The 52,663-nt window shown below is 53.8% G+C and carries 68 protein-coding genes, 2 tRNA genes and 1 pseudogene (1 of these 71 only partly in view); 24 read left to right on the top strand and 47 right to left on the bottom strand.

What is annotated here, in order from left to right:
• Window positions 1–134: 134 nt before the first annotated feature.
• The 5 genes and pseudogenes from ACR0K4_RS17040 to ACR0K4_RS17020 all read right to left on the bottom strand — a co-directional run.
• Window positions 135–254: pseudogene (locus tag ACR0K4_RS17040) on the bottom strand (transposase); the annotation flags it as partial.
• 294 nt (window positions 255–548) lie between these two features.
• Window positions 549–1,436, bottom strand: coding sequence for a YghX family hydrolase (gene yghX, locus ACR0K4_RS17035; protein ID WP_480854934.1), 888 nt, complete (start codon window positions 1,434–1,436; stop codon window positions 549–551).
• A gap of 169 nt (window positions 1,437–1,605) precedes the next feature.
• Window positions 1,606–2,997 (bottom strand): hypothetical protein, encoded by a 1,392-nt coding sequence (locus ACR0K4_RS17030; protein ID WP_480854933.1) that lies wholly within the window; start codon window positions 2,995–2,997, stop codon window positions 1,606–1,608.
• A 729-nt stretch (window positions 2,998–3,726) separates the two neighbouring features.
• Window positions 3,727–5,235 (bottom strand): amidase, encoded by a 1,509-nt coding sequence (locus ACR0K4_RS17025; RefSeq protein ID WP_480854932.1) that lies wholly within the window; start codon window positions 5,233–5,235, stop codon window positions 3,727–3,729.
• Between the two features lie 45 nt (window positions 5,236–5,280).
• Window positions 5,281–5,847 (bottom strand): TetR/AcrR family transcriptional regulator, encoded by a 567-nt coding sequence (locus ACR0K4_RS17020; protein ID WP_480854931.1) that lies wholly within the window; start codon window positions 5,845–5,847, stop codon window positions 5,281–5,283.
• Window positions 5,848–6,070: 223 nt separating this feature from the next.
• Between ACR0K4_RS17020 and ACR0K4_RS17015 the strand changes: the two genes are divergently transcribed.
• The 16 genes from ACR0K4_RS17015 to ACR0K4_RS16940 all read left to right on the top strand — a co-directional run bounded on the left by ACR0K4_RS17015 (window position 6,071) and on the right by ACR0K4_RS16940 (window position 19,908).
• Window positions 6,071–6,643, top strand: coding sequence for an HAD-IA family hydrolase (locus ACR0K4_RS17015; protein ID WP_480854930.1), 573 nt, complete (start codon window positions 6,071–6,073; stop codon window positions 6,641–6,643).
• 180 nt (window positions 6,644–6,823) lie between these two features.
• Window positions 6,824–7,393, top strand: coding sequence for a hypothetical protein (locus tag ACR0K4_RS17010; RefSeq protein ID WP_480854929.1), 570 nt, complete (start codon window positions 6,824–6,826; stop codon window positions 7,391–7,393).
• Window positions 7,394–7,484: 91 nt separating this feature from the next.
• On the top strand, window positions 7,485–8,015 hold the full coding sequence (locus ACR0K4_RS17005; protein ID WP_480854928.1) for a hypothetical protein: 531 nt from the start codon (window positions 7,485–7,487) through the stop codon (window positions 8,013–8,015).
• Between the two features lie 33 nt (window positions 8,016–8,048).
• Window positions 8,049–8,621: a phage major capsid protein gene (locus ACR0K4_RS17000; RefSeq protein WP_480854927.1), complete on the top strand. Its 573-nt coding sequence runs from the start codon at window positions 8,049–8,051 to the stop codon at window positions 8,619–8,621.
• Window positions 8,512–9,303 (top strand): hypothetical protein, encoded by a 792-nt coding sequence (locus ACR0K4_RS16995; protein ID WP_480521267.1) that lies wholly within the window; start codon window positions 8,512–8,514, stop codon window positions 9,301–9,303. Before ACR0K4_RS17000 ends, ACR0K4_RS16995 begins: the two co-directional genes overlap by 110 nt.
• A gap of 602 nt (window positions 9,304–9,905) precedes the next feature.
• The gene (locus ACR0K4_RS16990) at window positions 9,906–10,523 is read left to right on the top strand and encodes a hypothetical protein (RefSeq protein ID WP_480854926.1); all 618 of its coding nucleotides are present in this window, start codon (window positions 9,906–9,908) and stop codon (window positions 10,521–10,523) included.
• Between the two features lie 441 nt (window positions 10,524–10,964).
• Complete coding sequence (locus tag ACR0K4_RS16985) at window positions 10,965–12,161, top strand: tyrosine-type recombinase/integrase (protein ID WP_480854925.1); 1,197 nt, start codon at window positions 10,965–10,967, stop codon at window positions 12,159–12,161.
• On the top strand, window positions 12,158–12,859 hold the full coding sequence (locus ACR0K4_RS16980; RefSeq protein WP_480854924.1) for a hypothetical protein: 702 nt from the start codon (window positions 12,158–12,160) through the stop codon (window positions 12,857–12,859). Before ACR0K4_RS16985 ends, ACR0K4_RS16980 begins: the two co-directional genes overlap by 4 nt.
• Before the next feature lie 98 nt (window positions 12,860–12,957).
• Window positions 12,958–13,143: a helix-turn-helix transcriptional regulator gene (locus ACR0K4_RS16975; RefSeq protein WP_480854923.1), complete on the top strand. Its 186-nt coding sequence runs from the start codon at window positions 12,958–12,960 to the stop codon at window positions 13,141–13,143.
• Between the two features lie 158 nt (window positions 13,144–13,301).
• Window positions 13,302–13,610, top strand: coding sequence for a hypothetical protein (locus ACR0K4_RS16970; RefSeq protein WP_480854922.1), 309 nt, complete (start codon window positions 13,302–13,304; stop codon window positions 13,608–13,610).
• Between the two features lie 127 nt (window positions 13,611–13,737).
• Window positions 13,738–15,105 (top strand): RNA-dependent RNA polymerase family protein, encoded by a 1,368-nt coding sequence (locus tag ACR0K4_RS16965; RefSeq protein ID WP_480854920.1) that lies wholly within the window; start codon window positions 13,738–13,740, stop codon window positions 15,103–15,105.
• A 67-nt stretch (window positions 15,106–15,172) separates the two neighbouring features.
• Window positions 15,173–15,610: a hypothetical protein gene (locus ACR0K4_RS16960; RefSeq protein WP_480854919.1), complete on the top strand. Its 438-nt coding sequence runs from the start codon at window positions 15,173–15,175 to the stop codon at window positions 15,608–15,610.
• 62 nt (window positions 15,611–15,672) lie between these two features.
• Window positions 15,673–15,945 carry a hypothetical protein gene (locus tag ACR0K4_RS16955; RefSeq protein ID WP_480854918.1) on the top strand — a complete coding sequence of 91 codons (273 nt, stop codon included), beginning with the start codon at window positions 15,673–15,675 and terminating at the stop codon, window positions 15,943–15,945.
• A 131-nt stretch (window positions 15,946–16,076) separates the two neighbouring features.
• Window positions 16,077–17,831, top strand: coding sequence for an AAA family ATPase (locus ACR0K4_RS16950; protein ID WP_480854916.1), 1,755 nt, complete (start codon window positions 16,077–16,079; stop codon window positions 17,829–17,831).
• 362 nt (window positions 17,832–18,193) lie between these two features.
• Window positions 18,194–19,450: a DNA (cytosine-5-)-methyltransferase gene (gene dcm / locus ACR0K4_RS16945; protein ID WP_480854915.1), complete on the top strand. Its 1,257-nt coding sequence runs from the start codon at window positions 18,194–18,196 to the stop codon at window positions 19,448–19,450.
• A gap of 5 nt (window positions 19,451–19,455) precedes the next feature.
• Window positions 19,456–19,908, top strand: coding sequence for a very short patch repair endonuclease (locus tag ACR0K4_RS16940; protein ID WP_480854914.1), 453 nt, complete (start codon window positions 19,456–19,458; stop codon window positions 19,906–19,908).
• Between the two features lie 16 nt (window positions 19,909–19,924).
• Here the strand turns inward: ACR0K4_RS16940 and ACR0K4_RS16935 are convergent, their stop codons facing one another.
• From ACR0K4_RS16935 to ACR0K4_RS16850, 18 genes are all read right to left on the bottom strand, one after another.
• Window positions 19,925–21,280 carry an MvaI/BcnI family restriction endonuclease gene (locus ACR0K4_RS16935; RefSeq protein WP_480854913.1) on the bottom strand — a complete coding sequence of 452 codons (1,356 nt, stop codon included), beginning with the start codon at window positions 21,278–21,280 and terminating at the stop codon, window positions 19,925–19,927.
• Window positions 21,281–21,740: 460 nt separating this feature from the next.
• Window positions 21,741–21,815: transfer RNA gene (locus tag ACR0K4_RS16930), tRNA-Phe, on the bottom strand.
• Between the two features lie 79 nt (window positions 21,816–21,894).
• Complete coding sequence (locus tag ACR0K4_RS16925) at window positions 21,895–22,077, bottom strand: DNA gyrase inhibitor YacG (RefSeq protein ID WP_480521263.1); 183 nt, start codon at window positions 22,075–22,077, stop codon at window positions 21,895–21,897.
• A complete protein-coding gene (locus ACR0K4_RS16920; RefSeq protein WP_480521261.1) occupies window positions 22,074–23,096 on the bottom strand; it encodes a ribonuclease E/G in 1,023 nt (340 codons plus the stop codon). The genes ACR0K4_RS16925 and ACR0K4_RS16920 overlap by 4 nt, the downstream gene beginning before the upstream one ends.
• Window positions 23,093–23,671 (bottom strand): Maf family protein, encoded by a 579-nt coding sequence (locus ACR0K4_RS16915; protein WP_480854912.1) that lies wholly within the window; start codon window positions 23,669–23,671, stop codon window positions 23,093–23,095. The genes ACR0K4_RS16920 and ACR0K4_RS16915 overlap by 4 nt, the downstream gene beginning before the upstream one ends.
• 11 nt (window positions 23,672–23,682) lie before the next feature.
• Window positions 23,683–23,901 carry a translation initiation factor IF-1 gene (gene infA / locus ACR0K4_RS16910; RefSeq protein ID WP_005978431.1) on the bottom strand — a complete coding sequence of 73 codons (219 nt, stop codon included), beginning with the start codon at window positions 23,899–23,901 and terminating at the stop codon, window positions 23,683–23,685.
• A gap of 90 nt (window positions 23,902–23,991) precedes the next feature.
• A complete protein-coding gene (locus tag ACR0K4_RS16905; protein WP_480521257.1) occupies window positions 23,992–24,867 on the bottom strand; it encodes a carbon-nitrogen hydrolase family protein in 876 nt (291 codons plus the stop codon).
• Between the two features lie 68 nt (window positions 24,868–24,935).
• Window positions 24,936–25,205, bottom strand: a complete 270-nt coding sequence (locus ACR0K4_RS16900; RefSeq protein ID WP_480521255.1) for a DUF4242 domain-containing protein — start codon at window positions 25,203–25,205, stop codon at window positions 24,936–24,938.
• A gap of 63 nt (window positions 25,206–25,268) precedes the next feature.
• Window positions 25,269–25,862, bottom strand: coding sequence for a GNAT family N-acetyltransferase (locus tag ACR0K4_RS16895; RefSeq protein WP_480854911.1), 594 nt, complete (start codon window positions 25,860–25,862; stop codon window positions 25,269–25,271).
• The gene (locus tag ACR0K4_RS16890) at window positions 25,855–26,253 is read right to left on the bottom strand and encodes a ketosteroid isomerase-related protein (protein ID WP_480854910.1); all 399 of its coding nucleotides are present in this window, start codon (window positions 26,251–26,253) and stop codon (window positions 25,855–25,857) included. Before ACR0K4_RS16890 ends, ACR0K4_RS16895 begins: the two co-directional genes overlap by 8 nt.
• Before the next feature lie 2 nt (window positions 26,254–26,255).
• Window positions 26,256–26,708, bottom strand: coding sequence for an arsenate-mycothiol transferase ArsC (locus ACR0K4_RS16885; protein WP_480521249.1), 453 nt, complete (start codon window positions 26,706–26,708; stop codon window positions 26,256–26,258).
• A gap of 3 nt (window positions 26,709–26,711) precedes the next feature.
• Window positions 26,712–27,191 (bottom strand): UPF0262 family protein, encoded by a 480-nt coding sequence (locus ACR0K4_RS16880; RefSeq protein ID WP_480521247.1) that lies wholly within the window; start codon window positions 27,189–27,191, stop codon window positions 26,712–26,714.
• Between the two features lie 87 nt (window positions 27,192–27,278).
• On the bottom strand, window positions 27,279–28,076 hold the full coding sequence (locus tag ACR0K4_RS16875; protein ID WP_480854908.1) for a glycosyltransferase family 32 protein: 798 nt from the start codon (window positions 28,074–28,076) through the stop codon (window positions 27,279–27,281).
• A gap of 133 nt (window positions 28,077–28,209) precedes the next feature.
• Window positions 28,210–29,511: a histidinol dehydrogenase gene (gene hisD / locus ACR0K4_RS16870; RefSeq protein WP_480854907.1), complete on the bottom strand. Its 1,302-nt coding sequence runs from the start codon at window positions 29,509–29,511 to the stop codon at window positions 28,210–28,212.
• A 52-nt stretch (window positions 29,512–29,563) separates the two neighbouring features.
• The gene (locus ACR0K4_RS16865; RefSeq protein ID WP_480854906.1) at window positions 29,564–30,037 is read right to left on the bottom strand and encodes a GNAT family N-acetyltransferase; all 474 of its coding nucleotides are present in this window, start codon (window positions 30,035–30,037) and stop codon (window positions 29,564–29,566) included.
• 43 nt (window positions 30,038–30,080) lie between these two features.
• A complete protein-coding gene (locus ACR0K4_RS16860) occupies window positions 30,081–30,557 on the bottom strand; it encodes a DUF2948 family protein (protein ID WP_480521239.1) in 477 nt (158 codons plus the stop codon).
• On the bottom strand, window positions 30,554–31,822 hold the full coding sequence (murA, locus tag ACR0K4_RS16855; protein ID WP_480854905.1) for a UDP-N-acetylglucosamine 1-carboxyvinyltransferase: 1,269 nt from the start codon (window positions 31,820–31,822) through the stop codon (window positions 30,554–30,556). The genes ACR0K4_RS16860 and murA overlap by 4 nt, the downstream gene beginning before the upstream one ends.
• Before the next feature lie 6 nt (window positions 31,823–31,828).
• A complete protein-coding gene (locus ACR0K4_RS16850; protein WP_480854904.1) occupies window positions 31,829–31,984 on the bottom strand; it encodes a hypothetical protein in 156 nt (51 codons plus the stop codon).
• Window positions 31,985–32,067: 83 nt separating this feature from the next.
• Here ACR0K4_RS16850 and ACR0K4_RS16845 point away from each other — a divergent pair.
• A tRNA-Thr gene (locus ACR0K4_RS16845) sits at window positions 32,068–32,142 on the top strand.
• Window positions 32,143–32,599: 457 nt separating this feature from the next.
• Window positions 32,600–32,863: a hypothetical protein gene (locus tag ACR0K4_RS16840; protein WP_480854903.1), complete on the top strand. Its 264-nt coding sequence runs from the start codon at window positions 32,600–32,602 to the stop codon at window positions 32,861–32,863.
• Window positions 32,864–33,006: 143 nt separating this feature from the next.
• Here the strand turns inward: ACR0K4_RS16840 and ACR0K4_RS16835 are convergent, their stop codons facing one another.
• The gene (locus tag ACR0K4_RS16835; protein ID WP_480854902.1) at window positions 33,007–33,681 is read right to left on the bottom strand and encodes a hypothetical protein; all 675 of its coding nucleotides are present in this window, start codon (window positions 33,679–33,681) and stop codon (window positions 33,007–33,009) included.
• Between the two features lie 156 nt (window positions 33,682–33,837).
• Here ACR0K4_RS16835 and ACR0K4_RS16830 point away from each other — a divergent pair, with 156 nt between their 5' ends.
• Complete coding sequence (locus ACR0K4_RS16830; protein WP_480854901.1) at window positions 33,838–34,524, top strand: 2'-5' RNA ligase family protein; 687 nt, start codon at window positions 33,838–33,840, stop codon at window positions 34,522–34,524.
• Window positions 34,525–34,731: 207 nt separating this feature from the next.
• Here the strand turns inward: ACR0K4_RS16830 and ACR0K4_RS16825 are convergent, their stop codons facing one another.
• From ACR0K4_RS16825 to ACR0K4_RS16800, 6 genes are all read right to left on the bottom strand, one after another.
• The gene (locus ACR0K4_RS16825; protein WP_480854900.1) at window positions 34,732–36,453 is read right to left on the bottom strand and encodes a hypothetical protein; all 1,722 of its coding nucleotides are present in this window, start codon (window positions 36,451–36,453) and stop codon (window positions 34,732–34,734) included.
• Between the two features lie 304 nt (window positions 36,454–36,757).
• Window positions 36,758–37,123 (bottom strand): hypothetical protein, encoded by a 366-nt coding sequence (locus tag ACR0K4_RS16820; RefSeq protein WP_480854899.1) that lies wholly within the window; start codon window positions 37,121–37,123, stop codon window positions 36,758–36,760.
• 11 nt (window positions 37,124–37,134) lie between these two features.
• Window positions 37,135–37,770 carry a hypothetical protein gene (locus ACR0K4_RS16815; protein ID WP_480854898.1) on the bottom strand — a complete coding sequence of 212 codons (636 nt, stop codon included), beginning with the start codon at window positions 37,768–37,770 and terminating at the stop codon, window positions 37,135–37,137.
• Between the two features lie 11 nt (window positions 37,771–37,781).
• Window positions 37,782–37,973 carry a hypothetical protein gene (locus ACR0K4_RS16810; protein ID WP_480854897.1) on the bottom strand — a complete coding sequence of 64 codons (192 nt, stop codon included), beginning with the start codon at window positions 37,971–37,973 and terminating at the stop codon, window positions 37,782–37,784.
• Between the two features lie 11 nt (window positions 37,974–37,984).
• Window positions 37,985–38,176 (bottom strand): hypothetical protein, encoded by a 192-nt coding sequence (locus ACR0K4_RS16805; RefSeq protein ID WP_480854896.1) that lies wholly within the window; start codon window positions 38,174–38,176, stop codon window positions 37,985–37,987.
• 11 nt (window positions 38,177–38,187) lie between these two features.
• On the bottom strand, window positions 38,188–38,754 hold the full coding sequence (locus ACR0K4_RS16800; RefSeq protein WP_480854895.1) for a hypothetical protein: 567 nt from the start codon (window positions 38,752–38,754) through the stop codon (window positions 38,188–38,190).
• Between the two features lie 108 nt (window positions 38,755–38,862).
• Between ACR0K4_RS16800 and ACR0K4_RS16795 the strand changes: the two genes are divergently transcribed.
• The 3 genes from ACR0K4_RS16795 (at window position 38,863) to ACR0K4_RS16785 (ending at window position 39,872) form a co-directional block, all read left to right on the top strand.
• Window positions 38,863–39,150 (top strand): helix-turn-helix domain-containing protein, encoded by a 288-nt coding sequence (locus tag ACR0K4_RS16795; RefSeq protein WP_480854894.1) that lies wholly within the window; start codon window positions 38,863–38,865, stop codon window positions 39,148–39,150.
• Window positions 39,151–39,224: 74 nt separating this feature from the next.
• On the top strand, window positions 39,225–39,611 hold the full coding sequence (locus ACR0K4_RS16790) for a VOC family protein (protein ID WP_480854893.1): 387 nt from the start codon (window positions 39,225–39,227) through the stop codon (window positions 39,609–39,611).
• Between the two features lie 24 nt (window positions 39,612–39,635).
• Complete coding sequence (locus ACR0K4_RS16785) at window positions 39,636–39,872, top strand: DNA-binding protein (protein ID WP_480854892.1); 237 nt, start codon at window positions 39,636–39,638, stop codon at window positions 39,870–39,872.
• 624 nt (window positions 39,873–40,496) lie between these two features.
• On the opposite strand, the gene ACR0K4_RS16780 is transcribed toward ACR0K4_RS16785, so the two are convergent.
• Together ACR0K4_RS16780 and ACR0K4_RS16775 are read right to left on the bottom strand one after the other, a co-directional pair.
• A complete protein-coding gene (locus ACR0K4_RS16780; protein ID WP_480854891.1) occupies window positions 40,497–41,072 on the bottom strand; it encodes a Panacea domain-containing protein in 576 nt (191 codons plus the stop codon).
• A 444-nt stretch (window positions 41,073–41,516) separates the two neighbouring features.
• On the bottom strand, window positions 41,517–41,957 hold the full coding sequence (locus ACR0K4_RS16775) for a hypothetical protein (protein WP_480854890.1): 441 nt from the start codon (window positions 41,955–41,957) through the stop codon (window positions 41,517–41,519).
• 297 nt (window positions 41,958–42,254) lie between these two features.
• Between ACR0K4_RS16775 and ACR0K4_RS16770 the strand changes: the two genes are divergently transcribed.
• A complete protein-coding gene (locus ACR0K4_RS16770) occupies window positions 42,255–42,488 on the top strand; it encodes a helix-turn-helix domain-containing protein (protein WP_480854889.1) in 234 nt (77 codons plus the stop codon).
• Window positions 42,489–42,803: 315 nt separating this feature from the next.
• Here ACR0K4_RS16770 and ACR0K4_RS16765 read toward each other — a convergent pair whose 3' ends face one another.
• Together ACR0K4_RS16765 and ACR0K4_RS16760 are read right to left on the bottom strand one after the other, a co-directional pair.
• Window positions 42,804–43,472 (bottom strand): P-loop NTPase family protein, encoded by a 669-nt coding sequence (locus tag ACR0K4_RS16765; RefSeq protein WP_480854888.1) that lies wholly within the window; start codon window positions 43,470–43,472, stop codon window positions 42,804–42,806.
• Entirely contained in the window at window positions 43,453–43,833 is a 381-nt protein-coding gene (locus ACR0K4_RS16760; protein ID WP_480854887.1) for a hypothetical protein, read from the bottom strand. The genes ACR0K4_RS16765 and ACR0K4_RS16760 overlap by 20 nt, the downstream gene beginning before the upstream one ends.
• 561 nt (window positions 43,834–44,394) lie before the next feature.
• Between ACR0K4_RS16760 and ACR0K4_RS16755 the strand changes: the two genes are divergently transcribed.
• The gene (locus ACR0K4_RS16755) at window positions 44,395–44,844 is read left to right on the top strand and encodes a DUF6404 family protein (RefSeq protein ID WP_480854886.1); all 450 of its coding nucleotides are present in this window, start codon (window positions 44,395–44,397) and stop codon (window positions 44,842–44,844) included.
• A 177-nt stretch (window positions 44,845–45,021) separates the two neighbouring features.
• On the opposite strand, the gene ACR0K4_RS16750 is transcribed toward ACR0K4_RS16755, so the two are convergent.
• The 13 genes from ACR0K4_RS16750 to ACR0K4_RS16690 all read right to left on the bottom strand — a co-directional run.
• On the bottom strand, window positions 45,022–45,288 hold the full coding sequence (locus ACR0K4_RS16750) for a hypothetical protein (RefSeq protein ID WP_480854885.1): 267 nt from the start codon (window positions 45,286–45,288) through the stop codon (window positions 45,022–45,024).
• A 14-nt stretch (window positions 45,289–45,302) separates the two neighbouring features.
• On the bottom strand, window positions 45,303–45,536 hold the full coding sequence (locus ACR0K4_RS16745) for a hypothetical protein (protein WP_480854884.1): 234 nt from the start codon (window positions 45,534–45,536) through the stop codon (window positions 45,303–45,305).
• Between the two features lies 1 nt (window position 45,537).
• Window positions 45,538–45,855: a hypothetical protein gene (locus ACR0K4_RS16740; RefSeq protein WP_480854883.1), complete on the bottom strand. Its 318-nt coding sequence runs from the start codon at window positions 45,853–45,855 to the stop codon at window positions 45,538–45,540.
• Window positions 45,852–46,298, bottom strand: a complete 447-nt coding sequence (locus tag ACR0K4_RS16735; protein WP_480854882.1) for a DUF5681 domain-containing protein — start codon at window positions 46,296–46,298, stop codon at window positions 45,852–45,854. Before ACR0K4_RS16735 ends, ACR0K4_RS16740 begins: the two co-directional genes overlap by 4 nt.
• Complete coding sequence (locus ACR0K4_RS16730) at window positions 46,295–46,654, bottom strand: TubC N-terminal docking domain-related protein (RefSeq protein WP_480854881.1); 360 nt, start codon at window positions 46,652–46,654, stop codon at window positions 46,295–46,297. Before ACR0K4_RS16730 ends, ACR0K4_RS16735 begins: the two co-directional genes overlap by 4 nt.
• Window positions 46,651–48,138: a DUF3631 domain-containing protein gene (locus ACR0K4_RS16725; protein ID WP_480854880.1), complete on the bottom strand. Its 1,488-nt coding sequence runs from the start codon at window positions 48,136–48,138 to the stop codon at window positions 46,651–46,653. The genes ACR0K4_RS16730 and ACR0K4_RS16725 overlap by 4 nt, the downstream gene beginning before the upstream one ends.
• A gap of 23 nt (window positions 48,139–48,161) precedes the next feature.
• On the bottom strand, window positions 48,162–49,019 hold the full coding sequence (locus ACR0K4_RS16720) for a DUF7146 domain-containing protein (protein WP_480854879.1): 858 nt from the start codon (window positions 49,017–49,019) through the stop codon (window positions 48,162–48,164).
• Window positions 49,016–49,231, bottom strand: coding sequence for a transcriptional coactivator p15/PC4 family protein (locus ACR0K4_RS16715; RefSeq protein WP_480854878.1), 216 nt, complete (start codon window positions 49,229–49,231; stop codon window positions 49,016–49,018). The genes ACR0K4_RS16720 and ACR0K4_RS16715 overlap by 4 nt, the downstream gene beginning before the upstream one ends.
• Before the next feature lie 100 nt (window positions 49,232–49,331).
• On the bottom strand, window positions 49,332–49,709 hold the full coding sequence (locus tag ACR0K4_RS16710; RefSeq protein WP_480854877.1) for a hypothetical protein: 378 nt from the start codon (window positions 49,707–49,709) through the stop codon (window positions 49,332–49,334).
• Window positions 49,710–49,810: 101 nt separating this feature from the next.
• Window positions 49,811–49,984: a helix-turn-helix transcriptional regulator gene (locus tag ACR0K4_RS16705; protein ID WP_480815096.1), complete on the bottom strand. Its 174-nt coding sequence runs from the start codon at window positions 49,982–49,984 to the stop codon at window positions 49,811–49,813.
• A gap of 128 nt (window positions 49,985–50,112) precedes the next feature.
• Window positions 50,113–50,814: a hypothetical protein gene (locus ACR0K4_RS16700; RefSeq protein WP_480854876.1), complete on the bottom strand. Its 702-nt coding sequence runs from the start codon at window positions 50,812–50,814 to the stop codon at window positions 50,113–50,115.
• Complete coding sequence (locus tag ACR0K4_RS16695) at window positions 50,811–51,998, bottom strand: tyrosine-type recombinase/integrase (RefSeq protein WP_480854875.1); 1,188 nt, start codon at window positions 51,996–51,998, stop codon at window positions 50,811–50,813. Before ACR0K4_RS16695 ends, ACR0K4_RS16700 begins: the two co-directional genes overlap by 4 nt.
• A gap of 384 nt (window positions 51,999–52,382) precedes the next feature.
• On the bottom strand, window positions 52,383–52,663 hold the 3' end of the coding sequence (locus ACR0K4_RS16690; RefSeq protein WP_480854874.1) for a carbon-nitrogen hydrolase family protein. 628 nt of this gene lie beyond the right edge of the window; only the last 281 of its 909 coding nucleotides appear in the window; its start codon lies off the right edge, out of view; it ends in the stop codon at window positions 52,383–52,385.

Genomic DNA, 52,663 nt, shown 5'->3' with positions numbered 1-52,663 from the left:
TTCACGTGGCGAACCTACCCCGGATTCTGACCGAACACAACGCGCGTGCCAAGGGCCGCGCAACGCCCAGTGTTCCACTACCGGGTACGCAGTTGAGAAAGCATAGGGCAGGAAACATTCCCGCATTTTTTTCAGTTGAAATAGGTGGCCGAGCTGATCCCAGCCTCCTGGCACACTTCAGCAACCGTCTTGCCCTCCTCAACCTGCTTCAAAACAAACGCTTTCTGTGCGTCCGTAAATCTCGCTGGTTTCATTGCTTCCGCTCCTTCTCCCAGCCAGGGATTTGTCTCGGAGAACTTTAATCACTAATGGACGGACTACTTGGATTTCAGAGCAGCCTGAACGAATGGCGACGCGTCGCCACCCGATATGACAGATGCCCAAAGATATTTCTCTAGGCCATCGCTCTCGCTGCTACAGTCCTATTGTGGCTGTGAATTAATGAGACCGGAGCCCAACTTCGTCGCGATCACCAAGACAGTTCGGTTCGCTCAGAACTTTCCGACATAACCGTACAGAAGCGGTGCCTTTTTGCAGAACTTCTCTCTCTACTTCAAATACGTATTGAACCAAGCAATCGTCCGTTCCCAAGCCAGATTTGCCATCTCTTCATCATAGCGTGGCGTACTGTCATTGTGGAAACCGTGATTGGCATTTTCGTAGATGTAAGCCTCGTAGGTTTTGTCATTGGCCTGCAGTGCGGCCTCGAACGCTGGCCAACCCGCGTTGATGCGATCATCAAGCTCTCCCATTTGGATAAGCAGCGGGGCCTGGATTTTCGCCACATCCTCGGCTGCTGGCTGCCGTCCGTAGAAAGGTACACCCGCGGCCAGTTCAGGGTAGGCCACAGCGATCGCACTCACAACGCCGCCACCGTAACAGAAACCGACCGCGCCGACCTTGCCGGTGCTGTCTTCGCGGTTCAGCAAGTATTCAAAGCCGTTGAAGAAGTCGTTCATCAACTCGACCCGGTCGACCGTCCTTTGCAGTTCGCGCCCGTCTGCGTCATTTCCGGGATACCCGCCTACTGATGTCAGCCCATCCGGTGCCAGTGCCATAAATCCAGCTTTGGCCAACCTGCGCGCCACATCTTCGATATAGGGGTTAAGACCGCGGTTTTCGTGGATCACAAGGACTGCCGGTAATGGATCATCCACCCCGGCTGGTCGGACAAGATAGCCCCGTACGTCGCCAGTTCCGTTTGGCGAAGGATAGGTGATGTAGTCGGCGTGGATGTCAGGATCATTGAACGACACCTGCTGCGCCAACGCATAGTTCGGACTGAGCATTTTCAGCAGCGCGACCGCTGACACGCCTCCAACAGCGAACTTTCCGGCACGATCCAGAAATTCGCGCTTTGTAATTTTTCCATGGGCGTAGAAATCATAAAGGTCCAATAATTCCTGGTCGAAGTCTTCTGCCGTCATTCGGGTCATAGTGGATCTCCTGTTAAGACTGGTCTTTCAAATGTTGGGCCGCTGCCATCCGACTGATGGATCGCGATCCGTCGCAGAATTCGGCGTCGCATTGCATAGCATATTATCTCACTGCGAACCCTGAATTTCGACCTCCCAGATTGAGAGGTCGAGTGGTTGATCACTCGATTTAATTCGCCGACGTCGGAAAGCCGGCTTGTCCTTGATTAACGTCGCCGTAGTCAAAGTACTTGGCGTTATTTTTCTGGAATTCCCAGGCGGCGTCCAGCCAACGGCGCACTGAACTATCGCCGTTTGCCTCGGCTTTTACAGCGACCTTGTTTAACGCATCCGGCGTTGCGGCGCGCAGCTCATCCAAAAGGCCTTGGGGCCACGTCAGGTGTTTAACTCCGGACTGTTCCAGACGTTCAATCGCTTTGCCTTGGATGCTGAGCCGTTCTGCCTGCGTATCAAGAATGGCTGCCTTTGCCACGGCTTCGATCAATGTGCGCTCATGGGCGGGGATGCTTTCCCAAAAGCCCCTGTTCACTACCAACTCGACCGTCAGCGTTGGCTGGTGCCACGACCCGGAATATTTGTAAGGCAGGCCGACGTCAGAAAGGTTGGCCTCGGCATCAGTTTTGCCCTGCTGCCCTGAAATGAGTTTCAGGAACTGAATGTCATCTGCGGGCATGTTCAATTCGAACGCATCAATGTTTCCGTTTTGGAACATGGTGTGCGGGATCACGCCCGGAGCGAATCCGCCAAAGGTAAGGGTCTCGGGCTCGAACTGAATAGGATTGTCGGGGTTTGTGGCAGGATCACACACCGCAGATGCGTCCTCGCATCTGGTCTGACGACCGATGTTCGGCGTCGTGACGCCCAGTTTGGCGCAAGCTTCCGTCATGACCGCAGCAGCAGAGTCGGGCCAGCGAACGATCATAGGGGTTTCGCAGACTTTCAATAGCGCGTCTGCATTGCTCAGATGGGCGTCTGTATCCGGGTCGGGCAGTGGATTGGGGAAAAAACCGGGGCCCTGAGCCGTCGTGATTGCAACCGGTATCGTAACGACATTTCCGTCAAAGGTTTCGTCGTAAATCTGCTGCTGCAGCGCTAAGCCGCCGCCATAGAACAGGAACGAGGCGTATTCGTCAGGCGCCATGCCAAATGGCAAACCGCCGGACAACATTTCACCAAACGCCAAACCCGATTCAGCCGGAATAGCCAAAGCGGCGTTGATACCGCCCTCTTCAGCCCCAGCCGCAACCGCATTGTACAGGTTGCCCATAGCCTTTCGGTCGATCAGCTGTGGTTTGACATTGTGCTCGTCAAACGGATTGACTTTGCCCGAGGCGTGAACCTGAAAAGTGATCCCAAAAGGTTCCAGAATCTCATTCGCCTTCAAGACAAAGGCATTTCCGGGTCCGCCGATTGGGTGCGCCCCGCCCGGCGCGGCATCCGTGAATTGCAGCGGTGCGTATCTTGATTGGACCTGGATCGTTGTTTCAGCAATGGCCTGCGAGGCAAGTACAGTCGTCGCGGCCGTTATCAGCGCAAGCGAATGGCTGGGCTTCAGTTTCATAGTTTTCCTCCCGTTTTCGTAAACCTGAATGTCCAGCCATGAAATCTTCGTCGGGCTTTGCGTTTTATCCGCTTCGATCAAGCCCGCGACACCGAAACGGTGACGCCGACAAAACAGCGTTGACGACAGGCATTCACCCTCAAACGAATGTCGCAATTCATCTGTATCCCCGCGTTAGTTTAACGCGGGATCATGACAGCGTAGAAGGCTGAAAATCTGGACAGGACTAAGGTGTACTCGGCGCTGAATATCATTTTTTGAATGACTGCTCAATCTTATTTTTGAATGATCGCTCAAAAATATTTGACGGGCTTCTTGCCGGTCAGAAAGCCAACTCAGGATAATGGCGCATGGAATACGCGCAGCTTGCGAGTTTCTTTGTGCTACCCAAGAATTTCGCAGTGGACTTGGTGCCTATCAAACCCTGCGGCCTACAAAGGGATGTAAACGCCATGCGTTCCTGAGGACGGCCCAAAGCTGACTTTGAGCACGGTCATCGGATATTGCGACCGCAGCCCGCTTTTTGGACATTCGCCGCGCACGCAACATCAGCGGCTATTCAAATCCCTGCATCGAGGCAAATCCTAAACCGAAGACACTTGCCGTCAGTATCAAAGACATCGCTAAGGCGCCGAGCTTCTGTTTGAAGCCAATCTCCCACCGAGAGTTTAAGCGCGCCTTAGCGCTGCCCTGAAGCGACTGCTTATCTCATGGACCTGGACCTATGTCCTAGGCCCGATACGCGGCTTCCAGCACCTCGGCGGCGCGATAGATCGTGGCCTCGTCGTGGTGACGCCCGCTGAGCATTGCGCCGATTGGTCGGCCATCACTGGTTCTGCCTACCGGCACCGACAGTGACGGATGCCCGGTCGCACAGAAAGGAGAGGTGTTTCCAACCATCTCGAAAGCGCGTGCCACGATCTCTTCATCCGGCGCACCCTCAGGCGGCAATTTACTGGCCGCCATCGGGGTGGTTGGCATCAGCAGTAAATCATAGTCGGACAGTACATCATCATAGGCCTTGGTCAGAGCACGGTTGAGGTTTTGTGCCTTGCCATAGAACCGTCCCTTGTTGCGCGATGACATGTAGTGCCCGGTCAGCAAGCCCAGTTTCAGCGTAGGCGAGAACTCATCTGCGTGATCGCGCCATTTGGATTGGGCATCCAGCAGGCTTTCGACAAAGAGACCTTTCATATTAGTTCCATAGGCGTTCTGCCGCATCATCAGTTCGGTTGCGCCTTCGACGAAAATTGGTGTCCATATTGCTCCACCGGCAGCGTGCATCGGAATGGATATTTCTTCGACAACGGCACCTGCATCCGCCAGTTTCCGACCTGCTTCGCGTACCCGATCTTCCACCTCATCTTCAGCTCCGGGATGACCGAACCCTTCGCTGACGATTGCCACCCGCAGCCCCTCGGCGCCCTGACTCAAAGCGCCGGTATAATCCTGCGCGGGAGCGCCGCTCTGACGCGGGTCCAGCCCGTCGGGTCCGGCCAGGACCTCCAGCATCTGGGCGTTTTCCGCCACGGTCCGCGTCATCGGACCGACATGATCAATGGTCGTGTCCACGGCGAGAATGCCGGTGTAAGGCACCAACCCGTGAGTTGGTTTCATCCCGACAATCCCGCAATAGGAGGCCGGAATGCGAATCGAACCGCCCTGATCGCCGCCGGTGGCCATATCCACGATACCCGCCGCAACTAACGCCGCTGATCCAGAGGACGACCCGCCCGCGTTATGCCCGGGCACAACCGGGTTTTCGACAATCCCCTGCGCCGCGGTATGACTGCCCCCCGAGGCGCAATAGTACTCGCAAGCCGCCTTGCCAGTGATTTCGGCCCCGGCATCCAGCAGACGGGTCACCACCGTGGCATCAATCTCGGGAACATACCCGTCCAGTACGGTCGAGCCGACCTGCATTGGCCAGTCGGCCACGCATGTGTTGTCTTTGATCGCGACGGATTTTCCTGCCAACGGCCCTTCGGCCTTGCCCTTGATGCTGCCCTGAACGGCCCAGGCACCATAAGGGTTGTCGGCGGGGGTCGGCACGGTGTGGACGCTGCGCGGATAGGACGGCGCCGGATGGGGCTCGTCCATTTCTTCAACAGCGTCATAGGCATCCAACAGACCCTGCATCAGATCGTTGAAAGTCTGTGCCGAGGCGTCGGACAGATTCATACCCAGTTCAGCTGCCGCTGCTTGAACGTCTGAATTTGAGGGCCTTTTAACAGTCATGATCTTCTCCCTGGAATGTGGTCGAGTTTGTTGTTCAGCCGGTCGCTAGTGCTCCGGAAAGGCTTTGAAAACTGTGTGAACAAGCTCCGTCAATGTAGCTCGATCTGGTTGGGTAACGGCCAACACGTTCATCCCCTGCGCCATACAGAGAAGGTATGTAGCCCGGCCTTGCGGGTTGTCCCACCCGGCGCGTTCCAGCGCATCCCGGAAGGCTTGTTCGAGAAGATCGAGATGCTCCAGCATGATTGTGCGCACCTCGTCGTTGTTGCGGCCCAATTCCATCAGGGAATTGGTGCCCAAACAGCCAAAGCGCCGCTGACCTGTCAGAATGCCTTCGACGATGTAATGAAAATAGCTACGGATGCCTGCAATCCCATCCTCGGCCGCATTGATCCTGTCGATACCTTCGGTCGTCACCTTTTGCAGGTATGCGCGAACGGCGGATAGAAACAGCTGCTCCTTCTGCCCGTAGGTGGCATAGACGCTGCCGGGATTCAGGTCCATCGCCCGGCACAGGTCTGTCATCGCGCTCGCCGCATATCCTTTCTCCCAGAATACCTCCACGGCCTTCAGCAACGCCGCGTCCGCGTCAAACGTCTTGTGGCGACCCATCCAAGCTCCCTCGGCGTCATTTTGCATCAGCTATAGAAATTTCCTGAATGTAAATTCAAGAAAAATGCATTGCAAAACCCATACGACGAACCCGGCGCAACCCGGCAAGGAGAGTGACCAGCCCATCAAAGCCGCTGTGTTCGACACTTATGGCGCGCTGTAGGACGAGCATTCCGTCTCAGCGATCACCGAGGTGGAGTTCCCGGGACATGGCTGCCTTTTTATGCAGATCTGGCGGTTGAAACAGCTGGAACACACTTGGCTGCGGTCGCAAATGGCGGACTATAGCCGGTTTTGGGGCCTGTCGGCGAAAAGCCTGCGCTTTACGCTCAAGGCGATCGGGCTGGAGTATGACAGGGGCCGGTTTCAACGGATCATAGCCAAATACAACGAGCTTACTCCATACCCTTCGGCCCTGTCGACGCTGCAGGACCTTTCCGAGCTGCCACGGGCGATACTATCCAAAGGCAATCAGGAAATGCTGGACGCGCTGGTCGAAAACACCGGGCTGAAACCGCATCTTGAGGTAGGTTTCAGCGTCGACCGCAATCAGGTGTTCGAACCCAACTCCAAAGCTTGCGACCTTGTCGAGGAAACACTGGGCGTGGCGCCGGAACATGTCTCGTTCGTGTCACCCAAATCCTTCGATGCGACTGCCGCGAAGGACTATGGGTTTATCGGACCCACGGACTGTGGATTTTGCCGTCATTCGTTCAACCATGGGCGCTGGCACGAGAGAAAAACGTGCCCCGGCCCTCGACCGAAGCACTGTTATCTTGAAACCAGAGCGCTTTAGAAATCCCCGGTTCGGTCGTTGATAACAAAACCGGTCTCGGACAGCACGAATTTGTGAGCGGTCAATCTGATCCGTCTGGACCGGAGGCATAACCCCGGGACTGGTCGCCGCCGTCTTTTTACTGGCCGAGATACTTTGAAACTTACCGTAGCCCATTCCATGAGCGGAGTGGGTTTTCCTATGGCTGGCCTAGAAACCATTGCCAAAGCAGTCGCGATGCGGGCGGAAAATCAGTTGTCCATGGAGTATTTGGGGCATACGCATCCCGACAAAAATTTTGGATACGTGACATATCCAATCGAAAATGGCGATTGGGCTATCGTTCCGTTCCACGATAAAAGTGAACCCCCGAGTACAACCCCGCCTTGCGTCCAAATTATGTTCGCGGACCGCCTAATTGAACGTGTCCTTAAAAAACTCAACGCAATGGTGTCCGAACAGCCTATTCCGGTCTTCGAAGACCATCGCCCCAACCCGCCTGCTAACGAATACGCGCCCTGTTCCGACTTTTTTAAGAAGTGGGAAAAGGATGAACAAGATCGTTGGGTCTATGTCGGGCTGGATCACGCCGAAACGCAAGAGTTTTTGAAGCTCCAAGGCCTGACTCTTGTCGGCGACGACTTGGAAATCAATGAAGATGGCGTCGTTGCCACCGAGGCCGATGACGAACGCTTTCTGCAACTCGATGATCGGCATGAATTGGCACGCAAGCAGCGTATTGACGAAGAACGGAATGAAACAACCGACTAAAAACCGGTCCGCGCGGCAAAGTTTGGCGACCACCCCGCGCGGACCTTCACCTTAGAACCTAAGAAAGGAAACAAGGATGCCCCTTGATAATTTGAACGAACTCAAAGAGCAACGCGCAGGCAAGATTGCTGAAATGCGCCGGATCAACGAAAAAGCTGTGGGCGACAACCGCGACTTGTCCGGCGAAGAACGTAAGCGCTTCGACACTCTGGAAACTGAGGTGCGCGGTTTGAACGCCCGCCTGAGCGATGCTGAGAAGCTTGCAGAGTTCGAAAGGCTGGAAGCCCACGCAGATTCCGTTAACGGCGATGCAGTGGCACTGCGTTCTCTGAAAGACTATTCGTTGTCCAAAGCACTGAACGAAAGCCGTTCCGGTACTTTGACGGGCGTTGAAGCAGAATGGCACAAAGAGTTGGGCCGGGACCGCGCTGAAGTTCGCGGTGTCATGGTTCCTACCCAAATCATCCTTGGTGGAGATTCCCGCGCCCTGACTACCGCTGGTACTGCCGGTAACATGGTGGCAACCGATCTGGCTGCGATGACAGATCGTCGCCGCGCTGCGCTGAAAGTGGAGATGATAGGGGCGACCGTCTTGCGTGGTTTGAGCGGCAACTTGGAATAGCCCCGCCTTGTCGGTTCCGGCACTGCCGCATGGGTGCCCGAACATATTGATGCCACCTTCGGCAAGAAGGCCATGGGCCCCAAGACGGTATCAGCTGAATATGAATTGTCTCGCCGCATGTTGCTGCAGGCAAATCAAGCTCTCGAACCGATCCTTCGCGCTGATCTGGCTTACTTGCTGGCCCAAGCTTTGGACAGTGCGGCCATCCGTGGCGGCGGTGCCAACGAACCCACAGGCGTCTTGACCGATGCTGATGTAAACAGCGTGCCCGGTGGTGCATTCAGTTCCGATATCACGGCAGACCTGATTGCGGCCTTGGAAACCGACAATGTGTGTGGAACCGCAGGCTTTCTGACAAATCCCGACATCATGAACAAAGCTCGCAAGACCAAGGATGCAGACAGCCGTGTAATCCCGATTTCCGAATTGTTTCATAACGAACGTGTCGAAAGCTCTACTCAGGCTCCTACTGACATTGGGGCTGGATCAGACAAAAATGCGCTCATCTATGGTGAATGGTCATCAGGTCGATCCGGATGTGTCCCACACACCCACAGTTGCACCCGGTTCAGTCGATATCGCAGGCAGCCACGATGCCGACGCTGACACGTCGCATGATGGTGCTGTTTCGCAGGGTGCTGCACCCGCTCGGGTCATTGACGGCGCGCATCACGATGACCCGGATACGTCCTACGGGGCGACAGTCACGCCAGGCGGCGTGGATGTGGATGGCGACCATCATGTTGATGGAGATACATCCCATAATGGCGCTGTATTACAGGGTGGGGCACCTGATCAGAACATCGGCGGCACGCACCAGTCTGATCCAGATGCCGCCCACGATCCGTCAATCGACGTTGGGCCGGTCGGTATAAGTGGCGATCATCATGCAGATGGCGACCAATCGCATGACGGTGCGGTTTCACAAGGCGCATCACCAGATCAGGCCGTAGGTGGCGAACATCAAACCGATCCCGATGTATCCCATGACCCAACAATCAGCGCTGGCTCGGTCGGTCTCAGCGGTGATCATCACACGGACGCAGATGCATCACATGGGGGCACTTTAACACCCGGTGCGGTGGACATCACCGGTGATCATCACGCGGACAGAGATCATTCCCATTCTGGCACTATTACAGCAGGTGTCGCACCGGGGACGCCTGTCTCTGTGTTTCAGGCGGTTTTTGACGCTGCATGGGTCATTCCCCAGTTCGAAGGAACGTGGGTGGAAGCCGTTGAATATGCGTCTTGGACAACGCCCACTGGATACTCGGCCAAATGGTAGGCCGACATTCGCGGTAAACTGGAGAGAACGACATGACAAATCGCCCAAGTTTTGAAATTCATGAGCACGATTCATTAAAGTTTCAAGCCATCGTCTATGAGTCAAAGAGCAGCAAAATCACTTAACCCAAGGTACTCAGAGATCTGACGGGTGCCACGGCGGAAGCAAGTGTCACCATTCCGGGCGGCGTGAGAGTGGACGCTGTTTGCCAGATACCGCAGCCGACCACAGCAGTGGTAAACGTGTTCTTTGCCGAGGGCAGTTTTAGCGGTCATCCGGGGAAGTACGAGTGCAAAGTCCGCGTTCTGGCACCCGGTCAACGTAGTCAAACTGTGTTGGTCGTGCGTTTCACAGTCCGGGATGCCGACTGAAAACAAAGTGCGGGTAAGTTGTCGCATTAGTGTGGTTCAAGGGTGGTGAATGTTTTTTTTGACGCTCTACCATCTGGTGAATATGGCCGCCAAGCGGCAATTGTGACTGTATTTTTTGATAGAGGTATCAATGTACTTAGTATTGGCTTCCGCACTTTCATTGGCCTGCCTGGTGGCCACTATTTTTGGAGTAGTTCTGCAATTTAAGAAGGGTAGGCGCAAAAGGGATTCATGATCATCCCGAGTGCATTGCTCGTTTGGTTCATTGGTTTAGGAACTATCGGGAACATGATGGGAAACGCCGACGCTCAAGAGGCAGGTTTTCTAAATCGTGGGGATCAGCAGGCAGCTATTGAGGCTGGGTATTCCGATGCAGAAGCCTGGTCCGCTCGGAAAGCTGAGATCGCGGCCGGAGAAGCCGCTCAAAAACGCGCTGATGAACAAGAGGCAGCTCGGTTGGCCGAGGAGGCGGAGAGATTGGCGACCGAAGCTGCGGAGAAAGAAGAAGCCGAGCGCATAGAGCAAGAGCGTGTTGCCAAGGAACGTGAGGCCGCCGAGAAGCGTTTGGCCGAGGCTAAAGTTGCCGAGGAAAAGAGAAAGGGTTTTCAATGCTTTAGTGCATGGGGCGGTTCTCATCCCGGTTTCAAACGTTCGGTCAAAGACCTGATGAGAGATCCAGATAGTTTTGAAGAAATCGAGACACGTATCGCCCCTGTTTATGCCGAGGGATATCACTCGCTGATCATGACATATCGGGCCAGGAATGGGTTTGCCGACATGAACGTCAGCGAAGCACTCGGGTTAGTTCGCAATTCGGATTGTATGGCGACGGTTGTTTCTGTGGAATAGTTGACCCTTAGTCTGTCTAAATAGGCGCGCACGCTCATCTAGTTAGGCGCGCCGCGCTATAGCCATGCGCATCGGAGCGCTTGTACGCCCTTCCTGAAGGTTGCACATTTTTCAGTGCAATATCCGTCAAAGGCATCAAATAACCCGCCAAATTGATCACATCGGTTATACCAACACTTTTTTCGGATGGAAGCGGACAAATGCGGAACAACCCAGACTCCCAAAAGTGGAAATTTCTGCAAAACAGACACATCGCACAATCTTGGACAGATTTGGAAGGTAGTATGGTGCCCGGGGGCGGCCTGTAACCGGGTATCCATGAATTATCGTGCACACCTAAGAAACAGAAAGTTAACGCAAAACCGCCGCCTTCATGGTGTCACCTTTGCCCACCGTGTGCCATGCTATGTCAAGTGACATGGTGGATAGAATGGTGGATTGATGGGAGCGATAAATCGACTAACAGCAGCCCAACTTAAAGGGCTGCCGCCCGGTAAGCACTGTGATGGTGGCGGTCTGTACTTTATCCAACGCGAAGACGGTGGTGCACAATGGGTATACCGCTATTCAATTTATCAACGCAGGAAAGAAATGGGCCTCGGCTCACTGCAAGATGTAAGCCTAAAACAGGCGAGGGAAGCTGCCCAGCGCTGGCGCTCCGTTAGAAACAGCGGCAAAGACCCCATCAAAGAGCGTGAACGCGAGAAGCGCATGGCTTCAAAAGCAGATCATTCCTTGGAGACAATTGCGCTCGCAGCATTTGAAGCGAAAAAGGCGGAACTCAAAGGCGACGGTGAAGCCGGACGGTGGTTCTCACCACTCCGGCTGCACATTCTGCCTAAGCTTGGGAAAACGCCCGTTGAGGAGATCGACCAACAAGACGTGAAGAACGTCCTGTTCAAGATCTGGCACGAGAAAGCACCAACTGCGACGAAGGCAATCAACCGTCTAGGAATTGTCATGAAGCACGCCTTGGCGATGGGTTTGGATGTGGACCCAGCGGTGACGGACAAAGCAAAAATCCTACTTGGTAAACAGAGGCACACAGAGCAACATATCAAGTCGGTTGCTTGGCAGGATGTGCCGGACTTCTATAGCAGTTTGGATGACGGGTCAGTGACTCACCTAGCCCTTCGGTTTTTGATTTTAACAGCAGTACGTTCCGGGCCGATCAGAATTGCCCGTTGGGAACAAATTGCGAATGCTACTTGGACTGTACCGGCGGATGTTATGAAAGGTCGGCTGGGGCAAACCGAAGAACTAAATGTGCCCTTATCCTCGGAAGCTCAGGCTATACTTGAGCAGGTCCGCCCATTTGAACGGGAAGGTTGGATTTTCCCGGGCGAGCGCAAAGGTGCCATCTCTGATGGAACCATGTCAAAGCTGATGAGAACCAGAGGCATGTCCGAGCGCCCGCACGGTTTCCGGTCGAGTTTCGATACGTGGTGTGCGGAAACCCAAGACATTTCATTTCAGGTGACCAAGGCTGCCCTTGGTCATAAGTTTGATGGCAAAGTTGGTCGCGCCTATCGCCGCACCGATTTCTTGGAAAAGCGGCGAGTTCTGATGGAAACGTGGGCCGATCATGTGACTGGTAGCTCCGGGCAGGTACTGAATTTGGCAGCCAAACAATCATGAGAACACTGCCAATTCTTAACAAAGAAACCCGCGAACTGACCGAAAACGCTGGCGTAGTAATTTTTGCTCATATGCTTTTTCCAAACCAACCTGTTGATAGGAGAATGTACATCGACCTCCCAGAACTAGAGTGTTCGTTCGCCTTTAATGGCTTGAGTGAGGAAGATGAGTACGCTCCTTCCATCGCACTAAACGCAGTAATCAATACCCGGCGATCCCGTGTTAAAGGCGGCAGCTTGGCCGGGGCAATCCTTCAAAAGAAAATCCAACTGTTCAGTGATTGCGGTGACGCCAGCACAAGGAAGGCTGTATGGTTGGTCGGGAAAAAATCGATCAAGTCAAAAATAAAGCACGGCACTGAGGAAAGCACGCGCCGCAGTTTGAAACGAGAATACTCGAGCTATGCAGACGTAGCGCACCTTTGGGCTGCATGGAATTACATGGCACCCGAAAACCGGGACAGAATTCATGGGGCTGGAATAGCATGGGACAAACCCATTCTTTTTGAATTTCTAGGGCTGGCTAGTTGGTTCCAAGCTCGAAAAGTAACAATAGAAGAAAGCCAAAGCGTTCCCGCGAAGCAAAGAAATTGGAAAGTGCCAGACGTATTTTCAGTTCCGCAGAGCACGATTTGTGTTCCGCCATTGTCCACATCTGACCGAGTAGAGCTCAAAGCCTATAGCAGCGAGACATTCTGAGGATTTTCAAGGGTGGGGGCAAAAAAATTACCCCCACCACAGCAAGAACGCCCATCGGTAACCATGCCTTCAGATGAACAAGTCTAAAGGAGCATGAGATGGACGAAAAATACATCACCTACCGAGAGATTATGGACCTTCTCCGGTCGTCCCGTAGCACGATCAAACGTCGGATTGCTGATGGAACGCTACCCGCCCCCGTTTTCTTCGGAAAAACTCCTCGCTTTAAGAAAAGCGAAGTGAACGAGGCTCTTGCCCGCCTCGACGAGACCCGCGCCAAATAGAAAGCCCGCCCCGGCGAACCGGGAACGGGCTGTCTCAATCTAACCAATTGAAGAATAGCACTTTCCGGCTCTGGTGGCAAACCGAGAGACCCAAAATGCCTTGCAAAAACGCCCAACATTCCGACCTCGTTCGGTCTCGCCCGGATCGGTGCAACCAGTTGCACGATACCAAGAAAACCAATGACACGCTGCAGTGTATTTCGCGCCGCGAAACGCAAGACAATTATGCCTATGAAATCGTACGTGTAGACCGTTTCCGCATCATCAGTTGTAAAGACAACATCCAGTGGATCATTCAGAAGCAGAACTCCGGGGCGCGGTCTAAAGCCCGCATCACATGGAAAGCCATTAGTTACCACCGGAACCGCAATTCCCTGCTCCGCTTGTGGCGCAAGAAAACCAAAACGGATGCACCCAGCGATGCCTTGATGCTGCCGGAGCGTTATTCCCAATTCATGCGGGTTTAATGGGGTGAACCAAGCCCCCCGCCCATTCTCGTGCAACCAGTTGCAACTAGTTGCCATGCTTCCCGCGAGCGCTGCGCGTTCAATCGCGTTGCCCTCGCAGCACATCCAAACCACCGAAGAACAAGCGATGCAGTTCAACGACCACCAAAATCCCAACAACTCCGGCAACATCCCTTGGAAAGTGGAGAAGCAGGCCCTGTACCGGATTTATTCGCAGCAGGACCAAAGGCTGATGGCTGGACGTAAAGCGGGCAAGCGTCGCCAAGCCTTGCAACGTGAATTTTTACGGCACCCGAAGGTAAAACAGGCGGCTATTCTCAAAGCGACCAAGGGAAAGATTGGTCGAGAACAAACCTATGCTTTGGCCCAGCAGGTTAACCCGTACGCAGAGCAGGAACATGTAGTGGCAACATACCCGATAGCAAAAGCCAGCGGTGGCAAGCGAAATATCTGCGTCATGCCGCCGGTGCTATCTGCAACGCACAAGATCATCAAAAGCGCCCTAGACGCCGAGTTCGTTCGGCACCCGTCACTGTTTGGTGTCAAGCATTTTGGCCGAGACCATGCAGCGGTTCACATCCAACAACTGCAACGCGAAGGATACCGCAATCTTTGGCAAACCGACATTGAAGACTGCTTTGACAGCTTCAACTTGGACGCGCTGTACGACTTGCCGCTCCCCAATCGGACAATCGCCAATGTTCTAGATACTCGCAACACGCGTTTTTCGTTCCAAGCGCACACCTCGAAACATGAAGCCAAGAAAGGGGCTTCGCCGGAAACGCCAGATGCGGCAACGCCGGAGAACTACATGGTACGGGATCATGTTCCTATTGGTTTCCATACCGATGATATTGTTTGCAACACCAGAGGGCCTTCGGGACTTATGCAAGGCTCTCCGGCTTCCAGCGCCATTTTGGCGTGGCACCTGAACGCGGTTCTCAATGACTTACCTCACAGTGACGACGTTCGGGTGATCGTGTGCTTTGACAACCTTCTGGTTGCCAGTCGCACGGAAGAAGGCAGCCGGACGATTAGGGATACCTTGGCCGACAGCTTGGGTCGGTGCTCTTTCGGCCCTCTGACGTTGCACCCCCCCAAATCTGCAGGCTTGGATAACGAGACAGAGTTTCTTGGCTATAAACACCCTCCGGACGGCGCGACCATTGGCATTGGTGACACGGCCCGAGAGCGCCTGATGCGTCATCTCAATGCCCTTGAGCAAAAATTTGAGGACGGCGAGTTTGCCGACCCTGAGCTAGAGACCTTCGAGATGTGGTGCACGCTTCTGGACTTTGCGTCCGGCTATTCCAGCGCGACTGACATAGCGGCCGAAATGGCCGATTTCGTTGCCACATCGTCATGGATACCTGCAACGTCAAACAATCCCATGTTGATGCACATGCACTGGCATCTGTTTAGCCAATGGAGCCCACTCGAAGCAACCGTCTTCAAGACGGCAAGAAGTATGAGAAGACGGCAAAAAAGGAATTGATAACAGTCAGTTATTGTTTGCCAATCCGACGACGTTGGTATGGTTCCTCATGGAGCGAGATGACCTAATGAAAACGATTGAAACCCTTGCCGAAGATCAACCTATGACCGCTATGCTGGAGCATTTCCTCCAGATTGGCGTTGGCTTTGGTAACGCTTGGTATAGCAGTCAGAAAGAACACTGGCTGCGCTGGCTGAAGGAATACGACACTCCCGGCGTTTATGGGCGAAAGCCAAACTCCGACCGATCCTGCCAGTTCATCTACAACCAGCTTCAGTGCCCTCCAATGGTGTTTTGGCTGGGTGAGGCCCTTGAAGTGCCAAACTCCGCCCTGAAAGCGGCCTACGTGGCTGCTATGGGGGTCCAGCCGCACTATGCACGGCAGACTGCCGCCATCCGCCGCGAAATTCCATGGCAGATGATCGAGACCCAAATTCACCTGTTGTCGGAGGGAGGTGCAACCCGTTGCAACGGTCATACCGATGTGACCCCGCCCAGTGTTTAATTTGCAACGAGTTGCAATCACCGAGGCAACTTGCAACCAAAGAATTTTAGAAGGAATAGAACATGCCACATTGGACTTTTGTCGCTGCCATTGCGCATTTAGCTGTAGGGGCGTTCCTGTGGAAGCTGATTTTTCACAGAGACATTTCAACACGTGAAAAATCTAATTGCCAGACGCACGAAGAGTTTCAGATGTTGGCTGAGGATCAGCAATTTCTGCGATCAGGGGAACAATCTGGCAACCCTGCAATCCTTTTCTGCAAAGCTGTCTTCGTGGCAGCATGGCCGGTTTTTCTGCTGTTTGGCTTTATCAACGCACGGCTTCTTGGCAACTGAAACGCGTTCGGGTGTCACAATCTGTCATGCGCCAGCACTCGCCTCTAAATTGAAGTTCCTCTTGTACAAGCGATGCGCACCGTTAAAGAACTTGGGGTAACGAAATTCCAAGCGTAACGCTGAGGCAGTTCATGGCAGTACATCTCAATGCACTAAGTTTGCAATACTATCGGGGCATCGGCTTTGAGAAGCAGTACATCGGCCCTTTTTCGAGTATTAATTTATTTATCGGGGCAAACAACGCGGGCAAATCTACTGTACTTAACTACATACGGGACCGACTGCCTTTTTCTGAAAGCACAGACACATATCGACCGATGGGTCCCGCTGAAGAATTCAGAGGGAAAAAAACCGGTCAACTAAACGCCGAAATCGGCATTCCAAAAGACACATTCACGCGCGAAGCAAAAGAAATTGTATTCAAAAACGGCAATTTAGCATTGGCGGGCGCGATGGAGTACATTGAGCCAATTGTCGAAGAACTTTCGCACCAAGGGTTTGTTTGGGTCAAACCATCTCAGGAAAACCAATCTTTGGAGTATGCCGAAGAGGTTGATTTGAAGCAGTTGGCCGCGCTTTTGGATAGCAGGGTATGGGCTGCCGTTTGGCAAATGCTTCGCAACGGCATTGGTCGGCCTACTCTGCAACAAGCCGTAAAGGAGTCGTTGCAGATCATGCTACGGCCTTTCACTTTAAAGCATCCACGCGTCGCTCACGTACCAGCGGAAAGAGACCTCGGAGAAAGTGCCCGAGGATTTGAGGTAAGAAGCGAGAAAGCTCTGATCGATGAGTTGGCGGAGCTGCAAAGCCCAGATCACGACCGGCGACAGGACAGAGAAGTCTTTGATCGCATCAACCAATTCGTGCGGGATGTAACGGGTAAAGACGATGCACTCATCGAAATTCCTCATGACCGAAAGCACATTTTGGTCCATATGGACAATAAGGTTCTACCACTGTTCAGTTTGGGCACCGGCATTCAGGAAGTCATTCTAATCGCTTCATTTTGCACCATTCACGAAGACATGATCGTTTGTATTGAAGAGCCTGAAATTCACCTTCACCCGGTTCTTCAAAGAAAGCTGATACGCTACCTGCAAGACAACACGAACAACCAATACTTCATAGCAACTCACTCGGCGGCGTTCATTGACACACCTAATGCATCTGTGTTCCGGGTTCACAACGATGGAGTTCAAACACGCATTACCTCAGCCATCTTTCGAGGTGACAAGAAGAAAATTTGCGATGACTTGGGCTACAAAGCATCTGACATTCTTCAAGCCAACGCTGTCGTTTGGGTAGAGGGACCATCAGATCGAATTTACATCCGACATTGGTTGCAAGCGGTCGCGCCGGAGTTGGTAGAAGGCATTCACTATTCCATAATGTTCTACGGTGGTGCACTGGTCCGTCACTTGGGTGCCGGTGAACTCGTTGAAGACAGCGTTGCAGAGTTCATCGATCTAAAAGCACTGAACCAGAACATGGCCATTGTCTTGGACAGTGACAGAGGTAAGCCTCGGGCCAAATTGAAACCTGCGGTTAGTCGCCTGCGATCTGAGTTGGACGATGAAAACTCAATAGTATGGGTCACTCAGGGGCGTGAGATTGAGAACTACGTCGACCCGGAAACGCTACATCAAGCCCTTCAATCGGTACATTCATCGATCTACAAAGCGCCCGTTGCGATAGGTCAGCATGACAACTCGTTCTATTTCTACCGGAAATCTCCGGACAAGACTGGTAATAGTGTTTTCAAAAATGCGGATAAAGTGAAGGTTGCTACGCTCGTTTGTGAACAGCCGGCAAACCTAGACATTCTCGATTTGAAGGAACGCATCCGGAAACTGGCCTTGCTTGTCAGAAATGCCAATTCACTATGACGGCTGTAATTGAAGCTTACTGCACTGAAGAATTCTTTCGTGCCCATTTATCCCTAGTTGCAATGGTGGCTCCGCCGGAATTCGCTCGTTTCAGGGAAGGCAGTCAATAGCACTCCGGTTAGGACAGTGAGGGTAAAACCCTCGAGGCGAAGCGTGTGTGCTGATAGCGCCGCGTGGGTGTTCGCAAGCTTACAACTGCAGACTTGTCGATCCAATCTACCCGGCGGCAAAAAGATGATCATTGTGAACGCCAAAACCAAATTTCATTTCGAAGAACTAAACAAGAACAGTCCTTGACGCGGCTTAGGTATCTGGTAGGTTTTCGGACATAATGTCAAAAAAAAACCCAGCTTGAGGACGAGATGAACTTCAAAGAATTAAGAGAGCTTTGTGGACTGACAATCGAGCAGGCAGCAGAACTAATGGGGGTGACCGTAAAAACTGTCTATCGCTGGGAAAATGGAGAAGTAGAACCTCGAAAGGCCTTTCTCAAGCTTCTCGAAGGACGCTTGGAGTACAAGCGAAATCTTCGCAACCCAAATCCAGAATTCACGTTTGTCGACCTGTTTGCTGGGATCGGTGGAATTCGTAAGGGCTTTGAGAGTGTAGGTGGTCGATGTGTTTTTACTTCAGAGTGGGACGAATACGCTCAGCGCACCTATCGCGCCAACTTTCCCGATGATCATGAGATTGCCGGCGACATCACCAGCATAGAAGCGTCCAAAATCCCCGCACATGACGTGTTGCTTGCAGGCTTTCCCTGTCAACCTTTCTCAATCGCAGGGGTTTCAAAGAAAAACGCATTAGGGCGCGCACATGGTTTTATGGACAAGACCCAAGGAACGCTTTTTTTTGATGTTCTGCGTATTTTAAAGCACCATCGCCCGTCTGCATTCCTTCTAGAAAACGTCAAGAACCTGAAGAGTCACAACAAAGGGGACACCTTTAGGACAATTCTTGGAGCTCTGAGAGATGATCTAGGGTATCAGGTTTCGGCCAGAGTTGTTGATGGCAAAGGATATGTACCTCAGCACCGTGAACGAATTTACATTGTCGGATTTCGGGAAGAAACAGGTTTCAACATCGACAACCTCAAATTCGCCGACCCCAAAACCGGTCCGTTGCTTGAAACCATTCTGCACTCTCCTGACGAATTACCGGAAGATCACTTTACTCTTGAACCAACGAACATTGGCAGCAATTTGAACAGCGTAGTCAACGACAAGTACACGCTGAGCGACAAGCTTTGGCAGTACCTTCAAGACTATGCAGCCAAACATCAGGCGAAAGGCAATGGGTTCGGTTTTGGCTTGAACTCGCATAGCGACACAGCCCGCACCCTTTCGGCTCGGTACTATAAGGACGGAAGTGAAATTCTTATCGCACAGGAAGGGAAAAATCCAAGGAGACTAACGCCACGAGAGTGTGCACGGCTCATGGGATTTGACACAGACCGTGAAACACACATGGTCATACCTGTTTCAGACACGAGAGCCTACAAGCAATTCGGCAACTCAGTCGTCGTTCCAGTGATTGAAGAGTTTGCCCGACACATGAAGCCTCACATTCTGGAAATTTCTAATCGTTCGGAGTCATGCTACCGAAACGCGGCTGAGTAGACAGATTGGACAACGTAAGTTCCTCAACTCGAAGTCGGATGATGTCCAATATTCGGGGCAAGAACACCAAGATTGAGTTGGCCATTAGATCAGAGTTACACAAACGCGGGTTTAGGTTTCGAATTCACGACAAGAAGATCCCCGGCAAACCCGACATAGTGTTTCCAAAATTCAAAGCCGTCGTGTTTGTTCATGGGTGCTTCTGGCATGGTCACAACTGTCATCTTTTCAAGTGGCCCAAAACGCGTGAGGAATTCTGGCGTGGGAAAATCGAAGAGAACCGCCTGAGAGACACCAGAACAATTCAATCTGTAGTCGAAGCGAATTGGCGCTGTATGATTGTGTGGGAATGCGCAATTAAGGGCAGGCTTCGCCTGCCCTTTGCTCGGGTCGCCGATGAGGTATCTGAGTGGCTGCTGAGTGACGTCAAAATTACTGAAATTCGAGGAATAGAGTAGTCGCAAGCGTCGGTGACTATAGCTCGATTTCTTCAACGTGATCGTACAAATCGCCCACGGCCGCACCGATGTCGTTCACGCGCCACTGCGATCTGCGCTTGGTCTTCTTTGGTTGGCCGGGCACATACTTGGGGGCCGGGTCCAAAAAAATGGTTCCTTTGTAGATGGCCTGAAGAAGTCGGTCTGCTGAAGTTTGGCGGCACCATCGAACGTGGTTGTCGAAAGAAACCTCGAAACTATAGCCGGCATCCTGCATTAAGGGGTCTGCGTTTTTCCGTTTTGAAGCCGGGACATAGACTACTTCATTATGCTTTGCCCCCCAGCAGTTGAGAATACGGGGCAGGCTCCACCCGGCAGCCAAATGCCCATCTCGCGTAAATAGACCAACAATAATCTCCTTGCCAGACTGGGATGCGAGGCTTTCTTCCGGGTCATAGTTTGAGATTAGCAAGGTCAGTTGGCTTTTGCTGCACTCGACGCCTTGTCGGTGAACACCAGTCAATCGGAAGCTGCCATTCGCGTCCTCATAGCCATAGTTGACCATGAATTTGTTAAAATCTTGTTGGTACGCGCCTAGATCAGGCTCCGGAGTAAAAAGTGTAACCTTTTTTTGTGTGTGTGTCTTAAGTTCGATACCCTTGAAATCTCCATTTTTGCCGCTGTTGGGTACGATTCCCAATGCTTGCTCTAGAGTAAATCCGCAGACTTGGGTTCCATTAAACGGAATGACGGTCCCGTTTTTATCCAAGCGAGCTCCGTTGTGAACACGCCTGACGATTGGGGAAAGCAACCTCTGTAGCTCGACACCGGCGTTTTCACCGATGTCGATTTCCTTCCAAACCCGAGACCTCGGCGCTGACGGGAGCGCTTTGACTTCTTGAATGAACTGCGGCCCCGGGTTTACAACCATAACCCCAAGGGCATCTCCACTTCCACGACGGGCTAGAACCAGATAGCGAACAGCGTCCGGGTTGGCCTTTGTGTACGAGACAGATAAAGATTGGGGCATCTGCCCCCGCACAGGGTCAAACCCACTAAGGCGTGCTTCAGGGTATTGGGGATAAATGATCATTTTCAGGTTCTTGGCCGGAACCTCAGTTCCATCAGCGCTGAGCCAACGGAAATTGCGAAAGACTGCCTCCAAAATCGGATTTCCGGCAGTCTTGCCCCCCTTCTTAGCGCTTACGCTGCCAACCCGCTCATCAAACTCAAAGTCAAAATAAGGATGTAGCGGCTGAAAATCAGAACCAGAGTAAACTTGATTCTTGTCATTATGGTTTTTGGACAAGGCCTTGATTAGAGCTCCGTTCGCTCCTGCTTGCTGCAGAATACCTTGAAGCTCGGAGAGAACAGCCGGGGAAATTTCAGTCATATATGTTCCTTGTAGTTGCGGACGTTAAGCCGTCACGAGAAAGAACCTAGGAGTTCTCTGCATTCGAAACAAGGCCTAAACGCCGCATCAACCATACTAAAACCAGTAGAAATCTATAAATTCCTTGTAAATTAACAATAAAAAATTTTATTCACACCTTCCGTGATGTTCACTAGAGGTATTTTCACTGCCAAACATTCACTTTGGATTGCACATCAATGCCCTCAAAGAGTCATGGCGCGCACTCCGCAACAACCACTTCACCGAGAGACCACCCAAAGGAACAAACAGCGGGCCAGACCAACCTGCACGTACGCGTTCCACCTAATGTGTTTTCTCAAAGCAATTGCCCATCCGCGTGCCACCGGCTAATGGGGGCCTTTTTGGTGGATGCAATGGTGGATACAAAGCGCTGCCATCAAGGCAATTCCTTGATAACAAAAAGATTTTCTTGAAAAAATGGTGCCCGGGGGCGGAATCGAACCACCGACACGAGGATTTTCAATCCACTGCTCTACCCCTGAGCTACCCGGGCACGGGAACGGTGTTTGCCGTTGGGTGGAGGCCTTCTATGACTTGCACCAGGCAGTGTCCAGAGGCTTTTTGACATTTTTTCAGTGCGGGCGCGGTTGTGGGGCTTCGTCTTCCGGGCCGTCCGCATCGACCTCGTCTTGGCGCTGCGACGGAACAGCGTACGAGCCGTTCAGCCATTTGGCAAGATCGACATCCGCGCACCGTTTCGAGCAGAACGGACGGTAGGTCGCCTGCGTGTTCTCACCACAGATCGGACAGCTCATTTCAGCACCTCCGACAAAGGCAGTCGGGCGCGTTTGCGTTGCAATTCGTAGTGTCCCAACGGCGTCCAACCGGCCAGAACGGTTTCGATCGGGTCGGACCGGAATGCGGCACGCAGGGCGGATTCGAAGCCCCTCCGGTCTTTCTTCGGCATCGGCGCGAGGTCCAGTGTGATCTGTCCACCCAACCCGCGTACGCGTAGTGCGCGCGGCAGAGTTTTGGCGCAGGCGAAATTGGCTTTGGTTCCGGCAGCTAATGAGGTATCGGCCCCGGTGTTGACATCCACGGCAATCAACGCCCGTGTCGGCTGGATGTACAAATGCCCTCCGCCCGGCAGCGTTTCGGTGATACCCAGAGTGGTCTCGAGAGCGTCCAGCACGCCATGCGTTTCAAAACCACCCGCCTGCGTCACGACCTCAGCCGGGTCGGTCCAGTCGCGCCAGGCCAGGACATGTGGTCCGTCGCCATCCTCAAGCCGTTCGGTTTCAGTTCCGGGATCGTTCATGACCTGATCCGCCTGCGCGCGCATGGCGTTGATGTCCTCGGCAATCTCGGCCGCGTCCTCGCCCTGGCAGCAAGAACGCAGGATCAGCCCGTATTCGCTGCCCTCCATGACCTCATGCGCAACCTGCAGCAGACGGTCGCGTTCTGCGTCATCGCGGATGCTGCGCGATACATTCAGCCCGGGCGCATTCGGCGTAACGATTGCGTAGCGGCTTTTAAACAGGATCCGATCTGTGACGGGCAAAGCCTTGCCCGGCTCGGCATATCCCGTCACCTGCACCAAAAGCGTGGCACCAGAGGCAAGCCCCTTGACCTGACGCAGGAAGGCCGGGCCGTCGGGCGTTGTCAGGAACATGCCGCCTTGTCCTTTGACAGGACGGTCAGCGCGCGCGCGATACACCGTTCCGGGTGGTGGCGCGTCTGCGGAAATCAGAAAATCGTCCAGCATGCCATCCACCATCAGGGCTGCGGCTTCACGATTTTCGATATGGTCCAGAATGATTGTACGGCCCTTCATGGTGCCTCACGATACAACGGATAGCCGATGCCCTGCAAAAGTGTGGCCGTTTCCGCCAGTGGCAAACCGACAATGGCCGTGAATGAGCCCGAAATCCAGGGGATGAACGCCCCGGCAGGGCCCTGAATGGCATAGGCACCCGCTTTGCCCTGCCAATCGCCGGTTGCCAGATAAGCATTGATCTCAATATCCGACAAGCGTTTGACCTTGACCTGCGAGACCACGTCGCGCTGCAGGATTTTCTCGCCCCTGCGCACAGCGACCGATGTAATAACCCGGTGGCGTCGCCCGGATAGTGAATGCAGGAACTCAGCTGCCTGCCCGGCATCATCGGGTTTGCCCAAAATCCTGCGACCCAAAGCAACCGTGGTGTCGGCGCACAGGGTGATATCCTCTGTCCCGGCTTGAACCGCCCGCACCTTTTCGCGGGTGATACGGCTGCAATAGGGAACCGGCAGTTCGCCCTTCATGGGCGTTTCATCGATTTCATGGGGCTGTATCGCATCGGGCCGAACGCCAAGCTGCGCCAGCAGGTCCAGCCGCCTAGGGCTGCCCGATCCGAGAATGAGCGCCATGGGGTGGGGCGTTACTTGAAGCGGTAGTTGATCCGACCCTTGGTCAGATCATAGGGGGTCATCTCGACCTGCACCTTGTCGCCGGCCAGAACACGGATGCGGTTTTTGCGCATCTTGCCTGCCGTATGTGCGATGATCTCATGGCCGTTTTCCAGCTCGACCCGAAACGTCGCATTAGGCAGGAGTTCCTTCACGACACCGGGAAATTCGAGCGTATCTTCCTTGGCCATGTTGTCTCCATAGTTACGTTGCACTCGCAGAATCTGCGAGGATGTGCGCTTAAATGAGCCTATTTCCGCCTTATTTCAAGGCCGGAATCACTAAAGTGCAGAGATTGTGACCGATTCGACTCGGGGGGGCTGCTCGGCCCAGTGCGTGCGGTTCAGCACATGACCATCGGCCCGGACATTGGCGATCGCCTTCAGATCGACATCCGCATAGGTCCAACCGGGCTGGTTCAATTCGCCTTCGGCCAGAACACCCGTTGCCGGAAACCCTTTGTCCGGCGGGCCAAAGATGCCGCCGGTGCCGGTGTTCTGATCCACGGCCTCGGACCAGGCATTATTGCCAACCAAAGACGCCATGACGGACAGGCATTGAGACTCCAGCGCTCGGGACATCGCACCGATGCGAACGCGCCAGTACCCCGAGAGGGCCTCGGTACAGGACGGAACAAGGATCAGATCGGCCTCGCTCAGCGCCCGGCCCAACAATGGAAATTCGCTGTCATAGCAGATCAGCACACCGATTTTGCCAATCGCGGTGTCAAACAGCTTAAGCGGGCCACCCGGGGCGATGTCCCAGTCTTCCCGTTCGAACCGGGTCATGATTTGCTTGTCCTGGTGGTCGTAGCGACCGTCCGGCGCGTAAAGCATGGCCCTGTTAATCGGGCGTCCCGCGCCGTCCACCACCGGAGCGGATGCGCCCAAGATGTATGTGTTGTGTTCCTGCGCCAAACGCTGATGCAGGGCGCAGGCTTCATGCATCCGATCAGACACAGCGTGAATTGAACGTTCCAGATCACCCGCAACATCGGCACCATCGAGCGTGGACAATTCCATCGCTCCATATTCCGGAAAAACCAGCAGGTCCGCCCCATGGCCCGCAGCCTCGGAAACCCACCGGGCCAGCTTATCTTCGTACTGCGCCCAACTGTCGAGCCAACTGAGGTCATAGGCGGCGGTGGCGACTTTCATGGCATTGGTCCAAAATGGTCAAATCGGCCGGACCTTAAACGGGAATGCCACCAGCTGTATAGACCGTTTCACCCCGCCGTCGTCGGATCAATGATAGTGGTGACTTCGGTTACGACATTGGCCGGAAACCCACTGAGTTCCGCATGCTTGTGGATGGCCTGCTCGCTTTCGGCCAAATAGATGCAAAAAGTCTTGTCGCCCGCGACGTAGGAATGCTCCCACTGCACGCCGGGGATTTGTTCCAATGCTTCATTTGATTTAGCCGACGCGCCGCACAATTCGTCTTTGGACATCGAGCCGACGCCAGGCAGATCGCGTTCAATCACGTAACGTTTCATTTCACTTCCCCCACAGAAAATACAAGGGTAGCACATTTCGATCTAACAATCTGCCCTGCAGTGTCAAAGGTCCCTGATCCAGAACTGCAATGGCTTCTGCGTCTCGGTCTCTTCGCCGATATCTTTCCATGAAAACTGCGCCACGACACCGGACAAAGGCGCATACCCCCGCGCTTTCCAGAACGCATTGAGCGGACGGTAGTTCGTGGGGCGCATCGGGTGATCATCAGGGCGCTGAACACTGCAGAAAGCGCATTTGGACAAACCCAACATGCGGGCATGGGTCTCGCGCAGGTCAAAGAACTTGTGACCCACGCCCTGTCCGCGATAGCCGGGCAGCAAAACCGATTCCGCGCAATAGAAGATGTCGGACAGGTTCAGGCCGGCGCCATCGAACGCAGCGGCAAAATCATCGGCATGATCCTCCAGCGGCGCGCCGGTTGACGCACCGACCAGACGATCCCCATCAAACGCGCCGACGACAATGGCCCTTTCGCTGTCGCGGTAGGATTGCAGGTATTTGCGCTCGTATTCCAGATCTCCGTCATAGAGATAGGGCCACGCACGAAACACTTCGATCCGCAGACGCGCAACATCGACCAATGCGGCCTCAAGCGCATCGCCGGTCAGGGGGCGAACTGCAGTGATCTCAGCCACCGGACACCTGTTTGGTCCAGTCGGCGAGATTGTAATAGGTCGTTACGCGGGTGATCTGACCGTCACGGAGGTCAAAGAACGATCCGGCAGGCAGCCGGTAGGTCTGGCCATGCGCGTCGGGCAATCCTTCGTCCGTTTCCAGATAGGTGCCGTTGACGATGAACTCGGCAGCCGCCCGGGTGCCGTTTTCAGCCTCGAAGATCACGATTTCGGTCAGGTTTTCGCGATAGCAGCGGTTCATATGGGCACAGAAGGCGGCGAACTTCTCTTTGCCGACGCGGATCTGACCTTCGTTTACGTGATGGGCCACATCTTCGGACAGGCAGGCCAGCATGCCATCCACATCTCCGGCATTGAAGGCTTTGAAATAGGTTTCGACGGTCTGGTTCATGATCACTCCGTGGGTTCACCCCAGCGATCTTTCAGATGCTTGATGATCTGATCGCGGGTCTGTCGGTAGTGCGTTAACTTGTCTTCGCGGGTTTCGCCCAACCCGGTAGGGTCCATTATTGGCCAATAATCGACATCGAGGTGGAAAATCCGCGTCAGTTCCAGCGCCCGACGCTGGCTTGCGGGGGACAGGGCGACAATCAGATCAAACGAACTGAGGTCGTCGCCCCATTCCTGCATTTCATCGAAAGACCGCGACCTGTGGCGAGACAGCTCGACCCCCACCTCGTGACAGACCGCGATGCAGAAGCCGTCAATCTCAAGATCATTATGGACACCTGCGGATTGCACATAGGTGCCGGTGCCGTAGAATTTCTTCATAATGCCTTCAGCCATGGGCGAGCGCACCGAATTGTGGTCGCAACAGAACAGAATAGACTGTGGCAGAGGGCTCACCCGTCACCCCCCGAAATGCAGGACGCAGATCAGCGTGAACAGGCGACGGGCGGTGTCAGTATCAACCTCGGCTTTCCCTTCCAGCCTTTCCTGCAAAACCCGGCTGCCTTCGTTGTGGATGCCACGCCGGGCCATGTCGATGGTTTCGATTTGACTGGGCGGCAGAGATTTCACCGCATCGAAATAGCTTTCACAGATTTGGAAATAGTCCTTGACCACCTGACGGAAGGGCCCGAGCGACAGGTGAAACTCGGCTGCCTTTTCTGCGGCTTCAGTAGCGACATCGAACACCAGACGCTTGTCGCGAATTGAAAGCTGCACATGGTAGGGACCATCCGGCACAACGCGATCATCGCGCTGGGGCAGTTCGAACGAGTTATCCTCGAGCAGATCATAGATTGCGACTTTACGCTCCTGCTCGATCTCTGGGGTTGGCGGCGGCAGGTTTCTGTCGTCCAGTTCGATATGCGATATGCGGGTCATGTCATGCTGTCCTGTCGGGTCCGACACGGTTTAGCGCGAGCCTGCACCGGGAGCAACGCAGGTTACGCGAATTTGCAAACACCAATGTCAAAGCGGATGCGCAATCGGGTCGACCGCGTGTTTCTTCAAGAGAACATCGACCAACGAACCGGGGTTGATCTTTTTCCCTGCAAGAACCTGTCGAAACCAGGACCCAAAGAAATGAATGGACATTTTATCCTGCCATTCCAGGTGATCCAGCTTTGAGATATCGGGATCATTCCAGAGGTTCCTGAACCTCAGCGGGATCGAATAAAGCTGCTGGCGGTGGACATGCATCGAGCGTTCCGGTGAACCATTAAGAAAGTGAAAAAGCATCGGCGGACCAAATGTAAAAAGTGGCAAGCTCCAGTATGTTGAGCTGCCAAAAAGAGCCAGATAGTTCTCTTTTTTCTCCTTGGGCCACCACGGTGGGACAAGATCACTATGAAAGGCAAAGTCGAGCATGCCTTTCAGGGCGGGGCTGTCACTGGGCAGGGCCAGAACACCACTGTTGATCCGCCTTTGTCTCTTGTGGGCATGAGGGAACAGATACCCCTCGCGGGTTTCAAAGGGTTTGACCGCGTAGGCATCTGCGTCCACCCAGATGTAATCCGTCAATTCGAGCAGCTTTAACCGAAACAGATCCGAGTGAACGGCAGCAGATCGCTTGATCGGATCTCTGTAGATTTCCGCGGTGTCGAAAATTTCGCGGGCGTCCCGTACTTCCACAAAGTCGGGGATATCCTGCACGTCACCATAGTGGTACAAAATCGGCCGTTGATCCAAATCCGCAAAGGACTTCAGGCAAAGACGCTCAAGGTAAGAAAGGCGGCTTCCAATCCAAAGCGTAGCAACCCGTTCCAAATCTCTCTCCATCCACGTCCTGAAACACAGCTATTTCAGAATATTTCTGAATTCAAACCGGAAAGCCGCGATCAATTCAGAGCCCCGATTCACTGTCTGGATTTTGACACGGTGTATGAAAAAACCGGCGTTTCTAAGTATTCAGGCGATCCAGCCGCGCTGTGACCGAAAGCCCATGCGCTTCTAGGCTTTCGGAAGCGGCCAGCTGCGCTGCGGCTGGACCGATGGCCCTTAAGGCCGCCGGAGTCATTTGACTAAGTGTGGTGCGCTTTAAGAAATCCAGCACGCTCAGGCCTGACGAAAAGCGCGCAGAACGCGCAGTGGGCAGCACATGGTTGGGGCCGCCAACATAGTCACCGATCGCCTCGGGTGTGTGTTGTCCCAAGAAGATCGCCCCCGCATGAATGGTCTTCTGGCTGAGCGCGACCGGATCAGTCACGCAAAGTTCCAGATGTTCAGGCGCAATCCGGTTGGACAGTACAGCCGCCTCGTTCAGATCTTGCACCGTGATCACCGCGCCGAAATCACGCCAGCTGGCCCCGGCAATCGCGCGGCGTTGCAGGGTCTCAAGCCGGTTATCGACGGCCTGAGCGACGGCCTGACCAAACGCGGCATCATCGGTGATCAGGATCGATTGCGCGCTTTCGTCATGTTCAGCCTGGCTCAGCAGGTCCAGCGCGATCCAGTCGGGATCGTTGTCCTTGTCGGCGATCACCAGAATCTCGGACGGCCCTGCGATCATGTCGATGCCCACCTTGCCGAAGACGCGGCGTTTGGCGGCGGCCACAAAGGCGTTGCCCGGGCCGGTGATCATGTCCACGGGCGCGATAGAAGCAGTGCCATATGCCAACGCGGCAATCGCCTGCGCCCCGCCGATACGGTAGATCGTATCCACCCCTGAAAGCCTCGCCGCCAACAAGACCAGCGGATTGACCTGTCCGTCCGGCGTTGGCACTGCTATGGCCAGTCGCTCGACCCCCGCCACTTTGGCCGGAATGGCATTCATCAACACCGACGAGGGATAAGACGCCAAGCCCCCCGGCACATACAACCCCGCCGCCGACACGGCTGACCAGCGCCACCCAAGCGTCGCCCCGGTCTCATCCGTCCATTGCTGATCTGCAGGCAGTTGCTTTTCGTGATAAGCCCGGATGCGGTCCGCCGCCAGTTCCAGCGCGGCGCGGTCTTGCGCCGACACTGCTGCAACCGCCGCATCGATTTCCCCGGCCGAGAATGCAAGCGTGTCTGGCGTCAGCTCAAGCCGGTCGAATTTCGCAGTCAGTTCGATCACCGCCGCGTCTCCACGGGCGCGTACATCCTGAATGATCTCAGCGACGACCGCATCAACGTCTGGACTGTCTTCACGCTTGGCGGACAACAAAGCCTGAAAGGCAGTTTCAAAATCGGATGAGGTCGTATCCAGGAAAACAGGCATATTGGGCACTCCGAGGCAGTTCATCGGGACATATCGCCGGGATCGGGTGGCCTCAACCCTTGTCCGCCCGGTGCAGCAATTTGCGCATCGGATATTGCGGCATACCGTGCCAGTCACCCGGATCATCCCATTCTTGCCAGCCAAACCGGCGATAAAACTCACGGGCGGTGGCCGTGGCATCCAGATGCGCCAGCGTACAGCCTTGACGGGACAGCTCGTCCTCAAGCCGGATCAACAACGCCAGTCCGACACCGCGCCGCGCATATGCCGGATCAACATACAACAACGAAATCTCGGTCCGGTGGCGTAGTCCGCCGACACCGGCGACATGCCCTTCGACCTCAGCCAGCCACAACTCGGCCCCGGATTGTATCCAGTTTCGGATGGCCTGCGGGTCTTTGTCGGCTGTCCACAACGCCAGCAGCACGCTGTCCTTATGGTGATCCGCAGCGCACAGATAGGTAATCGAACGGATCAGCATCCGACTGATCTGAAAAACGTCAAAAACCGTTGCACGGCGCAGCACCAAGCCCTTTGAAGGCCCGGAGAACGCTTGGGCTATGCCGCGTTTATTCCGGATGGTGCGGGGCCTGGCCCGAGGGCGCCTGATAGGGTCGGGTCACATCCTTGAGCGTCACGTCCAACGCTTCGACCGACAGGCGGATCGCGCCGTCTCCGGCCAATGTCAGCGTGATCCGTCCCGCGCCATCTTCCACCGCTTCAAAGTCTACCGACAGCAGCGACATCACCATGTCCTTGTCACTTCGGTCGATGCCCTGACTGGACACGGATAGAACCGAGTCAAACACCAGAACCGATTGCACCCGTTCAAACGGTCGATCACGACGGGTGGCGGCGTTCTGATCTTCCCAACGGAACCGGTTAAGCAACAAGCCAAACCGGCGTTGCGATGGCCGCCACGTCATCTCGGTGATCGGAAACACCGCGTCTTGCGTCAGGGTCGAGATCACCTGCAAATCATCGACATCCTCGGCCCCCAGATTCAACGGGGCCTCGCGCCCTTCGTGAAAACTTGCGTCAGTCATTGACCTTTGATCCGTTCAATTTTTGCGCCCACACCTTCCAGCTTGCGCACTACTTGCTCATATCCGCGGTCCAAATGATAGACCCGGCTGACCGTTGTTTCCCCTTCCGCCGCCAATCCGGCAAGGATCAGCGAAACCGAGGCCCGCAGGTCCGTCGCCATCACCGGCGCGCCCTTCAGGCGATCCACACCCGTCACGGTAGCGGTGCCGCCATGCACCTCGATCTCAGCGCCCATTCGGACCAGTTCAGGCGCATGCATAAAGCGATTCTCGAAAATACGCTCTTCAAGAACGGACACACCTTCGGCAGTGCACATCAGCGCCATCATCTGCGCCTGCAGATCGGTCGGGAAACCGGGGAAGGGTTCGGTCACGACATCAACCGAAGCCACCCGCCCATTCTTGCGCGCCACTTTCAGGCCCTTCTCGGTTTCGGTGACATTGATCCCCGCTGCATCCAACTTGGCCGCGAAGCTTTCGACCAGACGCATCCGGCCACCCAGCAGCTCGACCTCGCCGCCGCAAATCGCAGGGGCCAACATATAGGTGCCCAGTTCGATCCGGTCGGTTACGACCTGATGGGTCGCGCCATGCAGCCGGTCGACGCCCTGAATTTCAATGGTCGAACTCCCTTCGCCCGAAATCTGCGCGCCCATCTTGCGCAGACACTCGACCAGATCGACAATCTCGGGCTCGCGCGCCGCATTCTTTAAGACGGTCGTGCCCTTGGCCAGCGTGGCAGCCATAACGATATTCTCGGTCGCCCCCACCGAGGCAAAGCGCATCTCATGCACCGCGCCTTTCAGCCCCCCGGGGGCTTTCGCGTGCAGATACCCATCTTTCAACTCGATCTCGGCGCCCAGCGCCTCCAGCCCTTCGACATGCAGGTCCATCGGACGCGCGCCAATCGCGCAGCCACCGGGCAGCGACACCACCGCCTGCCCGAACCGCGCCAACAACGGGCCAAGCACGAGGTTCGAGGCGCGCATCTTGCGCACGATATCATAGTCGGCGACATGGCTGGTCAGATCATGGCTGGACATGGCGATCACCTGCCCGTCCTGCAACGCCGAGACCTCGGCCCCCAGCGATTGCAGCAGCGCTGTCATGGTCTTGATGTCGCTCAGACGCGGCGCATTGGTCAGCGTCAGCGGTTCTTCGCTGAGAAGCGTCGCGGGCATCAGCGTCAGGCACGCATTCTTGGCCCCCGCGATCGGAATCTGCCCGTTCAGCGGGCCGTTGCCCGTCACCAGAATCGAATCCATCTGCTCTTATCCCTCGTCCTTGCCGGCCTTGTCATCCGAACCCGCCCGCGCCTTGGCCTGCGCCTTGCGCCGCCCCAGGTTCGCTTTCAGCGCTGCTTTCAAGCGGTCTTCGCGCGTTTCCCCGGATTTGCCGTGTTTTTTAGGTGAATTTTTCTCTGCCATTGCCTTTCTCTACAGGAGACACAAAAAACCGTCCAGACACCCTTGCGCCGCGTTTCGTTTGAGTCTAATCACCCGCCCACAGCGCTGCTGTAGCTCAGAGGTAGAGCACTCCCTTGGTAAGGGAGAGGTCGAGAGTTCAATTCTCTCCAGCAGCACCATGACTTCACAAAAAATTAATATAAAACCGATAGTTAGAGCTTCTCACTTATTTTCCATCCCCGTTTTGATCCCCCCGAAACTACGCCGCTAGGACCTCTATTTCGTAATCGGATGACTTTGGCCTACTCCCTGCCCGGCGCAGTTTTACGCAGCTTGAGAACGGCCCGGTATAGAAGTCGGTTATTCAGATTCGCCGTGCTTACCGAGGAATCACCCATTTTGCGCATTGAGGAAAGCGCCCCAACCCCACCGTTAGAAATCGGCTGAACGAATTGTGCATCCCCCGGGTTGCGTCTATCCCTCTACCGACCACCGGCAAAAACCGGCAGAAAGTCCGAATGATGATATCCGCACCACGGTGCGGATTTAAAAGTGTCAAAAAGATACCTTGAAAATGCCTTTTCCAAGTTCTGCGTCGGCGTGCAAAGGTTAACACATTGTTAACGGAGACCGATTGTGAAAACGCTCATTTCAGCTAGTGTGATTGCGTTGGTTCTTTCGCTTGGAACCGCTTGGGCACAGATGGAACAAACCCCAGCACCAACTTCAATGGCAATCATCGAAACCGGCTCATTTCGGAAACTGATGGGTAAGGATAAATCGCAAATCTACAATGTCGCCTGCTGCAAAATCTGCCGCAAGGGAAAGGCTTGTGGCGACAGCTGTATTAATCGGAACTACAACTGCCACAAGGGCGTCGGCTGCGCTTGCAACGGTTAGATCCTTTCGTCCCCGGATTGAAAACAGTGATGTTTACCTCTGCTAACTTCGACCCGGGCATCACTGCTTTCAGTGAAACAGCCGACCCATTTATGGACCGGCTGTGTTTTCTTTTAATCCAAGAACCTCAGAACGCCTCGGCTCTAAGTTTCAGCTTCTTCTGTATCTATTCGGTCTCGAGCCTGAAGAATTTTGAACAGGCCAACGCGCGACCAGTAATAATAGAAGATAAGTCCGCAAATCGTTCCATAGATAATCGCCGAAACAGCGAGGACTTTGTTGCCAGCTAGAGTGCCTTCATCCCCCCCCATGCCGACAGCCACTACATCTCCAACACCACTGATAAAGGCAATGATTTCACTAAACTGCGCGATGCCCAGACCGACGATGATTTTTGTGAGCCAATCGGAAATTTCTTCAAGGTTGGTATTGTCATACAGGCGGCGGCTGAATTGGCTTTCAGTGTCGCCGGAGTCTTGCGATGCCTGCTGCTCTCTTTCACGCATAGCTTTTGGCAAACCAAACAAGAACCCCAAAGCTGCACCCGAAAAGAAGCCGCAAGCGGAGGCAAACCAAACAACAAAAAATGCGCTAAGAGCCGCTGGCCAAGTTTCTTGAGACGACGCGGTGTATCCAAATTCAACGAACCACCCGACAATAACGGCAAAGTACAAGTGGCCGGGGCTCATAACGGTTTCCGCCGATGCATGGACATTCACATCAAAGACGCTTGAGACCCTTTGCCAAACTTTCTTCTGCTTTGGTGGCGTTGACTTCGAGATGTCGGGTGGGTTGGTTTCATCGGGTGCTGTGGTCACGAATTTCTCCAATCAAAATTGGCTTCAAAAATCGACAAACTGCTTTAAAAATACAGTGTTGGTGGCGATCAATTTAACGCTTTTTGAACGAAGCGCCAAACGAACCCCATTAAGTAGTACTGCCGTGTTGTCGATTTTGCGCATGTGGCAAAGTCTATGCAACGAACGTGCGCACCTAAAAAATTGAGCTCACGGGTTGGGCTCGAAAGCAGTTGTCGTACGGCTTCCCTCGGGCTCGTAGTTCTCTGGAACGCCTTCAAAATAAGCAAAGCGGACTTTGCTTCCGTTGAGTTTTTGGAACCAACGCTTCACTATCCCACAATGATATACGTCTTAACTTACCCAGAGTTCGAACCGTCTTGCGCTGGCCAAATCCGCGACTTCCGGGCGAAACATGAGCCTGAAAGAGCCGAACTTGTTCCACCACACATTACCTTGGTCTTTGGAGCGAAGGACGAGCATTTACAGATTATCACTGAGTTGGCAGAGGTGGTTTCCACCCAAACCCACGAGTTCCCTGTCGCGTTCTGCGACCACACAATCGAGTTTGATCCCTTTGAACAAAAATACAAAATCTTCCTGCTCTGCGGAGACGGAAGTTGCACGGTGAATGCTCTACACAATCAACTCTATGACGGGGAACACCGTTTGGAACTAAGCTCTACACATCCGTTTCGACCGCATATGACAATAGCGACTTATGACAAGCGTACGGAGATTGAGCGAGTAGACATTTCAGATGCTTGTGAGTTTCCAGTTTGCGGAAAACTGCGCGCTTTAGAGATAGTGCGATTCTCTAATGGCGCGCTAGCGACGCTCAAGACGGTCCCGTTTTGTCGGTAGGTATGGGCTCAGACCGGTCATCTGACGGTTTCAGTAGGTCATCAGGTCGGTTCGGACGGCATCAAGGTCGGCCTAGCGGACATTCCCGGCATTCGCCGCGTAAAGCGTCTATGGCAGCTACCAGATACGTCACAGCGCGCAGCATTGTGCCAGAGCTACCCGAGCGAAATCGTGAAAACGCGTTTGAACAGTTCTGTTGTTGGACTGCTATGGGAGAGAGGTGCCCTGTTCGACAAATGCCGCGAGATTGTTGGAGAACTGCTCTGACACTGCAGTTTCACATCCGGTGGCCGTCACGATCTGCCTGGCGTCTACTTCCAACGCACTAGCGGCGCCAATATAATCTGGGCCCATATAAGAAATCATTATGACCGGGGTCGTAAGGTTGTCATACGCTTCCAAGACTGGGCCTCTGAAACGTGTCCGGTAACGCACTGTTTCGGATTTGCCAAAAAATCGGTCCACTTCGACGCCGTTTTTGGTTGTGACTAAATCAAAGCGAGCTTCGAAAGCAGATGTTGGTTCAGAGATACTTCCCGCGCACTCTTCGACATATACTCGTTCGTGTGCGTAGAGCAGGACCAAGGCGCGCATCTCAATTGCCATTCTGACACGCTGGTCAAATCTGTCAAAGCCATATGCATCTTCAAACTCGCCCGCGAAAATGTGTCTTGCCATCTTGTTGCCGACGGCAAGTTCGGCGTCTGAAGCTGCCGTTGACAAGGCATGTATTGTTAGTACGACGCGGTCACCTGATTTTTTTTGCACATGAACTTCAACACGCCCGGCTCGTTCGATAGCGCTGTTCATCATATTTATGTGCGAGGCAGGCGCTCCAGCTCCATCATCAACGATTAATAATAAATCGCCTTTCACGACGCCGGCTTGCGCCGCTGGGCTATTAGGCTCTACAGCTATGACGCTTGAGGTGGGGCCGATGCCCTGTTTGTCTGGACCTTTCCCAAGAAAAAGACCCAAATTCAAATCTGCTGCGACTGTGCCCGGCGGCAGTGCTTCGACCACTTCTAGGCTCTCAGGCTTGGTAACATTCTCAGTTACTAGTTTGGTAGGCTCGCTGCTCATCATCATCCCGTGCCCTGAGGTGCCTATTGAACGTTCAATAGACCATTTAGTTTTTTCGCTGTCCCAGTTTGTAATGCTCATAGCGCCGCCGGTCGGGCACACTGGGTCGGTGGCGAGTTCTGTGAATCCGACACCACCCCATTCCATTAGGTAAGGCAAAACGTTCTCGACATTATCAGGAATAATTAGAGTGCTCACGCAGCCAATATCTGGATACTCTACGAACGCTTCATTTTGAACAACTGTTATAACGACCAAGTGATCTGGCGACCCCCCTCGACCGATACGCCCAGAGATTTGAAAATCATGAGAACCAAGCATTTCAGGTTCCGCCTTCGGCACGGTGTCGGAGTGTGTCTCTACTTTGGGCGGTGTCGTCGTTTCATCCGGTGTCTGACCGGCTTCTACCTCCGCCTGCAGACTGGGCTTTGATGTCGCTGCATTGAGGGACAATGTCACGGGCCCCTCAACAATCGGGTCAGCGCCTCTGCGACTGGACCACTGATACACCCACTGATTGCCTTCGGACAGCGTTAGCTTAATGAAACCACCATACCCGCATGCGCCTGTGCCACGATCAAGAGTTTCGTTGAGTTCAATCGCGCTCTCAGTCTGTTGGTGAAGAAGGACCGTGCCACCGCAATTCAAATCAGGATAGTCGATATGCATGACTTCACCATCATTCCATATCCTAACTGAATAGTCTTGGTATCCATGTTGGGACACCTTTCCCGAAAACTCAAAATTTCCAGCAGACTGGTCAGCCTGTTCAGCCGACACTTGCGAAGAAAAAAAGGCTAGGGACGCCACAGCAAATAGCAACACTCGGACAGTAAATCCAATCATGTCAATCGAACCTTAGAAAACGAGGACTCAAAACATCAATAAGCAAGAAGGTAGTGAGCTCGTCGATTCGGTTCAACTTTCTTGATTCGCAAGAACAAAACGGCACCATCCGTTGCCAGCGGGACGAGCCCAGAGTTACGGAATTCGCAGTTACTTCAACAAAAGAGGACAAACGACCATCTTAAAGAGCGGTCATTCATTTGCGTTGCAGTATCTGCCACTTTGGGCTCAGAGCGGACCTTGCTCAAAGAAAAACCGCCCGGTTCAAGGGGCGGCTTCCTGCGGGTTTTGGTTGTGGGCTGGCTCAACCGACGCCGACAACTTCGGGCGCTGGGGCATCCCGATTTGCTGGCAGGCTCGAAACACCGGCGCGAATAGAACGCATCATCTGGCCATGATAGCCGTCATCGATGTCGATACGGACAGGATCATTGTCGGCCTCAAGAATGAAGATATCCAGTTGTGCAGCCAATTCTTCGGCTGTGGTGGCAACCTTGCGGCTGGCGGCGTTGTAGAGCTTTTGCCGCTCGTCAAACAGCAGTCCGTGCATTGTCTCATGGCCTGCGTTGGTCATTTTGCCGAGCTTGCGTAGTTCCCATAACTCTGTGGAGGCCTGCTTTAACTCGCCGTGCAGTGACTTCATATCCGTTAGATTAGTGGGCATATCCATAGGTTTTCCTCCTAAACGTTCACGCACCCTAGCAGGCGATCCGCATCTGCCCGGATGATTTGGTTGGCCCAGTTGTCCACCAGCCCGTCAACGCGGGCCGATATCCGGGCCTTGATTGCCATGTCCTTGAGGTCTTGAGCCGGGATTTCCATCATCTTGTCTTCGAGGGCCTGGAATTCATCGCACAGAGGCTCGACACACCTTTCATAGTGGTCGCTTGACAAACGGTGTGCCTCCGGGTTGCCTTCGGTGCTCAAGCGCTCAGCATAAGCGTTGTTCTCATCAATTGCGTTGCCGTAGCGGTTCCCGAGTTCTTCCCATTCAGGGTACAGGCTTTGAATGGGTGTTTCGGCTTTTGTGTCGTTCTGATTGTCGCGATAGGACGCCAGAACCATCGGTGTCAGGTCACCCAGAAATACCCAATCAAGCGACATGCCGGTTTCGCGGCAGAAGGTCAGCAACTCGGGTGAAGGCGCTCCGCCATCGCTCAGTAGCCGCGACGGCGCATCCCTGCCAATGACGCTTGCAAAGAAGTTCATGCGCGCAGTGGCGGCGTTGTAGTCCAGTGGTTCATGCTTGTCTGCGAGGGCGGCGGGCGCGACCATTGCGGCGGGTACGGTCTGCATAAGGGTACGACGGTCAATCATACTCGTTCCTTTCAGGAATGTTCAGGCTGACGGGCAAGGGCATCGGATAGCTCGCCTGCCTGCTTGTTGATGGTGCGGATCAGGGCGGCAACGGAACCCCATGTTTCAGGGTCAGGGCCTTCCCATGACAGGCCCTCAAGGGCATTGGTCAGACCTTTCAGCGTTACCGCATCTGTTTCGATTTCGTAGCGGGTCTTTGGCATATGCTTACCCCTCATTTTGGTGAGAACTGGCAAAGGGCCTGGTTCAGGCGCTTGGCGCGGGCTGAGGCCATTTCAACCAGCACGATTTGGTCTTCGGTGCAGTCGGATGCGGCGAACATCGCGTTGATGGAATCCAGGAGGCTTTCGATAATCAGGGATTCGGTTTCCATCTGGCCTTTGGTCATTTGGGTTTGAGACGCCATATGCGGCCCTCCTATTGCGTGAAGTGGTGAATGTGGCCGTCAGCGGCGATCCGGGACACGGTTGCGAGATTGACGGAACGCGGGGCTTTGGCTTCTGCATCCCAGACCGGCAACAGGTGCGGGTGGCGACGTGCGCGGGTCTCAATGGCCTTGCGGGCTGCTTCTGACGCCGCATCGCCTTTGACGTTGTGGCGCAGCGTGGCGGGCTGAACGCGCATGGTGCGCTCTGTCCCGTCTTGCTTGGTGAAGGTGACAGACACGAACCGACCCTTAGCGCTGGCAATCAGGTCGCGCTTTTCGGCATAGTCGTCTGCCTTGGCTTCGTGGTCCCGCGCAACACGCAGGGCCAGAACCAGTTCGTCATGCTTGCGGTAATCGGCCTCGGTCCATGTGTCCTTGTTTTGCAGCATGTTCATGGCTTCACGAATGTGATCCGCCTCAGACATGTTCGCACGGCGTACAGCTTCCTTTGCCTCGTCCCATGCCTGCCACAGTGCATTGCGCCAGATGATGCGATGAAACTTGCGTCCCGCCACGATGGCCCAAGCGCGGTTCATGATGTTCTGGCGGTCATACATGGCGGAAACCCTTACCTTGTCTAAAAGTATCGTAGGTGATACTTATGGTATACAGTAAGGCTTACCTCATTGCAATACTAAAAGTATCATGGAGATAAATAAAGTATTATGCATTTTGCAGATATTACACCCCAACACACAAAAGCGGCCCGGATGCTATTGGGGTGGTCACAGGGAGATTTGGCCGAGAAATCAGGCGTCGGAGGATCAACGGTCAAGAGGTTGGAATCGAAGCCGGAAGCAATGGTAAAAGCTGACCTTTCAACTAAGGCTGCGCTGTTTAACGCGCTCAGTCAGGCCGGAATTGAATTCATGAATGGCGGCGAACCCGGCGCACGGCTCAAACAAGAGCCTCAACCACTAGCCGCCTTCTTTCCGGGCGCGGGTAACCAGTGAAGATATCCCGCCACCTCAAGCGGGGCACGATAGTCACGGCTTGTTTTGACACAGCAAACTTCTAGGAACCCATCATGGCATTATTGGCTTTTGACCACGTGAACATTCGCACCACCAACCTGGAGGAAATGGTTAACTGGTACGGTGAAGTTCTAGGTTTGCATCCGGGCAAGCGACCAGATTTCGGTTTCCCGGGCGCTTGGCTCTATTTGAATGACACTGCAGTGGTGCATTTGGTCGAAGTGCAGGAGCGACCTGCCATTGGCGGCAACCCTTCGCTGGAACACTTTGCCTTTCAGGCTGAGGACTTCGACGCTTTTGTTAAGAAACTGGAAGATTCGGGTGTTGCCCACACGATTGATCCCGTGCCGGGGACACCCATTGTGCAGGTCAATTTTCGAGACATCGACGGCAACCACATTCATGTTGATTTCGTGCTTGAAAACGGTGGCGCATCTTAACTGAACGCGGCAAGGACGACCGGAATGGCATTCTTCTTTCCACCTCGCCTTATGCAGGCGAAAGCTGCCGCGCATTACCTCGGCGTTTCTGCGTCGAAACTTCGAACTTTAGGCATCCCAGTGAAAGTGTGTGGAGCAAACAGGCTCTATGACATTCGCGACCTGGATGACTATGCAGACAGATTGCCGTATGTGGATGAGGATGATGATACCAGTGATGCCGACAAGGTTTGGGGCGGACCGCAATTAAACCAGTGGTAATTGAATGCCGGCTTCGGAAATCACAAAAACTAACCTGTGTAACCCGGATTACTGAACGCCCCACCGAATCCAGCCATATTAGGTACAGTTAATGAGTGGGCGCTGGTGTATTTGAGAGCGCGAGAATTACAATATCCTCCCTGAGAATGGGGCGCGCTTGTGGTGGGTGCGCCCTTTTCCTTTGATGCGGATTCCCCGGCGCAAAAAACGGATGTCAGCCCTGACTCCCTGCTACATGAGGGCTAACATCCTACGTATCGCTTTATCTTTCGCGGTGTGTGGGGAGAGGTGCAAAGCCCTTTGACGACCCTTAAGAATACTTGGCCGTTGCAAGGTTCATGTGTTTCTATCTTGCCTTGCTCTAGGCCACGCTGCAGCGTCTCCACGCTATGGAAGTCAGCTTTACGGTAGCAAACCCAAGACTTGGGCTTCCAAAGCCAAGGATGTTCATGCGCTAGAAGAATGCACGTTCCGTCACACAGGTCGTTTGTCCAAGTCGTAACCGATACCAAAACTACTCGTCCAAGGTCGTCAGGGTCAGTGCAAACGATGTGAAGATGGCGCTGGTTGGGGTTGTGGAACGTACCTGATGGCACCAGCAGCGTTCCTGCCCTGCAAACCAAATTAGAGGCCCTTCAAGAACGCAGTTGCATTACTTACGCTTTCCAACTCAGATGCGTGCTCGGAATGTGAAGGAACCCCTAATGCCGTTAACATGGACTCAAGGGTGATAGTTTTGGAGTTGATGCCCGTTACTTTGGGGTCTTCCCACTCAGGAATATTACCATGCATATGCGTAAATTTTTCCAACTGCCACTGGTCGAAGTCACCGAACCGTTCCCACACAGCATCAAGTGTGTCCAATTCTGCGTCACTGAGCTCGTCTAAATCATCTGTGGTCAATCCGGCTTTATTAAGCCCGACGTCGTGATTTGCTCTGTCTGAAACAAACTCTGACCATCCAGCATCGTAGTCGGGATGAATTTCGCCCTTGATGTAGTCGTATGTTGTTGAGTTTACGGGTCCGTTCTTCATGCTTACCCGACGTTCGTCCAGAATTGGACAGCCATGACGCGCAATGTTCTCGCGGTCTGCAAGATAAACCAGCTTTACTGCCTTCAAGACATTGATGACATTGTTGCCCGTCTTGAGTGCGAAAAAAGCTACTATCTGTGATGCTTTGCGCGGATTGTAAGCCATTAAATTCCTCCCCAACAAAAGTAAGCGAAATGCATAGACTGAGCAAGGTGGCGTAAGAATATGTGACGAACTGTGTGGCTAACTCTCCATGTCTTGCTGTGGCCCAGCACCACGCCATCTGCAAGACTGGTGGGAACAGTTGGCCCATCAGTAACATGTTGCTTCCAAATCTCTTTTCACTGGATTGGATTGCGCCCCACCTTCCTATCTGGCGATCCGTCAGAACGCACACCCTACGGCGACAGTTCGGACAGGCGGGGCGACTTGGCGGGATCACGAATATCACGGGCACCTATGGGTACAAATCGGAAATAATTGCCGATTTGGCCTCGATAGCACCCGGCAACCGACTAAGAGACATACGCGCGCGTAGTGCGCAGAAATGAAGCCTTGGATCACCTACTGAGGTGTTTGTAAGTCCAAGCTAGGACGGCAAGACGTTACCTAAATCGGATCCTCTTGAAAGCCTAGTGCCTGTGCAAAAATGAGAAAGCCGCCTGAGTTTCGATCCAGCTTTTGGACCCGCGAAAATATTGCTGCAGCGACCCTATCATCTCTTGTGTTTCTGATGTTTCCTTGACGAGCCCAGTCAATAGATGCCCAAACAAGTAGGTCGTGCATTGCTGACGCGCTTGATTCTAAGTGCCCGGCTTCGGCGAGAACTATTACTCGTTCCAGTTCTATCGCGGCATACTCACTGTGGTCTGCTTCGACATATTTCGAGAGCGTCATCTTAGATGCCCAATTGCACGCGGTCATCCTACTGTAAATATCAATATCCGCATTTCTGCAACGACCGGCCAAGATGGATGAGCTAATTCCTGCAGCCCAAAAAGCTAAGAATACTGGCATCAAGCATCGCACAAATTTAATCTTCTTGCCCATCAACAGGAGCTCTCCAAGCTGCCCAGTGCCCGTCTTGTCTGCCGCAAACGCCCGAGCCAAAACACTTCAATCTCTGATTACGTCAACGAGTCGAGCTCAAGACTCAAATTATAGGTGCCAGAGTGAGCGGTATTGTGACGCGCATCAACCTAAGATATTCGAGTGACCCAACTTCAGCGACCCGAAAACCGTAAGCTCTATGCACTTAAAAAACAGATTTGAGCCTCACCCCTGCTACATCTGTTACTTCTGCTACATGGGATCATCTGGGAGGGTGACAGCTTGCAGGAACGTGATGTGGTATATATCGCAATCGACGCCGCGCGGTTCGAGAACTTTGAGCGCCAACTGAACCGCATTGAGAGAGTTATTCAGCAGCTACTGAACCCCGTCCGGCATGACTGGATAACTGTTCAAGAATGCGCCGAGCTGGTCAGCAGGTCTGAGGGCACTGTCAGCCGATGGGTTCGAACAGGGCGAATACAGTCAAAGCGCGTGGGTGGACGGCTATTGGTTCGGAACCCCAGCTAGAGCAACCACTCAAACTTGCAGCGCTACGACACATTCAGCATGTCCGTTGCGGTCGATGCAGAAGGGTGCAAATTTGCACCCTTCCTAGATATGCTTAAGGCCTTCCACAGTCTTTGCGTCGGTTGAAAGACTCCATGCAATCGACAGCGTGCCCTGAGTCCGTCAGATGTGACGCCCTACCAACAGGAGCACCTGGGTTCCATATACTAACCGTTAGCTAAGCATTTCACCGGATATTGGACTTCAAAAAAAAAAACGGAACAAGTCATCTACTTTCGGTAACTGTTGTAGAATTGGATTTTTGGCAAAGCACCCTCAGCGATGTGGAATACCCAAATTGCCAATCGCCAACGCTTCGCTGAGGTTTGACAGGAATGCATTGACCTCTCGTGTAGAAGTGAGGTGATAAGTGGCCTTTTCAACTGGTGCACTTTCATAGAGTTCCTGCATCCTCTGGCGTCCCGTGTGGCGCGTTCGCCAGATCCAAGACCAGAACTCCAGGCTGAACTGTTCCGGGCATCCATCGGGAAGATCCGGGCGGGTTCGACCATAGTTTAGTAAAGTGCGCCGCAAAACGCGCCACGCCCGCAAGCTCAGGGAAATATCAAGCCAGATTAGGGTGTCCGCGCGATCCAAACGCTCAGGCCATGTAACACTGTGACCTCCTTCAAATATCCACTGCCTGTCTTTTATGACTTCCAGCGTCATTGCCGACTTTTCCGCCCGGTCTCTTTCTATCCAGCCAGATTTCCAATGGATGTGGTCGATGTGGACAACCGGCAAGTGGGTCAGAGCCCCTAAATACCTTGCAAGGGTCGATTTCCCCGCCCCAGGTTGTCCAATAATCATCACGCGCTGCATAATGCTATGGTGATGAATGACCGCAGCGGGCGCAATAGAGGCACCTATCTGTTTGCGATTTCTGGTAAACCATTTTCCGTCCAGAAGATGTTGTTGAAGCCTGCTAAGCCAATCGTTGTACAAGTCTGGCACGTGTTTCGGGAAACGGCGGTGTTTCGCCATGCGGACCAGTCGGCCCTATACAGGACCCATCAATTTGGATGTATCGAGTTAACGGTCCATTAACCAAATTTTGGTCATCGTCGGACGGCGGACACGCAGAGTGAGACCAATGATGAAAAGCCTGATAATCGACCAACTTCGGCATGCCATTGCCGGTGACCGAAAGAGGTTCGGAAGGCTGGTCAAATACGATGGCCAAGACGGTTTTTCGGAAGATGCGCTGCAAGGACTTCCGGTCGCCGTTCAACCAACGATAGACCTCTTGAATTTCCTGTTCGGCCTTTCGTATCGCGGCCATCATTTCCCGGATTTCTACGCTCACTTGGTTCGCCTGCGGTCCTATTCTCGCCCATCAACAAGGTATCATATTACCCCATAGCACGCAAGAACAGGAGGGGAACACTTGCCGGATTTGAGGCTAAAACGCACCACCCGGCAACTTGCAAAAATCATCTGATTTAATCGGGGGTGTTCCGTGTTACCTGGGAGGTGTTTTTTGATACGGGACCAAAACTATGAAGACTGTCACTGTTGGCTTATGTTGCTTAATGACCATTGCATTGTCTGGTTGCGAGGGCGCGCAAGTCACCGAAAGTGTAAAAGTACAGCGATTTAGTGAGATTGAACTCAATGGACCAATGCCGCGTGCATACCGTGATTTCGTCAACCAAGTTGACCCTTACGGCGCACTCTACGTCACCGAAACGGGAGGTGGCGGCGGAAGAATAGGGGGGCAGGCATCTCTTGAGGCCGCAAAAAGTGCCGCACTCGCACACTGCAATGAACTTAATCCCGACTCCAACTGTGTCCTATACGCGACTAAATCTCCGTAAGCAGAGAACAATTGAACTAGAAACCTAGCTTTCGCGAAGGAACCATTTGAATGCCAAATTTGGACTTCCAAGAACGGCTCAAACGCATTGAGAATAAAAGCGCAACCCCACCGCAGCGGCCTGCGCCAGAACCCTCAACCTGCAAAAGAGAGAAACTGAAACGAGCGTTGGACGCGACTGACCGTGCTGGCATATCCAGAGCAGAAGCCTACCCGGCGGTTCTTCAGTTTTTGTTCAAACTCGGTTTCACGCCAAAGCCAATGCCCTATTGGAGCGCTCTTTCGTTGTCGATTCTCGGCGGAGGTGTCATCTTCTTGATATTCGGCGGCATTCTCTACAGCGAATTTGGTTCGTCTATGCGACGCGGGCCGATTGCCGGGCTTCATAGCGCTGGTTGGGGCGGTGTGTACGCCATGACTGCATTCTTCGCGATCCTATTTCCGGTATACACAAAAGTACGCGCAAGAATTGGTAACTTGCCCAAGTGGCGGGATATCTAGGTTCGGGAGTTAGCCAGTTGGGTGGCCATGAAGTTCGGCGAAAGGATTATAGCCACTTTCCCAGAGGGGCCAAAGCGCAAAGGCGGCAGCCAGAATCAAGACTATTCGCTCAACGTCTTGTAATGTAGTTTTAATAACTGATTTGTCCGCTTTCGCTTCGTCAGTTTCTTTTGATGCTCATGCGTCCACTCCAATTCGTTTGCCGTTGGCGGCTATGTCAGCCAACAACTCATCCAGGTCCACAACGCCAATCGTCGGCTCTGTTGCGTCGTTGTCATGAATTATCCACTCATCAAAGGGCTCAGCTAAGTCGGCTGTAAGTCGGTTAACTACTTCGCGGATTTCGTCTTCGTCTTTCAATTCAACCGGCAAATGGACTATCGCCGTTTTCTTCGTGACGCCTTTCCTAGCCTCCAGTTTGGATATCCTGCTTTTCACGCTCATGTTGTCTGTCTCCCTCAAAGTTGATGCGCGTCAGATTCAAGAAAAACGTTCCGCCGCCCCGTAGGGTTTGCACGTTTCTTGAAAGCGTACTGTTCCTCGCCAGGTGCGCGTTTGAACTCTTTGCCATTGACATGCGCGCTGCGAATAGTGGGCTCGTCATCATCTACCGTGAACGGATCAGTGATGTAGATGACCGTATCTGGCCCGTTTGTGAGTTCCAGTTTTTGAATTCTCTGCTTGATGCTCATATCAACTTTCCTCCGTCAGGTTTGCTTGGCTGCACCCGGCTGCGTCCATGAAGCATTGGAACAGTTTTGCGCTCGGGGCTGGTTGCTTAGAGAGGTGGAAGCATTGACGGGCCACTTCGTCGTCAACCCGCCGGTCCAGTACAAGTGCCGCGATTTCCATTGGAGACGCGTTGGAGGTCAATTGGCTCAAAGGAGTTTCGCGCAGGCGTTCTGCGGCAGTCTGCAATCGTTTCATCAATTGAGCCGATGCGTCCGACTTTAAGAAAGCGCTTTCCAATGTGCTGCTTTCCAAAGCCATCAGCCGTTTTCTGATATTCATTTTGCTGCCTCCAATGCCGTGATCCGGCGTTCCAGTTCCGTCGTTTCCAGTACCCGTCTGTATTGCTCGACCAGCCCCATGACCGTTGCCCCCTCAAGTGGTGTCACTTCACCCTGAGAAACAGCCTGCAACACCGCCTGTGCCGCCTCTGAAGCGTCTTCAGCCGACTTGATGGAGGGAAGGTCAAAACTAACCGGTGCATCTTTCCGGGAGGGCGCAATGCGTTCCAGACAAAGACGAAGAGCTGTACTGTCACCCTCAAGTGCCATCTCGACTGCTTTCTGAGTGATTGCTTCTGATTGGCCCTCAAGCAGTTCTTCAACCGCCCTTGTTACCCGGTGACGGGTTCCTTTGGGTTTGCCGGGGTTACCCGCTGAAAAGGTACCATCCGGGTTTCGCTCATCCGTATTTGCACCGTATTTACGGCTGTCACCACTGCTCATGTTGCCTGTTCCCACTGCTGAGTTTTCCCATTCCACACCCTGCCGTTCGGGCCGTGCTTTTCCCACTCGGACAGGTTTCGCCAATCATCCAGACTGACGACCTTGCCCGTCCATGTGCAGGGCCTGCCGCCAACGCCCACCTTGTCTGGTACCGGTCCCGGATTTGGGTGCTCCGGTGCGTCTGGCGGTGATCCGCGCAGGAATTCAACCACCTCACCCCTGCTTTGTTTAAGGGCTTCGATCCGCTCTGGTGTCAGCAGTTCGCGATTGCCCCGAAACTTCACCTTGTCGCCAGCGAGTTCAAATCGGACACCCTGCTGCCGAAGGCTTTCAACCAACTCAATCGCTGCGCTCATAGCTCGCCCTCCACCACGTCAGAGGCACCCTTTCTCCCAGTACCCCCTGAATAAGTGTCTCCAAGCGTCACCGAAGGATAACTTTCTGTATTTGCTGTATTTTCTGGTGACACTTGGGGTGACACTTGTGAGGTGGTGACACTTGCAAGTGTCACCCGGTCGTAAGTGTCACCCAATCCGTCACCGTTTTTTGTTTCAGTTTCAACAGTTTGTCTATTGGTGACACTTGGTGACGCTTGTGAGGGGGTGTCATGAAGATACCTATCAAATGCGTCTCGAAAGTCGGTGATTTCGTAGTACCTGTAGGTTTTCGTCCGGCCCGGAGTGATGCCGTATGCCTTCAATAGCTTCGCAACGCCGCGTGCGGTAATAGGGTTCCCACGACGCCATTCTGCCCAAGGGCTTTCTTCCAGCTTGCAAAGCTCTTCTACAAGGTCAGTGCTGGTGATATGACCGCCGTGCCATCTTTCTACAATCTCGGAGATATCGCGCAGCAGCAGCACCCCGGCGCTCTTCGGATCGTCATCACTGCGCGCTGCCATTGCCACCAACGCCGTCCGCAAAAACTCGGGCCATTCCCCGCCAATCCGGTCGGCAATCGCAATCATTGCCCGCGCATTGTCCTGCGCCCGGTCGTGTAGAGCATCGGGAACATCAGGGTCCAACCCGCGCAACATATCAGCATTGTCCTGAGCCCAGCGTTTTGCCTTCCGGCAGAGCGGAACGAATTGCTGAATACGGTCGCCGCGGAAGCGTTCAACCACTTCCCCCGGCTGCTTCCTGCGAAGCCTGACGACAAGTGCCCGATCCTCCAATGTGTCAGGCAGGTTGCCAATCATGGCGATGCACTTGGGTGCCCATGCGCAGAACGCGCGGGGCTCATGGTCATCCCCAACAGTCCGCAACACCTTGGCCGTTAGTCGGTTGTGTCCACCGTTAAGAATGCCCCGCAACTCGTCCTTGTCCGACAGGAATGTATCGGCCTCATCGATCAGAACTGTGGGCTGATAGGCATCCATCACGCGAAACACCACAGCGGCGCTTGTGTTGACAGTGTGTATGGGCTTGGGAACCATCACCGACACCACATTCAGGGCGGTGCTTTTACCACACCGCTTTTCCGGGCTTGTGAAAGCTAGGATCGGCGAGATATCGGCGGCGTCATGTGCATGCGCGTGAAGCACCCAGAACGCCATGACGATATCGGAGTAATCGGGCAGCACACAAAAGCGGTGGATTGTGCTCAGCACCTCTTTGATAAGTTCTTCACCAGATACCGGGGTGTCCCAAGGATCGACTTCATCAACGATTGAAACTGACTTTGGTTCTTCCTTGGGTCGTTTCTCAGAAACCAGTTTATCCAGCACTGATACACGAACGCCCAATTCGTCGGCTTTGGTTTCGCGGCACCGCTCATATTCGATGACTGGCATTGCGGCCAATTCCAGGATTGCCACATCGTCAGGGTCCGGGGTGAATGGCACGATGGCCTGTTCTGCTGCCGTAGTCATGTCACTGCTCCCTCTTTCAGGGCGTCATTCCAATCGCACCCGTCTGCTGCGGGCATCAATGATACATCCCAGCCAAGGGCATGTGCCCGAGACGCAAGCTTGTCGCCTGCTTCCCGTCCGGCTGGGTCTCCATCTGTTGCGATAATCAAATCCGATGGCTTGTCAGGCAGGCGCACAGCTTTCATTCCCGATGTGCTGAGAGTGGCCCAGACCGTCGCAGGACAATCCAGCAGACCCGACAACAGCGATAGGCCGGTCTCGATGCCCTCGGCCACCACCAATGGCCCTACCACCTGTGACAGCACCACAGCGCCGCCGGAACACGGTCCCAGCATCATCTTGGCGTTTTTCTCAAGCCGATTGCCCCGCTTGTCAAAGAACGTCCGATGAATGCCGCCGGTCGTGGTCTGGGCTACCATAGCCATGCACCATGAGGTTGTCGGGCTATGAAAGATATCCGGCGCAAAACGCAGAGACGGGGGCAGGTCGCAGGTGATACCGCGCCCGCGCAGATATGCCTCAGCCTTGGTGCGCTCGATGGGGCGGCAGGTTTCCCAGATACCTCGCGCCTGTTTCAGCTTGTTGGCCTCGTATTCCTTGCGTTTCTGTTCGGCCTCAAGCTGTGCTATCGGGTCGATCCGCGCCGAACTGGCTGGCACATTCGCTGCATCGGCAATATCCCGAAAATCACAGTTCGACTTGAAGCAGTGCAACAGAAGACGGCCACCAGCCTCCGAGATTGAGAGGGCGGTTTGGTCGCGGCGGCGCTCGGGCTGGCAAACCGGGCAAGGCGCAGAGCCCCGCCCATTGCGCCACACACCACCCAGCTTGTAAGTCAGGTCTGATCCGTTCATGACGCACCCCCTTTCTGCTGCGAAAGCTCGGTGAGTGCGTTCTGAATTTCCGGCAGAAGGGCGGCGCTGAACGCCACCCCTTTTTTCGTCGGGTGCTTTTCGCCGTCCTTGGCCAGATACCAGACGCGAACGTTCACAACGTCGCGCCCTTTGTAGTTCTGGCGGCTGAGCCGGATTTCTTCCTGGGTGTTCTTTTGAATGGTGATGCTCATGATTTGACCTCCCCATAGTGCAGGGCTGCAATCAGGCGCGCAGCGGTTTCGGAGAGGCCGTGCTTGCGGCGAAGGGTCGTTATCTGAAGGTTGCAGGTTCTCATGCCGCCACCTCGTTCGCATGGATCAGCTCCACTTTACTGACGAGGAAGTAGATGCCGAATTTCTGGCGTCCGGTGTCTGCATCCCCCCGGTACATCTTGCATTCGATGTTTACGCCGTCATCGCGCCGCAGCGGTAGCACCTGATCCGAAAGACGACAGTAGCTGGCCGCGTAGAGAGGCGACCGCATCAGCCCCTCAAGGACTTGTCGCTTGTGCTTGGAAGCGTAGACTTCACGCGATTCCTGACCCGGATCAGTGACCCGATACAACGCCGGGGCCGTCAGGTTGGGAAGGTCTGCCCAGCGATACACGCGCAGTGCGTTTGAAGGTGGGAGTTCGGTTTTATTTGTTTGGTTTTGCTCGAAAGTAACCATCTATTGTCCTTCTTTTGTTGAAAGACATCGGGCCTTCGGCTATTCTCTCAGTACCACCTAATAGAATTCGCCTCCGCCCGTGCCTCGGGTGGGGGTTTCTTTTAGGCGGCAACCTGCTTCTCGATTGCGGCATCGATATCGGCCTCGTTCCAGTAAAGACGAGAACCGAACTTGATGGGCTCAGGAATGCGGCCCAGTTCGACGTCGCGGTAAACGCTAGAGCGGCTACGACCGCCCAACTTGGCTTGCAGGTCTTGGAAGGAAAGCAGTTTCATTGCTGTGCACCGTTTTGTTGCTTGGTGCAAAGAGAATTGCCTTTAGGCGTCGAGAAATGAATTTGGGAACATGAAGCTCCCTATGGGAACGCGTGACTCCCATCTTTGGACAAAACTGAGTATTGGACCTACTTCATTGCCCGAATTTGGCGAATAAATTCTTCATCAGGTAAGGCCGGTGGGTAAGCCTCATCAAACTGATCCCCATCATGCCAAACATCCCAAAGGTTCCAGCTAGCTGAGGAGGGCCAGGAACGAATAATGTTTTGATAATACATCACAGTTGAAGCTAACCTAAGCGTTTTAGGTAGCGGCTGCACCATCGGGTGCGATTGATGATTCATGTCAGCACCAATAATAGCTTTCGCAGCACATATGTGCGCAGCAGCTCTATACTTACGAAAGTATCGTTGAATTGTTGGGACGTCGCCAACCACAGGCTTTGTTTTAACATTCCATCCGTCTGACTTTAGCAATTTGAAGCTTATGTCGCCGGTATCATAGGCAATTTGGGAAGCGATTTGGCTGGCCTGGTTAATGCTTGCTGGACTGCCGTCTTCGTTTAGATGAGTCATTATCAGAGTTACCAGCCCACAGACAAAAACCTGGGCAGAACGTTTATTTAAAGCATCAATTAGTATTTTGGCGACTTCACCAAATACCCAATTTTCAGGATCAACGTTGTAGCTATGAAACTCCATTGTCAGAATTTGCAATGCTTGCAGCGCGCTTTTCTTGTCGTCCGCAAAGAACGCCAACATATCCAAGCTTTGGACAGTAGTCGGTCTAATGCTGCCATCTGGTAAATTGATTTGAAACGAACGCGTCATTGCTGCTGGCCCACCTCTGTAGGTGCGGGCAGCACATATTCCGCCCATCGGTTCATAACTTCACGCCGATGTTCCAGAAAATCCGTCCGTTTGTAGGCACGTTCAACGGAACCACCGACAACGTGACCCAGACACGTCTCGGCCACCTCAAAAGGCACGCTCTGCATCTCCGCCACCCAGTCCCGAAAGGAAGACCGGAAGCCGTGCGGGCGTTCGACCATTCCACGCCGCTTCATGTACCTTCCCATCGTTGCATCGGAAATCACTCCCTTTCGAATGCTGGGAAAGAGAAACCCATCACGTTCGAAAGGCTTAGCCTGTTCTATGACAACAAGAGATTCATCAGATAACGGCACCCGAAAATCAGCGGTAGCATCCCTTCGGCCCTTCATATTCGCCGCTGGAATCGTCCAGACGTCGCCTTTGATTTGTTCGATGCGCAGATTTCTCAACGGGAATGACCGTACAGCCGTAATAATAAGAAGACGTAGCGCCAACTCAGTGACAGTGCCATTGTTAAGGCTTTGATAGAATTCTGGTACTTCCTGCCAAGGCACAGCCGGAATGTTCTCTGTCTTGTGTCGCTGCTTACCCAAGAGCGCCCTAGCCTTCTCCGTCGCTTGTAAGTCAACGTCCAGACCGAGCGCAGCCGCATGCCGCATACAAATACCGAGCCTGCTAATCGCCTTCTTCGCAGTATGCGCTTTGTCATGCCATATCGGCGCTAGAGCATCCCGAATGTCCCGCTGATCGATTTGCGAAACGGGTACCTTACCCAATTTGGGAAGCACATGGTTTTCCAAAGGAGAAAACCAACGCCCTGCCTCGCCGTCGCCCTTCAGTTCTGCCTTGCGGCTTTCAAAGGCATCCAAAGCAATGTCTTTGAGCAAATGCATATTGAGCGCGTCCTCGCGGCGCTGACGCTCTCGTTCTTTGATCGGGTCGAGGCCTTTTCTAACAGCTGCTCTCCACCCTTCGGCCAGTTCACGCGCATCTTTTAACGAAACATCTGGAAAACGGCCCAGCCCCATTTCCCGCCGTCTGCCGTGAACGTGAACACGTAGTACCCATTGCGCGCCGCCGTCATGGCGCTTGTACAGCCACAAGCCGCGACCATCTGAGTACTTACCCGGCGGATGCGCCTTGGCAGCAGCGGCAGTCAACTTGTTCAATGTACGGGCCAACTTTGTCCCCTTTCTAATCCCCCTTCAACATATAGTATACGATGGGGCATGTTGGAATACATTGAAGCAAGTTTTATAATGACTTAAGCAAGATTCTGAAAAATCTGATATACGCTGAAGCAACAAGATATAGGAGTTCAATTCTCTCCAGCAGCACCATCTTCCAGCTAGGTCAAATAAACGCATTAACCTCTTTGCGAGTGTCGTGCCAAACAAGTATCATTCGGCGTCCTACCGACCCCGGTTGTGCAACAGAAAATGATTTGCACCGGGATTTTGGTTTGGAATGAAAAGACCGGCAAAAGGCAGCCGATGTGACAAGTCTATCTTGCCGCATGCTGTGCCGTCCTCATCTGAACCGGTCAGCGCGCTACGAACCTGCGTTTAGTCCAGCCGCTTTGAGTTGTGATTCAGGCTCAGGATGTCGCGGCGGCTATAGTGGCCCGCCGGGTCAAGTTTGAGGTGCGCAGATACGACAAGATCCAGATCGACATCAGCATAAAGTGTGACCTCCTCGTTCAACACCGGACCCGCGACAAGCGCACCGCCCGGAGCGGCAATCATGCTGCCGCCATTGTTGATGACGTCTCGCCCCTCGGTGACATAATCGCGTAAGGGAAAGCTGTCGGGGATATCACTACTGCGCAACAGGCCCGAAACAGAAA

This window comes from Ruegeria sp. K11, from assembly GCF_056531905.1.
Note: the sequence above shows the minus strand (reverse complement) of the source record. Positions and strands in the feature narration are given on the sequence as shown.

Bases quoted from the DNA above. Each gene is read 5' to 3' on its own strand.
- ACR0K4_RS16715 (WP_480854878.1), bottom strand. From the start codon at position 49,231: ATGAGCATCACCATTCAAAAGAACACCCAGGAAGAAATCCGGCTCAGC.
- ACR0K4_RS16790 (WP_480854893.1), top strand. From the start codon at position 39,225: ATGGCATTATTGGCTTTTGACCACGTGAACATTCGCACCACCAACCTG.
- ACR0K4_RS16785 (WP_480854892.1), top strand. From the start codon at position 39,636: ATGGCATTCTTCTTTCCACCTCGCCTTATGCAGGCGAAAGCTGCCGCG.
- ACR0K4_RS16890 (WP_480854910.1), bottom strand. From the start codon at position 26,253: ATGAACCAGACCGTCGAAACCTATTTCAAAGCCTTCAATGCCGGAGAT.
- ACR0K4_RS16750 (WP_480854885.1), bottom strand. From the start codon at position 45,288: ATGAGCGTGAAAAGCAGGATATCCAAACTGGAGGCTAGGAAAGGCGTC.
- ACR0K4_RS17020 (WP_480854931.1), bottom strand. From the start codon at position 5,847: ATGGGTCGCCACAAGACGTTTGACGCGGACGCGGCGTTGCTGAAGGCC.
- ACR0K4_RS17015 (WP_480854930.1), top strand. From the start codon at position 6,071: ATGCAGATCTGGCGGTTGAAACAGCTGGAACACACTTGGCTGCGGTCG.
- hisD (WP_480854907.1), bottom strand. From the start codon at position 29,511: ATGCCTGTTTTCCTGGATACGACCTCATCCGATTTTGAAACTGCCTTT.
- ACR0K4_RS16755 (WP_480854886.1), top strand. From the start codon at position 44,395: ATGCCAAATTTGGACTTCCAAGAACGGCTCAAACGCATTGAGAATAAA.
- ACR0K4_RS16775 (WP_480854890.1), bottom strand. From the start codon at position 41,957: ATGGGCAAGAAGATTAAATTTGTGCGATGCTTGATGCCAGTATTCTTA.
- ACR0K4_RS16720 (WP_480854879.1), bottom strand. From the start codon at position 49,019: ATGAACGGATCAGACCTGACTTACAAGCTGGGTGGTGTGTGGCGCAAT.
- ACR0K4_RS16780 (WP_480854891.1), bottom strand. From the start codon at position 41,072: ATGGCTTACAATCCGCGCAAAGCATCACAGATAGTAGCTTTTTTCGCA.
- ACR0K4_RS16975 (WP_480854923.1), top strand. From the start codon at position 12,958: ATGGACGAAAAATACATCACCTACCGAGAGATTATGGACCTTCTCCGG.
- infA (WP_005978431.1), bottom strand. From the start codon at position 23,901: ATGGCCAAGGAAGATACGCTCGAATTTCCCGGTGTCGTGAAGGAACTC.
- ACR0K4_RS16985 (WP_480854925.1), top strand. From the start codon at position 10,965: ATGGGAGCGATAAATCGACTAACAGCAGCCCAACTTAAAGGGCTGCCG.
- ACR0K4_RS16915 (WP_480854912.1), bottom strand. From the start codon at position 23,671: ATGGCGCTCATTCTCGGATCGGGCAGCCCTAGGCGGCTGGACCTGCTG.
- ACR0K4_RS16920 (WP_480521261.1), bottom strand. From the start codon at position 23,096: ATGAAGGGCCGTACAATCATTCTGGACCATATCGAAAATCGTGAAGCC.
- ACR0K4_RS16880 (WP_480521247.1), bottom strand. From the start codon at position 27,191: ATGACCCGCATATCGCATATCGAACTGGACGACAGAAACCTGCCGCCG.
- ACR0K4_RS17025 (WP_480854932.1), bottom strand. From the start codon at position 5,235: ATGACTGTTAAAAGGCCCTCAAATTCAGACGTTCAAGCAGCGGCAGCT.
- ACR0K4_RS16710 (WP_480854877.1), bottom strand. From the start codon at position 49,709: ATGGTTACTTTCGAGCAAAACCAAACAAATAAAACCGAACTCCCACCT.
- ACR0K4_RS16850 (WP_480854904.1), bottom strand. From the start codon at position 31,984: ATGGCAGAGAAAAATTCACCTAAAAAACACGGCAAATCCGGGGAAACG.
- ACR0K4_RS16700 (WP_480854876.1), bottom strand. From the start codon at position 50,814: ATGACGCGTTCGTTTCAAATCAATTTACCAGATGGCAGCATTAGACCG.
- ACR0K4_RS16735 (WP_480854882.1), bottom strand. From the start codon at position 46,298: ATGAGCAGTGGTGACAGCCGTAAATACGGTGCAAATACGGATGAGCGA.
- dcm (WP_480854915.1), top strand. From the start codon at position 18,194: ATGAACTTCAAAGAATTAAGAGAGCTTTGTGGACTGACAATCGAGCAG.
- ACR0K4_RS16965 (WP_480854920.1), top strand. From the start codon at position 13,738: ATGCAGTTCAACGACCACCAAAATCCCAACAACTCCGGCAACATCCCT.
- ACR0K4_RS16995 (WP_480521267.1), top strand. From the start codon at position 8,512: ATGCGCTCATCTATGGTGAATGGTCATCAGGTCGATCCGGATGTGTCC.
- ACR0K4_RS16740 (WP_480854883.1), bottom strand. From the start codon at position 45,855: ATGAATATCAGAAAACGGCTGATGGCTTTGGAAAGCAGCACATTGGAA.
- ACR0K4_RS16925 (WP_480521263.1), bottom strand. From the start codon at position 22,077: ATGAGCTGTCCGATCTGTGGTGAGAACACGCAGGCGACCTACCGTCCG.
- ACR0K4_RS16980 (WP_480854924.1), top strand. From the start codon at position 12,158: ATGAGAACACTGCCAATTCTTAACAAAGAAACCCGCGAACTGACCGAA.
- ACR0K4_RS17030 (WP_480854933.1), bottom strand. From the start codon at position 2,997: ATGAAACTGAAGCCCAGCCATTCGCTTGCGCTGATAACGGCCGCGACG.
- ACR0K4_RS16860 (WP_480521239.1), bottom strand. From the start codon at position 30,557: ATGACTGACGCAAGTTTTCACGAAGGGCGCGAGGCCCCGTTGAATCTG.
- ACR0K4_RS16825 (WP_480854900.1), bottom strand. From the start codon at position 36,453: ATGATTGGATTTACTGTCCGAGTGTTGCTATTTGCTGTGGCGTCCCTA.
- ACR0K4_RS17010 (WP_480854929.1), top strand. From the start codon at position 6,824: ATGGCTGGCCTAGAAACCATTGCCAAAGCAGTCGCGATGCGGGCGGAA.
- ACR0K4_RS16730 (WP_480854881.1), bottom strand. From the start codon at position 46,654: ATGAGCGCAGCGATTGAGTTGGTTGAAAGCCTTCGGCAGCAGGGTGTC.
- ACR0K4_RS16705 (WP_480815096.1), bottom strand. From the start codon at position 49,984: ATGAAACTGCTTTCCTTCCAAGACCTGCAAGCCAAGTTGGGCGGTCGT.
- ACR0K4_RS16950 (WP_480854916.1), top strand. From the start codon at position 16,077: ATGGCAGTACATCTCAATGCACTAAGTTTGCAATACTATCGGGGCATC.
- ACR0K4_RS16805 (WP_480854896.1), bottom strand. From the start codon at position 38,176: ATGGCGTCTCAAACCCAAATGACCAAAGGCCAGATGGAAACCGAATCC.
- ACR0K4_RS16800 (WP_480854895.1), bottom strand. From the start codon at position 38,754: ATGTATGACCGCCAGAACATCATGAACCGCGCTTGGGCCATCGTGGCG.
- ACR0K4_RS16745 (WP_480854884.1), bottom strand. From the start codon at position 45,536: ATGAGCATCAAGCAGAGAATTCAAAAACTGGAACTCACAAACGGGCCA.
- ACR0K4_RS16815 (WP_480854898.1), bottom strand. From the start codon at position 37,770: ATGATTGACCGTCGTACCCTTATGCAGACCGTACCCGCCGCAATGGTC.
- ACR0K4_RS16990 (WP_480854926.1), top strand. From the start codon at position 9,906: ATGATCATCCCGAGTGCATTGCTCGTTTGGTTCATTGGTTTAGGAACT.
- ACR0K4_RS16830 (WP_480854901.1), top strand. From the start codon at position 33,838: ATGCAACGAACGTGCGCACCTAAAAAATTGAGCTCACGGGTTGGGCTC.
- murA (WP_480854905.1), bottom strand. From the start codon at position 31,822: ATGGATTCGATTCTGGTGACGGGCAACGGCCCGCTGAACGGGCAGATT.
- yghX (WP_480854934.1), bottom strand. From the start codon at position 1,436: ATGACCCGAATGACGGCAGAAGACTTCGACCAGGAATTATTGGACCTT.
- ACR0K4_RS16810 (WP_480854897.1), bottom strand. From the start codon at position 37,973: ATGCCAAAGACCCGCTACGAAATCGAAACAGATGCGGTAACGCTGAAA.
- ACR0K4_RS16960 (WP_480854919.1), top strand. From the start codon at position 15,173: ATGAAAACGATTGAAACCCTTGCCGAAGATCAACCTATGACCGCTATG.
- ACR0K4_RS16935 (WP_480854913.1), bottom strand. From the start codon at position 21,280: ATGACTGAAATTTCCCCGGCTGTTCTCTCCGAGCTTCAAGGTATTCTG.
- ACR0K4_RS16955 (WP_480854918.1), top strand. From the start codon at position 15,673: ATGCCACATTGGACTTTTGTCGCTGCCATTGCGCATTTAGCTGTAGGG.
- ACR0K4_RS16905 (WP_480521257.1), bottom strand. From the start codon at position 24,867: ATGAAAGTCGCCACCGCCGCCTATGACCTCAGTTGGCTCGACAGTTGG.
- ACR0K4_RS16900 (WP_480521255.1), bottom strand. From the start codon at position 25,205: ATGAAACGTTACGTGATTGAACGCGATCTGCCTGGCGTCGGCTCGATG.
- ACR0K4_RS16820 (WP_480854899.1), bottom strand. From the start codon at position 37,123: ATGGATATGCCCACTAATCTAACGGATATGAAGTCACTGCACGGCGAG.
- ACR0K4_RS16795 (WP_480854894.1), top strand. From the start codon at position 38,863: ATGCATTTTGCAGATATTACACCCCAACACACAAAAGCGGCCCGGATG.